Below are 57671 nucleotides of genomic sequence, written 5' to 3'. Positions count from 1 at the left end.
GCATCAGATCGATCTGCGTGCATTCGGCGGACTGGTCGAGCGCCTGGCCGATTCCGGCGTTGATTCGATGGGCGTCCTGGGCTCCACGGGCAGCTACGCCTATCTTGAAAGGCCCGAGCGCAAGCGGGTGTTGCGCGAAGCACTCGCGCATGCCGGGGGCGTACCGGTGATCGCCGGCATCGGTGCACTGCGTACCCGCGATGTGCTGGAACTGGCGCTGGATGCCGAGGATGCGGGTGCTGCAGGCCTGCTGCTCGCCCCCGTGTCCTACCAGCCCCTGAAGGATCAGGAGGTACAAGCGCTGTTCGAAACCGTATGCGCAGCGGTGCGCACGCCGATCTGCGTCTACGACAATCCGGGCACCACGCATTTCCGCTTCACCGATGCACTGCATGGCCGGATCGCCGCGCTGCCCAACATCGCTTCGATCAAGATTCCGCGCCTCGCAGATGATCCGGCCGAGGCGGCCGCCCGTGTTGCTGCACTCCGTGCATGCGTTCCCGCGCATGTGACGCTGGGCGTCAGTGGTGACGCCTCGGCGGTGCGTGGACTGCTGGCAGGGTGCGATGGCTGGTATTCGGTGACCGCCGGACTGTTCCCCGAGGTTGCGCTGCAGATCATGCGGGCCATGGGTAGTGGCGATGAAGAGGGTGCTATTGCCCTGTCTGCGCGGCTGGCGCCGCTGTGGTCGCTGTATGACCGGTTTGGCGGAATTCGCGTCATGGCCTGTGCGGCGGCCCTGCTGGGGTTGTGCGGCGAGGACTGCCTGCCGCTGCCGTTGCAGCGGCTGCGGGGCGGCGAGCGCGAGGAGGTGGCGGCGGTGCTGGGTGGGCTGGAGTTGTTGTAGAAGCCCGGCGAGCGGTTGCCGTGCAGTGTGGCGGGTGGTGAGCCCGGCCCTCGCCCACAGCCTCACCGGGTCCTTTGCCTTGGTTCAGATCGCTTCCAGAAACTGGCCGACCTCACGACTGCACCGTTGAAGCTTCCTCATGGTTGCGTCACAGTTCCCCACTTCCGATGGAGGTGCAAAATGCATGGAATGACCCAACACATCAGGATGGCAACAGCTGGAAGCACACTTATGCTGTTGGCTGCCTGCACCTCTGTCGGCGACACGCGAAGTTCCGGACCTGTAGCCAGTTTCTCGTCCAATCAGGATCCCTTAGCCGCGGCCACGTGCGTCCGCGACGCATGGGGAGAGGTGAGCATCGGAGGATCACGATGGCAGTATGTACTTGAGCCCCGTTCCGATGGCTACTCTGTGTCGACCTCCAGCGGCGGCGTCCCGGCAGAGTTTGTTGAGGTCGCCCCTCGAACTGGAGGGGGAAGCGATATCAAGTTCTACAGTAAGTTCCTGAAGCGTCGACAGGCACGCTACATCGAAGCCGTCACCCAATGCGGTGTCCGCTCACCGTAACTCCAAGTCTTGAGCCTCGCGAAGGTCACAGCCTTTGCCGGGATGCTGGCCCTGACGTCAGCCGGAAGGATACGACCGGCGGTCGAAGATCCTGCGAACGCAGCAACGATCTGCCTGAATCGCTCGGACCGGAGGCCGACGCGACGCTGTTCGCCCGCACCCGGAGGGTCCGTCGAAACCACTTCGGTCCTGGATTGGGTCAAGGCTCACTCACCGGCATATGCGCCGCTTTGCTTTTGGGTCGGCCATCCGGCCCCGCTCCGGGTAGGCAGCAGTGATCTGGAAGGAGTAGTGCATGGCGGCAATCTGTCCGCGGCGCCTTTTGGCTACGTGATGGCCCGCCACCTCAGCCGCGCGGTGAACGCGCCGCGGAACAACAGCGGGAATCTGCTGGTGCAGATCGCCTGGAATTGGCGACACCAAGACGCGAATTGCGCTCTGTAAGGCCCGCGAAAGCCCGGGGCCATACCTTTCCCCTTCGCAGTACAACACAAGCAGCAGAGCGCTATTCGCGCATCAATCTTTGCATGGGGGCAATGTGGCGGGCTTGGGTTGGTTCGACGGAATGGTCCTCGGCTTTTTGCTGGGCGTCGCTGCAAGCGCAATTGCCGCATTCCTCACCCTTCGTGAGAAAAGGCGGGACAAATGACCGCAGCTCAAGTCTCCCCAGCGAGGATGGCGCCGACGGAGTAGAACTCCGGCACCAGTCCGCCGGACCTGCCGCTGAGGCCGCGCGATGGAGGCTTGCCGCCTCGGCCGAGCAAATGGCGCGTCACGACATTCAGCAAGCCGGCCAAATGCCACAAGCCATTGATATATGGTGACCCCGGCCCGATTCGAACGGGCGACCTTCCCCTTAGGAGGGGGACGCTCTATCCAGCTGAGCTACGGGGCCATTGGCAGCGGGGAAGGATACCGCGTCTGGCTGAATGGACCAAGCCATCGAAAGGCTGTGGACAGGCAAACACCTCTAAGCTGACGTTCCCCGCTCCCGCCCGCCCCATCGATGCAGATTGTCTGGTCGTCCCTTTCCGCCCTCGGTGACAGCCGTTGGCTTCTGCCAATGGCGCTGGTGCTGCTGCTCACCCTGCCCTGCAGCGAAACGGGCCTGAAAGCGCGATGGCTCAGCGCCATCGCAGTGGCCGCATGTGTGACGCTTGCATCCAAGCTGGCCTTCATGGGCTGGGGTATCGGCATCAAGAGCCTGCACTTCACCGGTTTCTCCGGGCACGCGGCGATGTCCAGCGCCGTGTATCCAATGGTCGGGGTGCTGCTGGCGGGACCCGAAAGACGCGCCCGGGTGGTCGGCCTGATGAGTGGGGTGTTGTTGGCGGTGGCCATTGCCTGGTCCCGCGTCCCCCTGCACGCACACAGCCTCTCTGAAGTCATCGCCGGGCTGGGCCTTGGCCTGGGCTGCAGCGTATGGGCGCTGCGCGGTACAGCACCTTCCAGACGCCCGAGTGCTGTGACCGCCACGGCCGCCGTGCTTGCCGGAATGTTCCTGCCCCTCACGCTGCCTGATATCCAGACCCATCAACTGGTCATCGCACTGGCAAAATTCATCTCCGGCAGGACTGAGCTTTTCCAGCATTCCTGAGAACTGCAAAGGGCGCCCCACATTTCCTTCACGTACCTTGACAGAGCAAACGAATAGCCGCCAACATAGCGGTGGAAAAATTTCCCTCACGGAGTAGGAGACCCCGTAGATGAAGAAGATGATTGCCGCCCTGGCCCTGCTGGGTCTGTCCTCGCCGGTGTTCGCTCAGGAAGCTCCTGTCGCCACCGAAACCAGCGCCGAAGTCGCGAGCGCCGAAACCGCTGGCGCCGCCGCCTCTGGCACCCTGACCACCGCTGCATCCATCGGCCTCGGCGTTGCAGCCGCAGCCGTGGTCTACAGCGTCGCCGCAGACAGCAGCAGCGACGATGCCGGCAACAACAACGGCGGCACCACCAACCCGCCGGGCGGCACCACCGGCTCAACCGGTACGACCGGCACCCGCTGATCGAAACGCCGTTGTAGTACCCACGCCCTCGCCGGGCGGCAGTTCGGCGAGGGCTTTTTCATGCCCGTTCGGGCCAGGAATGATTAACGATGGACTGCAAGCGTCTCGTCGCCGCCATGGCGTTCACCCTCACCATGTCAGGCTGCATGTGGGCCCCCGGCCAGCACATGCGCTCGAATTCCCTGATGGGTAGCAGCCAGCAGATTGGCAACGATCAGATCGAGTTGATTCCGATCACGCCCAAGCTCATCGCCATGGAGCGCGGCGCAAAGAGCGCCCCCGGGCTTCCGGCCTCGTTGATGCAGTACCAGCCTGGCCCCTATCAGATCGGCGCAGGTGACATCCTGTACATCACAGTCTGGGATCACCCCGAACTGACTGTCCCGGCAGGCCCGCAGCAGCAACTCAGTGCAGCCGGCCGCCTGGTGCAGTCCGACGGCACGCTGTTCTACCCCTATATCGGCAAGGTCACCGCCGCCGGCAAGACACCGGCCGAGCTGCGTGAAGAGATCACCACCCGACTGGCCCGCTACATCGAAGCGCCGCAGGTGGATGTCTCGATGCTGACCTATGCCAGTCAGCGCGTGTGGGTCACCGGCGCCTCGCGCCAGCCGGCCACGGTGGCACTGACGGTCACTCCGCTCACCCTCGGTGATGCCATCAGCCAGGCAGGCCTCGACCCAGCACAGGCCGACCTGTCCGGCGTCCGCCTCACCCGCGACGGCACCACCTTCACCATTGATCTTGACGAGCTGGGCCGCAATGGCGGCGGCGATACGAACGTCTTCCTCAAGGCGGGCGATCACCTGTATGTGCCGTATCTCGACCGCAAGGAAGTCTTTGTCGTTGGTGAAGTGAACCAGCCCGGCGCCATGAGCTTCAAGACCGGCGGGATCTCACTGAGCCAGGCGCTGGGTCGCGCGCGCGGTCTGCTGCAGACCACCTCCAACGGCAACGCGGTCTACGTGATCCGTGGCTCGAACGACCTCCAGGACACGCCGTCGCAGGTGTTCCACCTGGAAGCCAAATCGCCCTCCGCTTTCGCCGTTGCCAGCCAGTTCAACCTGCAGCCGGGTGACGTCGTGTTCGTGGGCGCAGCTGGCGTGACACGCTGGAGCCGCTTCGTGAACCAGCTGCTGCCATTCACCGCCATCATCAGCAACGCAGCCAGCGCGCGCAACGATCTGGACAATTGACGAGGCTTCAGATGAGCAGGAACGCTCTCTCCCGCCTCGTGCTCCGGAGTTTCCGCCTGGGCCTGCTGGCTACCGTCATCGCGGTCTCCGCAGCCGGCTGCGGTGTTGTCGGTCGCAGCAGCGTCAAGGCAGTGCAACTGGCCGTGCAGGGTAAGCCGGATGTGCAGCCCAGCGCCGAGGACGTTGCACGCAACCGCTATCCGCAGATCAAGGTCAACGGACCTGCTGGCGGCGCAGTGCTGGTGCTTGGCGCAGTGGATGGTGGCCGCCAGGCCTGGTATAGCAGCGAACGCAGCATCGTGTTCCTGCGCAATGGCCTGATCGAAGCGACCCACGGCGGTACTCCCGAGCTGCAACAGATGCGGATCATTGGGCCGAACCCGCTGCTCGACCTGCGCAAGGTGAAGGATGGCGACGTCGTGCAACGACGTTACGACCTCATGCCGGACTATCGCTTCGACATGAAGGTGACCGGCACCCTGCACCCGCTGGGCACGGAGAGCGTTGAGATCCTGGGCCGGACGCGCGAACTGCTGCACGTGCGCGAGGAGCTGCGGGGTGACGGCTGGAAGCAGCAGAACCACTACTGGGCGGACCCGTCCAGCGGCTTCATATGGAAAAGCCGCCAGGCCATCGCGCCGGATGCCCATCTGGAAATCATCCAGCTCAAACCCTATTCGCCGGACCTGCAACCCCGATGAAGCCGCAACTGATCGTGATGGCCCTTGGCGCTGTACTCGCCAGCACGGGCCAAGCGGCCTCTCCCATCCAGGTGGAAGCCTTCGGAAACGTTCGCTCGCCGGGACCCCATACCCTGGCAAACGATGCCCGGCTCAGCGCCGCAGCCCTTGCCGCCGCACCGGACGAGCATGCCTACATGGCGGGCGCCGCGCTGCTTCGCACGAACAGCCTCGAAGCGCAGGCACGCCTGAAAGCGGGGCTGCTGTTCGACCTGGAAACACTGGCAGCTCTTGAGGACGCGCCAGAGATCGCCGACGCAGCGTCCCGGATGGCCCGCGAGTTCGGCGCACTTCCCATTACCGGGCGCGAACCGCAACTGCTCGAGCCGCGCTCCCTGGAAGCCGATCGCCCGCAGGATCGGCCGGCCCGCGCAGGCGATCGACTGATCTACCCGTCGCGGCCAGAGACAGTGACCATCGTGGGCGCCGTCCCCCATTCGTGCTCGTTGCCGCACGCTGCAATGCAGGATGCGCGGAGCTACCGCAACCAATGCGAGCTGCTGCCCGCAGCCAGTCCGGACGACCTGTATGTGATCCAGCCCGATGGCCGGGTCACGAAGATCGGCATTGCGCTGTGGAACCGTAGCGCACGGACAACGCTGGCGCCCGGAGCGGTGATCTACGTTCCCATCGCGGGATCTGCCGTCCGGTCCGCCACCCCCGATATCAACGATGAAGCCGCGCGCTTCCTCGCCACCCAGGTGCTGGACGCGCCGGGAGTTCCAGATTGATGTGCCGTAATCATTTGCCGCTGGCTCGCGCCGGCGCCGCCCTGTTGAGCCTCAGCATCAGCGCAGCCCTGTACGCCCAGGAAGCTCCCGCCCCCACCGCCAGCGACTGGGGCGGCATCGGCCTGCTGCAGACCCCTTCCGCGCGCATGAGCGAAGAAGGCGAGCTCAGCCTTACCGCAAGTCACACCTCGCCGTACAGCCGGTACACGGTGGTGATGCAGCCCCTGCCGTGGGTGGAAGGTTCCTTCCGTTACATTTCGGTTGCCAATCGCCGTTATGGCTCACAGTGGCTCAGCGGCAACCAGAACTACAAGGACAAGTCGATCGACCTCAAGCTGCGCCTGTGGCAGGAAGGACGCTGGCTTCCGGAAGTGTCCGTCGGCGCGCGCGATCTTGGCGGCACGGGGTTGTTTTCAAGCGAGTACGTCGTTGCCAGCAAGCGCTTCGGCGCGTTCGACGCAAGCCTCGGCGTGGCAACCGGCTATATCGGCAACCGTGGCGACCTGGACAATCCACTGGGCGCGATCGACGACCGCTTCAAGGAACGCCCCGGTGTCAATACGCCGGGCGACTTCAATACCAGCGCGATGTTCCGCGGACGGCTGGGCGTATTTGGCGGCGTCAGCTACCAGACCCCCTGGGACCGCCTGCAGCTGAAGCTCGAGTACGACGGCAACGATTATCGCAACGAGCCGCAGCGCAATAACCAGAAGCAGTCCTCGCCCATCAATCTGGGCGCCGTTTTTGCGGTGAACGACAACGTGTTGCTGCACCTGGGCTGGGAGCGCGGGAACACCGCCATGGTCGGCATCACGCTGCGATCCAACCTGGCCCAGGCCAAGCCCATGACCAAGCTCATGGACCCGCCCCCGATTGCCCGCAACCCTGCAGCGCAGGGCGAGCCGCAGACGGTCGCTACAACCCCGGCGACAGCAGCCACCGACTGGTCATCCATTGCCCGGGAGCTGGAGGAGAACGCCGGCCTGCGGGTGAAGCGCATTGATCGAAGCGGCCAGGAGCTGATCGTCAGTGCCGAGCAGCGCCGCTTCATCTACCCGGCACAGGGCATTGGTCGTGCGGCACGCATTCTTGATCCGCAGACGCCTCCCGATGTCAGCTGGTGGACATTGCGCAACGTTCGCCTGGGCCTCCCGGTTGTCGAGACCAGCCTCGAACGCAAGACGTTCAACCAGTACCTGGACGACCGCACGGACCTGGCGACCGTCAGCCGCCATGTCGAAATGAACGCCCCGTATGCAAGGCGCTCGGAAACGCTGTACGAAGCCCCGCTGAAGCGCTTCGACGGTGCGTTCAATGTCGGCTACCGGCAGAGTGTGGGCGGCCCCGACGGTTTCATCCTGTTCCAGGTAGCTGGGATGTACGGCGCGACCTTCCGCTTCAACGAAAACCTCTGGCTGAGCGGCACGGCCAGCTACAACGCCTATAACAACTACGACAAATTCAAGTACGACGCCCCCAGCCGGCTTCCGCGCGTGCGTACCTATGTGCGCCAGTACCTCACCACCTCGGACTTCACCCTGCCCAACCTGCAGCTGACCGGCACGAAGCAGCTCGGCCGTGACCTGTACGGCATGGCCTATGCCGGCATGCTGGAGTACATGTATGGCGGAGTCGGCGGCGAAGTCCTCTATCGCCCGATGGACGAACGCTGGGCGCTGGGCGCCGAGCTGAACTGGGTCAAGCAGCGCGATTTCGACCAGCGCTTCAGCTTCCGCGACTACAGCGTGACCACGGGCCATGCCACGCTCTATTACCTGTGGGGTGACCAGCGGCGCCTGATCAGCGCGGTCAGCGCAGGTCGATACCTGGCCAAGGACTGGGGTGCAACCGTGTCGGTTGCACGCATGTTCGACAATGGCGTAACCATGGGCGCCTACGCCACCAAGACCGACGTTTCATCCAAGGACTTCGGCGAAGGCAGCTTCGACAAGGGCATTTACTTCTCGGTGCCTTTCGACTTCATGCTGCCGCGCTCGACCCGTGCCCGCGCCGATTTCATGTGGAACCCGTTGTACCGGGACGGTGGCGCGCGCCTCTCGCACTCCCACAGCCTTTACCAGCTGACATCCGAGCGCGACTCGGAGTTTTTCTACCGAAACTTCGACGCCATTGCGAAGTGATACCGGCACAGAACGAAGGCGCCCTGCAAGGGCGCCTTCCTCTATCTACTTCTTGAACACACCGGCCAGCACGTCGCCGTCGAACACCAGCAACGACGAGATCCGCCGCCGCTCCATCAGCACCAGCGCATCCTCAACCCGCGTCCCTACGCTCACCTGGGCTGGTGAGGCGGTCATCAGCTCGGCCGCGGACTTGTCAAACACCTCGCGACCATGACGCTCGAGCGCACGGCGAACGTCGCCATCGGTGATGATCGCGTAGCTGGTGCCGGCCCGTACGATCGCCAGGCCGAGGCTGGAGCGGGTAATGGCCCGCAATACGTCCATCATCGTTGCGGCTGCGTCCACCACCGGCAGATCGCCAGCAACCATCTCGTGCTCCACGCGCGACAGCAGGCGCCGCCCCAGCGAGCCACCCGGGTGGAAGCGCGCGAAATTCTCCGGCTGGAAGCCTCGAGCCTCCATCAGTGCAACGGCAAGCGCATCGCCCATCGCCAGCGTTGCCGTGGTCGATGCAGTGGGTGCCAATGCAAGCGGGCAGGCTTCCTGCGAAACACCCGCATCCAAGTGGCAATCCGCGGCCTGGGCCAACGTGGACGTCGCACGACCGGTGATCGCCACGAGGAAATTGCCGTTGTCCTTCAGGAAGGGCAGCAGCTTCACCACCTCTTCGGTTTCGCCGGAGTAGGAGATCGCCACGAATACATCAGTGGCGGTGACCATGCCCAGATCACCATGGAACGCTTCACCCGGGTGCATGAAAAAGCTGGGAGTACCCGTGCTGGCCAACGTCGCGGCGATCTTGCGCCCGATGATTCCTGACTTGCCCATGCCGCAGATGATGACCCGGCCCTGCGAACCCAGCACCTGTTCCACGGCCTGGGTGAACTGCCCATCGAGCCTGCCGGCGAGCGCGGCGACAGCCGATGCCTCGATCTGCAGGACGCGCTTGGCCGATGCAATGTGATCGACGACTGATACGACGGAGGACATACCTTGTTTCCTTCTGATGATAATTCGTAGCGCACCTGCGTGCGCTGCGCTTACCCGCGCAACCCTGCGCCGGCTACTGCACCGCTCCAGCGGCGCTCCATCCTGCAATGAGGGGCGCGTATGCTGCCGGCAGATCCACGCCGCCTTCGGCAAGAACACGCTCGGCCACCTCGCGTCCGACGCCACGTCCGCCCTGTGCGCCTGCAATCACGTCAGCGGCTGCCAACACCAGCGGATGCGCGTCGGAAGGCGCATAGAAGCGCCCTACCCGCCCCGCCAATGGCAGGTCTACGACGTCGTCCCCCACATAGGCGATCTCGGCCTCATTGATTCCAAGATCCCTGCAGATGGCGGCCAACGCATCGAGCTTTTCGAGGCGACCGGTCACCGCCACATCCATGCCGAGTTGTTGGATCCGGAAGTCCAGGGAGGGGCTCGCCTTGCCCGACAGCACGCCACACCGGATGCCATGCACACGCAGCAATGCGACGGCCAGGCCATCGCGGACGTTGAACGTCTTGAACTGCTCGCCCTTGCCATCGATGTGCAGGCCACCATCAGTCAGTACGCCGTCCACGTCGAACAGGACCAGCTTGATCGGCCCCCGGTACTTCGCCGATTCCATGTCAGGCGATGTCGAGCTTCGGGAACGACTTGACCAGATCATCGACCGCCTTGATCTGTGCCAGGAACGGCTCAAGTGCGCTCAACGGCAACGCGCTCGGGCCATCGCAACGCGCGTTGTCCGGATCCGGATGCGCCTCCAGGAACAGCCCTGCCAGGCCAACCGCCATACCTGCGCGCGCAAGTTCCACTACCTGGCGGCGGCGGCCACCGGAGGCCTCACTGCCCGAGTCGCGGCGCTGCAGACTGTGGGTCACATCGAAGATGGCCGGGAGGCCACCGGTGGCCTCGATCATCTCGCGGAAGCCCAGCATGTCCACGACCAGATTGTCGTAGCCGAACTGCGCGCCACGCTCGCACAGGATGATCCGCTCATTGCCGGCCTCACGGATCTTGCTGGCGATGTTCTTCATCTGCGACGGGCTGAGGAACTGCGGCTTCTTGATGTTGATCGCCCGGCCAGTACGCGCAATGGCAGTGACCAGATCGGTCTGGCGCGCCAGGAACGCAGGAATCTGCAGCACGTCGACCACTTCGGCCACGGGAGCCGCCTGCTCCACTTCATGGACGTCGGTAATCACCGGCACGCCGAAGCGGCGCTTCACTTCCTGGAAGATGCGAATACCTTCTTCCAGGCCAACGCCACGGAAGGACTTGATCGACGAGCGATTGGCCTTGTCGAACGAAGCCTTGAAGACGTAGGGAATACCGAGCTTGCCGGTGACCTCGACGTACTTCTCCGCCGCAAACAGCGTGGAGTCGAGGTCCTCAAGGACGTTCAGGCCGCCGAACAGGACGAAGGGGAGGTCGTTGCCGACGGCAACAGCGTCATTGATGGAAACGTTCATGAATTGATCTCGTTTGAATGATTTGAAACAAGCCGCTGCCAAGTACCGTCTTCAGGGGAATATCGCTTCACTACCCGAGCGGGCGCGCCCACGATCATGCTGTAGTCCGGGAAGTCCCCCCTCACGACAGAATTGGCCCCGACCACACAACCGCAGCCGAGAGTCGTTCCTGCCTGAATACGGGCGCCGATACCAATGAAGCAATTGTCGCCAATTTTGGTCGAGGAAATCCTGTCAGGCTGATCGAAGACAGGGACGTCGATCAGATCGAAGGTGTGGTCTGTATCAGTGACAAACACATCGCCCGAGATCAGGCAACCGCTGCCGATAAGCAGTTTTGAGCCCGCTATGACATGAAAGTTCTGTCCAATCGATACATTATCAGCGATAAACAGCGCACCCTCGCCATGACATTCAGCACGCAACCCGGGAAAAATGCGCACCCGCTTACCGACATGTATCCGCCCAGGACGCAACAGAAATGTTGGAGGCCCAATGTAGCTTGGCCATCCAAACCGCCCGAAGACGAGCTTGTAGATGACAGCCCTCGCCGCCCATAAAATTCTGTACAGATTATGCATGGTGCCCCCATACGCCTCTCAGGCCATTCCTGCCGCACCCCATGATTGACGTCGATGCACGCATAAGAAACCCGTCAGATGAACAGATATTCGATAAGGTGATTTCTGTGCTGATATGCACCCTCCCCCCATACAGCGACGACGAAGTACAGATTGACAGCTCCAACAATAAACAGGGGCAGGAATACGGCAAACTTTACTCTCCGAGAGCAGCCATACATCCACACGGACACCGCCGGCAGGAACAGATAGATGAATCGCATGAAAATGCTCATGTACGCAGACGCGAACATGGCAATGGCCGCCAGCAACAGTACTGGCATGTACTTTCTGTAATCACCCAATTTCCATGCAAAACCAGCTGCAAGCAACGACAAACCAAAGATCACGAATGCGAAGGACTTACCACTTCCTTGTTCATACCAGCCGGACTGCGCCGCTCCACCCGTGTAATAAACAATCTTTCCCGTCAGATAATTTGTGTACGCACTGAAATATGCAAGAGCCGCAACTGCGACAATAGAGATTGAAACGAAAACACCAATCCTCTTCCACGCAAGAGGCGCAAGAAAAAGAACCGCAGAAATATGAAACTGGCTTGCCAAAATAACAAGAAGCGCAAACTTCTTGTTGTTTTGCGGATAGAATCGATCATAGGCCAGCGCGCAGATCAGACCTGCAGTCAACTGCCTGATCGTGTTCAACGGAAGACCCGGAAAGAGCATCAACGGAATGAGCGCCAAAAGCATTCGCTCAGTCCGCCAGCGACAAAGCACGCAGAAGAGAAATAGATTGAGGGCACTGTACATGCCGTAGAAGTACTTGAAATCGTACCCGGCAGCACGGGCCAGAGCAGCAAGAAGCTCATAGCCAATCTCAAATCCACTGCCCAGCTGATAGTAATTCTCGTACATGGAATAGTCATTTCCATCGTACTTGAACACGTACAAACCAACCAGCAACAGGACGACGCAGCACCTCAGGAAAAGGCGCATACCGCCACCATGGCCATTTACAGGCTTCGCGACAATGTCAGAAGAAAATCGCACTTCCAGACCTCCGACACCAAAATAGCGATAAACAGCGTAGAACGAGATGCGGCGAAAACCACGGCCGGTGGCGGCACAGCAGGCCACCCCCACTTCCGGATCTGCACGATGCAGACCTCAACACAACGAGCCTAGGCACACGCGCTTGCCTCCCAGCAACCAGACCGCAAGTAGGCCGTAGAAGCTCACCGCCACGGCAAGTGCATAAGGGTTCGTAAGCAGGACGCGGTCCGCAAAGAACACATAGGCGGCAAGCACTAGGCGCAGAACCAGATAGAAGAGCCCACCGAGGAACGCGAACAGCACCAGATTATCAGCCGTAGCAGCAAACCACTTCATCCAAACAAACAGCCCCATCAATGACATCGCCAGGACAAGGGTGATCCTGGCGCGCCCATTGATCTGCATGTACTCAAGCACCGGCCCACATACGCTGGAAAGGGCCAATCCGGCAGAAAGAATCAGAACTGCGGCGGGGAAGTCTGGGCCCGCCACCCCCAGCATCATTGGAATGAACGGAGAAATTACCGCGATTCCAGCCAGCGCCGCGCAGGAAAGCAGCAAGGTCCTGATCTGCAACCACCGAACTCTCCGCTGCCGTTCGGAATCGTCGCTCAGCGCGAGCAGCAACGGCTCGGACGTCTTGGACATGGCCATTGCCGGGAACATGGCAGTCAACGCAAGCATGTACACAAGGTCATACTCTCCAGCGGTCTCCACGCCCATTACCGCATTGATGATCAGCACATCGACGCGATCAACTGCCGCCAGGAGCGCGACTGGCAACCCGATCACCAGCATTTCGCTAATCACTGATCTGCCTCGGGCAACCGGTATCGCTGGATCAGCCCCCCCCTTCAAAGCTACCCGAAGGTACTTCCACAGTTGCAACAGCGAAGTCCCCTGCGCGACGAACATCGCCGCAGAGGCCGAAACAGCAGTGGGATGCAACCAGGCGAATGCAATAAGAAGCGGTGCACGTAGAAGCCGCTGATGGAAATTCAGGTGGATCTGGGCCCGTGCGGGGGAGCCCACGTGCCTCCATATCGTGTTGGCCAGGTTGTAGCAGATGGTCAACGGAACAAGCAGCACACCCAGGGCGAAGACAGGGAACCCTACTGTTCCCGCGAAGGCGTAGTGGGCGAGCAGCGGGTAGGCGAGGAGAAGGACAGCGGCGCCGGCCATGGCAATCGTCATGACCATTCGTACAGTCCTGGCCACACCTGCCGAGTCTCCCTTCTGTATCAGGCGGCTGATCAATCGTTCGCCCCCCAATGCCAGGAACGGGATCATCAGTGTCGAGAAGTTGGCGCCCACCCGGAACTCACCAAACTCCGCGGGGCTGATCAATCGGGTCAGCCACAGCGTCGCCCCCAGCATCAGCGCATTGCCGAGCAGATTCGATGCCACTCCCCAGTAGATTCCTTTGGCCGTCATTCCTTCGTCACCAGAACGGCAGGACTTGGCGCAGCGTCAGACGACGTCGTCTCGGGCTTCACAACCATTTCCGCGATTACCGCGGGTGCGCGAAGGTCGGCATCGAGCCAATGCCCCTCGATCAGATAGCGTGCCTTTGCTTCTGCAAAGATCGCTTGGGGATTGCGCCCGCCAATAAGCTCCGAGACAGTCTTTCCCTGTATGGAATCAATGGCTTCTACAAGCCCCCCCTCTCCATCCAACCGCACGATACCCGGAAGATGATCGTAGAACGCGCTCCCCAACAGGATAGAGGGAATATTGGCCATGTAGGCGTCAAAACCGGTCATCGAGTTGACCGTCACCACCACCGCCGCTCGCGACAGATCGTCCTTCAGCTCGGCGCTCGAAAGCGCCACCTCCGGAGTCGATGAGATGAAGTCATACAGTTCTGCACTGTACTTGCGCCGATACAGTGGATGCTCCCGGACAAGAACACGCCCGCCGAGCTGGCGAACAGCGCGAACCACCAACTCGACGAACTGCGCATCACCAAGACCAAGCGGGTTGTGGTGAATATTGTTCGCATCATCCGGAACCTGCAGTGCCACCAGGACTTGTGTAGCGCTGGAGGCTCCCGCGTTCGCCACCGGCTGCACACAGGCGGCGTAGCGCTGCTCTGGATATCGCGGCATCGGCAGTGTTTCCCACTCCACGGGCAAACGCGATACCGCGCTCATGCCGCGGGATAGCATGTGGTCAATGCCCCTGAATACCCGATTGCGCTTGAAGCGGGTTCGCTTCTGCGGAGCCTCGGCGGAGTAGTTTTCCCCCGTCAGCGCCTCCACTTCCTGGCGGAAAGAGCAGTTGGCGTTGACCCCCACCGGGTCGAGGATCGTCGTCCCACCCGGTCCCTGCTCGAAGTGGAACTTCGGAACATCGGGCCAGTCACGGGCCAGGCAGAACGATAGCGCCTCGCAGGCAATCCGGGTGTCACCTGACATGATGACGCGGTCCGGACGGAATTCACGAAGGATCTCCGATACCGCGTTGACATACTTCGCCGCGCGTTCGCGCACGCGCAGGTCAGCCCCTTTGCCCGCCCCCGAAAGGATGTACGAGTGATACGCGCCGATGCGATCCAGTTCGGCGACGTCGACCGAAGCGACTGCCGACGAGGCTTTTGTCGCCTCCCAGGGAAGCAGACGGACCGACTTCCGCTCAAGCGCCAGATAGAGGTAGGCGCTCGGAAACAACGCGAGGTGGAGGAACTCAGCCTCACCGTCCCGCAATCTGACTTCATCTTCAATGGCGGAGAAGAAGCGGGCGAACGTATCGTAGTAGACGACGGTGAGGTACTTCATGCTCGATAGCTTGTATTGGGAAAGCCTACATACGAAGGGCCGACATGACAGGCCTTTGGCCTGGCCCGGTTAGTTTCCAAGAACGCGCAGCACCCAGTTCCTGGCAGATAGTCCGACGCGAACCGATTCGTCGTGGGGGACGCCTTCGCGCTGAAGGAACTCCCTGGCCACTTTCGGCTCACGCCGGTCGATCAGATACATACCCTTCTGGGAGTAGACCTCGTAGTTGACGATATCCTCATTCGTCGTCACCAGCAGGCGCTGGGCGCCGATTGCCTCAATCGTCCGCATCGTCAGGCCCAGCTGACCGGGCCTGTTCACGTCAATCACAGCACGGCTCTCGGCGATGCGATCAACCACTTCGGGAAGCGGCATGCCCTTGAAATCAACGTACTTCCTGGCGAACCGGCGGAAGCCCGTATCGAACAGGGAACGCAACCTGAAGAGCATGCGGGAAGGGTAATAGCAGTAGACGAACACCCTCATTCCATCCTTCTCGAGCTGTTCGATGATCTGCTCAAGCACCTTGTAACGGTCTGTATGGATGGTGCCGATGAAGCATGCGTCGTACGTGAAGCCACCGGTCCAGTTGGCTGCACGCTCGAACTCTCTGCCATAGAACAACGGGAGGAACTGCATCTGCGGATTGGCATCGACGTCTGCGCGGTCAAAGGACAGCACCGCATCGAACTTGCCCAGCACCTTGCGTGCGTTCGGGTTGTAGTGCATCGAATCCCACAGGTACAACACAAACTTTGCACGCGAATGGATGCTGCGAAGCCGGTCGAGGATGCTGCCGGACACGGCCTCTGCGCGGATGATCAGAACAAGATCATAATCGCGGCCGCGGGTCTGCTCGATGATGTCGCCATAGTACCGCTCGATCTTTCTTGCGAGAAAGCGGCGGTCCACACGGATAAGGGCCTTGGTCAGGAAATCCGCGCCCGGCCTGTCGCTGAAGTAATCGACAACGGCCCCCAACTCCTCAAGCTCGCCTTTGATCAGCTTCTCATAGCCGAAGAACATCGGGGCGATGAAGAGCACACGCTTCCCCTTCAGGGATTCGCTCACAACCTGCCCCTCCGATCGCCCATCAATCTTCACTTGAGCAGGCCCTTCGCGCGCATTTCATCCACCGACCGCTGGTAACCGGAGTCTTCAATCTGCTGGGTCAGTACCCATGCGGCAAAGCGCTTCACGCCTTCAGCAAAGGTGACGCGCGGGCGATAGCCAAGAGCAGCCTCAGCGCGGCTGAGATCGGCGAAGTTATGCCGGATGTCACCAATGCGGTAGTTGCCGGAGATGCTGATCTCTCCACCCTTGCCATACGCGTCCTTCAACGCGCTTGCGACGGTGATGACATCGGTCGCTTCGCCGGTGCCCACATTGAAGGCTTGGCCACTGACATCCGCATCGATGGCCGAAACCGTTGCCGCTACCACGTCGTCAATGAAGACGAAATCGCGGGTCTCCTTGCCATCCTCGAAGATGTTGACGCCCTTGCCCTGCAACAGCAGGGTGGAGAAGATCGACAGGATGCCGGTATAGGGGTTCTTCAGTGATTGACCCGGGCCGTAGACGTTCTGATAGCGCAGGGCGATACCCTGAATGCCAATGGCGGCGGCCCCCACCAGCACCAGCTGTTCCTGCACCTGCTTGGTGATGCCGTAGATCGAGCTCGGATGAATGCGGGATTCTTCGTCGGTGGGCAGCGGCTCCACCAGATCGCCCGTCGCCGGATCGCGGCATTCGAAGATGCCCTTCTGCAGGTCCGCGTCGACGCGCGCCCCCGGATAGACCGGGCCGCTGGCACCCTTGTACTTGCCTTCGCCGTAGATCGAGCGCGAAGACGCGACAACGACCCGCTTGACAGACTCGCAGCCCTGCACCTTGTTGCCGATCAGGTCGAGGAACAGCGAAGTACCGCGCACGTTGACATCAACATAGCGGTCAATTTCGTACATGGACTGGCCGGTTCCCGTTTCAGCTGCCAGGTGGACGACAACGTCCTGGCCGGGCAGCACTTTCAGCCAATCCTCGCGCAGGCGCACGTCGCCCTTGACCACCACGGCCTCGGGCGGCAGCGAAGCCAGCAGCGCCGAACCTTCCGGGTTGTCACCGTGGATCTGGGGCGAAAGGTTGTCCAGAACCGTCACCTGGTCGCCACGAGCGACCAGCGCGCGTGCCAGCGCACTACCAATGAACCCCGCACCACCCGTAATCAGTACTTTCATGCATATCTCCGCAGTTTCTTGAAGTGCGTCGCGGTCCCGCGTTCTGCAGCAGCCGTGACTTCCGTGTCAGGCAGAGCACCCGGTGGTGCTCTGCCGCGTTTCCCCGTTACCGGGTCGACTTGTATTCGTAATAGCCGTAGCTGTAATAGCCGGTCGCACGACGCTCGACGGCATTGAAGATCGCCCCCTTCAGCTGCACGTTGTTCTGCTCGAAGCGCTTGCGTGCAAGTGCCAGCTCCTTGGGCTGATTCAGGCCGAAGCGCGCGACCAACAGACAGGTGCCTGCGTGATGGGCGATGATCGCCGCATCGGTGACCGCGAGGATCGGCGGCGTATCGATGATGATGAGATCGAATTGCTTCTCCACCGCTTCCAGCAGCTCCGTAAAGTTGCGGTGCATCAGCAACTCCGAAGGATTCGGCGGCACATCGCCGCGCGAGATGAAGCTGAGGCTGTCGAGGCCCGGCACGGTACGGATGGCGGTTTCCAGTGTCGCTTTGCCGACCAGCACGTCGGACAGGCCCGGCGTCTGGGTCGCGCCCAGCGCCTTGTGCAGCGTACCCTTGCGCATGTCGGCGTCGATGATCAGCACGCGCTGACCCGCCTGCGCGATCACAGCTGCCAGATTGGACGAGACGAATGTCTTGCCCGCGCTCGGACTGGAACCGGAAATCAGAACGATGTTGTTCTTCGCCTCCAGACGCGCAAAGTGCAGGCTGGTCCGCAGGCTGCGCACCGCCTCCACTGCCAGGTCCGCCGGATCCTTCACCGCCAGCAGATGCAGCTTGCCGTCGGCGCGGAACTTGCCGCGCACCGAATCGGACTGCTGACCCGGGCTGATCGGAATCGATGCGTAAACCGGCAGGCCGATTTCTTCGATCTGCGACGGATCCTCTACACCGCGATTCAACAACTGTCGCAGCAGCACCAGGCCAATCGACAGGAACGCACCAAGCAATGTGCCCACCAGCACGATCAAGCCCTTGCGCGGCTTCACCGGATTGGCTGCATCCACTTCGGCAGCATCCACGATCCGCACATTGCCAACCGTGCCGGCACGCGCGACATCCAGCTGCTGCGCCTGATTCAGCATTGCGGTGTACATCTCGTTGCTGACCTGCAGGTCGCGGCTCAGGCGCAGAAGTTCCTGTTGAGCTTCCGGCAGTTGCTTCACCTGCCCTTGGAACCCATTCTTGCGCGCCTCAAGATCCCCGATCTGGCGCATCAGCGCCTGGTATGCCGGGTGATCGCGAGTGAACTTGCGATCCATCTCGGCCTGCTGCAACCGCAGCTGCTGGATGCTGGTTTCAACCGCTACCTCCTGGTCCAGCAGCCCCTTGGTCTGCAGGGTCAGATCCACCGAGTTGGCGCGGGTCTGGTAGGCGCTCAGCGCCTTCTGCGCAGCGTCAACCTGATTGCGCACATTCGGGAGCTGCTCTTTGACGAAGGTCAACTGGGCAGAGGCTTCGGCAGAGTTCCGCTCAACATTCTGCCGGACGTAGGCCTGGGCGACCTGCTGCAGGAAATTCTGCGCGACATCCGGATCCGAGTTCTCGTAAGCCAGCGTCAGGATGCCAGAGTCCTTGCCGGACTCGCTGACCGAGACCTTCTTCTGCAGTTCGTTGACAACAGAAAGGTGGCGCTGACGCACGATCTGGAAGCGCATTCCCGGGTGGGCGCGAATCTCGGCGACCTGCATGGTGACCCCCTTTCCGGAGGCAACCTTGCCCACACTCCCCTTCACCAGCAGGTTCTCGTCTTCATCAAACAGTTCGTAACTGCTGTTGTCACCGACAATCAGGGTCAGCGGCTGCGCAATCAGGCTCCGCGGCACATCCAGCTGGAACACATCCAGCTTCTCGCCACCCCAACCAAACCGGCTCATGCCGAAGCGCACGTCCGCCAGCGTATCCGGCGCAGAACGCTCGGCCTTGCGCGCGAAATAGCCACCGAGAACCGGGAAGCGGTTCGGCTCAACCTCGATATCGAGCCTCATCGCGTTGACCGCACTTCCCACAACAGCTCGGGACGTGATCAGCGCGATCTCTGTGGTCGCCTCGGCCGACCCGGTTCCGATCCCCAGCGATTGGCTGAGATCCGACAGACCCGGAAGACTGGGCACTTTGGATTCCACCTGTACGATCGCATCGGCCCGATAGACCGGCGTTGCCAGCAGCGCATATGCTGCCGCGGCAACCAGGAAGGCTCCGGTAATCCCCGCGATCCACCACTTATGGTCAATCAGCGTTCCAAGCAGCTGCCGCAGGTCGATCTCATCGCTATCGTCCTGTACTGGACTACGGGTGTCGGTGGTCATCTATAAGAACTCTTCGAATCAAGGTTGCGAGCGGTGGGAAAGAGTGATGCGATTCGCACTAGAAGTGCCGCGCCCAACTCTCCACGCCCTCGGCCATCAACTTGTAAACATGCTCGAACGCCGGGCGCTGCTGGCGATAAGGATCAGGAATCTCCCGATCCTGCTGCCACTTGCCCAGCAGGAAGGTCTTGCCGGAAGCCTGGGGGGCGATCTCGGCAATGCGGCGAACGTGCTTTCGCTCCATGGTCAGCACCAGATCGGCTGCGCCCAGGATGGCGTCATCGATCTGGCGGGCACGATGGGCCAGGCCATCCAGCCCCTGCTCTACCAGCAGCTCCTGCGCGGTGGCATCAATACCGTGCCCAACCAGCGCACCAAGGCCAGCCGAAGACACCTGGATGCCTTTGCCAGAGACAGCCTCTCTCAGCATGGCCTCCGCTGAAGGGCTGCGGCAGATATTGCCCACACATACAAAAAGAACGTTCTTGAACACTGATCTGGATCCTGTGGCATTCCTTGCGACGCACGCAACCAGAAACAACCTGGAACGGCAGCAGCCGCACAGCATACCTTACACGCGCATTACAGGTGATGAAATCACCAACAGATTCATGGAATTACGTCGCAGTTCCAGGATACAGCTGCCTTAATAGGCCGACTTCTGCCCCAGCACTTTCAGTGCCGTCAGCACGATGATCCGCACATCCAGCGTCGGGCTCCAGCGCCGGATGTAGTCGATGTCGTACTGGACGCGCTTCTTCATCGAGCGCAGCTCCGGCGTCTCGCCACGCAACCCATGCACCTGCGCCCAGCCCGTGATGCCAGGCTTGACGTAGTGCCGGTGCATGTAGCGCTCGATCACCCGTTCATAGTGATCGTTGTGCTGGATCGCGTGCGGCCGCGGCCCCACCACCGACATGTTACCGCCCAGTACATTGAAGAACTGCGGCAGCTCATCCAGGCTGCTGCGACGTAGGAACGCGCCGAACCGGGTCACTCGCGGATCACCGCGCGTCGCCTGGGTGATCTGCCCGGTACCCTCTGCATGTACGCGCATGGAACGGAACTTGAGCATCCAGAATTCCTTGCCGCCCAGCCCATGACGCTTCTGGCGGAACAGCACAGGGCCCGGCGAACTCAGCTTCACACCGATCGCCAGCAGGGCAAACAGCGGCGCCAGAAGGATCACCGCAATGCCTGCCACAACAATGTCCTCAACCCGCTTGAACAGACGGAAGCGATGATCCACCAGGCCCTGGCGCACGCCAATCATCGGCACGTCACCCACCTGGTGCACGCCGGGATTCAACGCGCCCAGCCCCGTGGTGTCCGGAATCAGGCGTATCGGCACCGGGAATCGCTCGATCTGCTTGAGCATGTCCTTGATTGCAGCCGCATGCCCCATCGGCATGGACACCCAGACCTGGTCGAACTCACCCCGGTGCTGATCCATGTACTTCGGGACATCCTCCAGGACACCCAGCCGCTGCGGGGAGTCCCCACCACGACGGGTGGCAATATCACCGGCACTGGCGAAATAGCCAACCACGTCCTTGCCCAGTTCCGGCTTCCCGCGCAGCAGGCGATGCAGCCTCAGGGCAGGCGCCCGCAGCCCGACCAGCAGGATGCGCTCATGATCCATGCCCCGCGAGCGCAGGCGATGCAACTGCACCCTCAACAGCACGCGCAGGGCCGACATGGCGCCCAACCCGAGGACATACCAGCCAACAAGCCAGGCGGAGGGCACCGCGTCAGCAAGGCCAACCAGCACGACATAGAGGGAAAACAGCGCGAAGGTGCCGGACCAGGCCAGCAGCAACAGCCAGAGGTCCGCCAGAAGGCCCCGGATCCGCCAGTTGCGGTACACCGGCGCTACAGAGAAGCAGACGATGGCGCTGAGAATCACCGCGCCGAACACGATGCGCTGGGAGGAGTCCGGCGCGCCCGTTCCGTTCAGCAGCATGTGGGAGAGCACTGCCATGCCCGGCAAGAGCAGCAGATCGCCCAGGCGCAGTCCCAGCTCAAGGGCGGCCCGGGCCTCGACGCGGCGGCGACCTGTTCGGGCCCGCTCCGCGCGAAGGTCTTCTACTGATCCATGTAGCAAAGCACTTCTCCATTATCGGCCCGACACGACGCCGAAGGATTCGTCGTCACGTGCATGGACTCCCCTTCCAGCACGGCTTCGTCGGGATTTCGTCAATCAAATGTGGAGGCATTGTGAATGAAATCACACACAAAAGATAGGAAAAGCTTGAGGCAGAAGTCGTTACCGTACACCTCGAATGAGTGCTAAGTAATTATAAATATTAGTATTTTTTAATGTATCGCAATGCTTCAGGATGCGTCGATTTGCGTCAAGCCTGAACCGGCCGATGATCGCGCCAACGCCCGGAACGTCAACGTATTGACGATCCCGCACACCGCCCCACCCCGCACCGCACCAAAGCCCAACCACCGCCCTCTGCTACCATCGGCGGTTCTGTTCATCGCGTCCCCCACCTGCCCGCGATGGCGCCAAACAACGTAACGAAACACAGGAGTCTGCATGTCTTCCGAGCTGCTCAAGTCCCTTGGCCTGGACGCGATCAACGCTGGCACGTACCTGGGCAACGGGGAGTGGTCGAGCGCGACCAGCGGTGAGCTGATCACCCCGGTCAACCCGACCACCGGCGAGCCGATCGCGCAGGTCCGCGCAACCACCGAGGCCGAATACGAGACCGTCGTCGCGCGCGCCCAAGAGGCCTTCAAGGTCTGGCGCACCACGCCGGCCCCGCGCCGCGGCGAAGCCGTGCGCCTGTGCGGCGAAGCACTGCGCAAGCACAAGGACGCCCTGGGTTCGCTGGTTGCGCTGGAAATGGGCAAGAGCAAGCCGGAAGGCGATGGCGAAGTGCAGGAGATGATTGACATCGCCGATTTCGCCGTGGGCCAGAGCCGCATGCTGTACGGCTACACCATGCATTCCGAGCGCCCCGGCCACCGCATGTACGAGCAGTACCACCCGCTGGGCCTGGTCGGCATCATCTCGGCCTTCAACTTCCCGGTCGCGGTGTGGAGCTGGAATTCGTTCCTGGCCGCCATCTGTGGCGACGTGTGTATCTGGAAGCCGTCCAACAAGACGCCGCTGACCGCCATCGCCTCGCTGAAGATCTGCAACGACGCCCTGCGCGAAGCCGGCTTCCCGGACATCTTCTTCCTGATCAACGATGCCGGCACGGCACTGTCGGAGAAGATGGTCGATGACCGTCGCGTGCCGCTGATCAGCTTCACCGGCTCGACCCAAGTCGGCCGCACCGTCAACGAGAAGGTCGCACGCCGCCTCGGCCGCTGCCTGCTGGAGCTGGGTGGCAACAACGCCATCATCCTGGACGAAACCGCCGACCTGAAGCTGGCCGTGCCGGGCATCGTGTTCGGCGCGGTCGGTACCGCCGGCCAGCGCTGCACCACCACCCGCCGCCTGATCGTGCACCGCTCGATCTACGCCGACGTGCTGGCCACCCTGGTCAAGGCCTACAAGCAGGTGGAAGGCAAGATCGGCGACCCGACCGATGCCGCCAACCTGATGGGCCCGCTGAACAGCGATGGCGCCGTGCAGCAGTTCCTCAATGCCATCGCCCAGGCCAAGGCGGCCGGCGGCACCATCGAAACCGGTGGCACCCGCATCGACCGCGCAGGCAACTTCGTGCTGCCGGCGATCGTCTCCGGCCTGAAGAACAGCGACGCCGTGGTCCAGCACGAGACCTTCGCGCCGATCCTGTACGTGATGCCGTACGACAGCATCGACGAAGCCATCGACATGCAGAACGGCGTGCCGCAGGGCCTGTCGTCCTCGATCTTCACCCAGAACCTGAAGACCGCCGAGAAGTTCCTGTCGGCCGCCGGCAGCGACTGCGGCATCGCCAACATCAACATCGGCACGTCCGGTGCGGAGATCGGCGGCGCCTTCGGTGGCGAGAAGGACACCGGCGGTGGCCGCGAGTCCGGTTCGGATGCGTGGAAGGTCTACATGCGCCGCCAGACCAACACCATCAACTATTCGGATTCGCTGCCGCTGGCCCAGGGCATCAAGTTCGACCTGTGATGGCAAACGACGCCGAGACGTCTGTGGGTCGGATCCCCGCAGGGGCTCCGACCCTCGACTTCACCGGCCGCCGCGTACTCATCGCCGGTGGCAGCAAAGGCATTGGCCGTGAAATGGCGCTGGCGTTTGCCGGCGCCGGTGCGCAGGTCGCGGTCTGCGCCCGCGGCCAGGCCGGCCTGGATGCCCTGCGTGCCGATGCATTGGTACAGGGTGTCGAGTTGCACACGTTTCCTGCCGATCTGGCCGACCCCGGCCAGATCCAGGCCTGGCTGCAGGCCGCCGCCGATGCACTCGGCGGCATCGATGTGTTGGTCAACAACGCCACCGGCTACGGCATGGCCGACGACGAAGATGGCTGGGCCGCCAGCCTGCAGATCGACCTGATGGCAGCCGTGCGGGCCTCGCGCCTGGCCCTGCCCTGGCTGCGCGCATCCAGCGATGCCTGCATCCTCAATCTCTCTTCGATTGCCGCGCAGCAGCCGCGCCCCGGTGGCGCGCCCTACGCCGCCGCCAAGGCCGCGCTGTCGCACTACACCACCTCGCAGGCGATAGCGCTGGCCAAGGACCGGATCCGGGTCAATGCCATCGCACCGGGCTCGATCGAGTTCGCTGACGGTCTGTGGGACCGCCGCCGCACCGAAGACCCCGCCCTGTACCACGGCACCCTGGCGAAGATCCCATTCGGTCGATTCGGCCACCCGCGCGAGATCGCCGACGCCGCCCTGTTCCTGTGCTCGCCACTGGCGCGCTGGGTCACCGGCAGCGTGCTCAACGTGGATGGCGGCCAGGTGTTGATGGGCTGATACCGCCCCCCGGTAGCTGCCAACCTTGGTTGGCATGTCTTTCGTCGACCAAGGCCGACACCTGCCATCGCATCCGCCGGGCATGGGATTGCCCGGGCAGAGGCACTATCATGTGCACACTGCCAAGGAGGACCCCGATGAGCGTGGCACCCCGACAGACAAGCGCCCTGGCCGTGGTCAGCCTGGTCATGGGCATCGCCAGCTGGACCGTCCTGCCCTTCGTGGCCAGCATCGTGGCCATCATCACCGGCCACATGGCCCGCGCCGAGATCCGCCGCCGCCCGCATGAACTGGAAGGCGATGGCCTGGCCGTCACCGGTCTGGTACTGGGCTGGGTGATGGTCGGCGCCGTGATCGCCGCCATCCTGGTCTTCATCCTGTTCTTCGGTGGCCTGGCGTGGCTGGCGGCGGTGTCGAACTGACGCCATGACCGCCTCCGACAGCACTGAACGCTTCAGCAGCCGCGTCGCCGACTACGTCCGCTACCGGCCCGATTACCCGCCCGCGCTGCTGGACTGGCTGCACGGTCCGATGGGCGTCAGCCACCAGGCGCTGGTGGCCGACATCGGCGCAGGAACCGGCATTTCCAGCCGTCAGTTTCTCGCCAGCGGTCATCCGCTGGTGGCGGTCGAGCCAAATGCCGCCATGCGCGCCGCCGCCGAACACTGGCTGGCACCCCAGTACCCACGCTTCTCCGCCGTCGATGGGCGCGCCGAGGCCACCGGCCTGGACAAAGCCAGCATCGATCTGGTCAGTGTCGCACAGGCCTTCCACTGGTTCGATACCGTGGCGGTGCGCGCCGAGTGGCAGCGCATCCTGCGTCCAGGTGGCCTGGCACTGATCTACTGGAATTCGCGCCTGCTCGATGCCAGCCCGTTCCTGATCGGCTACGAACAGCTGCTGCTGGACTACGGCACCGACTACACCGCCGTAGCCGAGCGCTACCAGGACGATGCCACCATGCAGGCCTGGTTCGGCCCCGGCCTGCGCGGCAGGGTGGAGCTGCCGAACGTGCAGCATCTGGACTTCGATGCCCTGCGCGGGCGCCTGCTGTCCTCCTCCTACGCACCCCAATCAGGTCATCCGCGCCACGCGCCGATGATCGACGCTCTGCGGGACCTGTTCGCCGCCCACGCGGTCGACGGCCAGGTCGCTTTTGAATATCGAACCCGAGCCTTCCTCGGCACGCTGGACTGAAACCTACGCATGTATTCGCTTGCCCGCCCCTTCCTGTTCTCGCTCGACGCCGAGCGCGCCCACGGCCTCGGCTTGTCCGCACTGGACCTGGCCTATCGCACCGGCACCACGCCGTTGCTGGCCGCACGCATCGCGCCGATGCCCAGCACGGTGTTCGGGCTGACCTTCCCCAATCCGGTCGGCCTGGCCGCCGGCCTGGACAAGAATGGCGAGCACATCGATGCATTGTTCGCGCTGGGTTTCGGCTTCGTCGAGATCGGCACCATCACCCCGCGCCCGCAGGCCGGCAATTCGCAGCCGCGCCTGTTCCGCCTGCCGGAACACAACGCGATCATCAACCGCATGGGCTTCAACAATGCGGGCGTGGACGCGCTGGTGCGCAACGTCGAGCGCGCGCGCAACCGCCGTGGCCTGCTCGGCATCAACATCGGCAAGAACAAGGACACCCCCAACGAACAGGCCGTGGACGATTACATCGCCTGCCTGGACAAGGTCTATCCGCTGGCCGACTACATCACCGTCAACATCTCCTCGCCCAACACCGCCGGCCTGCGTGAGCTGCAGGAAGAAACCGCGCTGCGCCAGCTGGTCAGCCAGCTGCGCGACCGCCAGGAAGACCTTGCCGCCCGCCACGGCCGCCGCGTGCCGATGCTGGTGAAGGTGGCGCCGGACCTCAGCGAACGCGACATCGATGCCGCTGCCCGCGTGCTCGGCGAGCTGCAGGTGGACGGCGTGATCGCCACCAACACCACCATCGACCACAGCAAGGTGGCTGGCGATCCGCTGGCCAACGAGGCCGGTGGCCTGTCCGGTGCGCCGGTGCTGGAGCAGTCCACGCTGGTGCTGCGCCGCCTGCGCTCGCGCCTGCCCGAATCGGTGCCGCTGATCGGCGTCGGCGGCATCCTGTCCGGTGCCGACGCGGTAGCCAAGATGGCCGCCGGCGCTGCACTGGTGCAGTGCTACAGCGGCCTGATCTTCCGTGGCCCGGCGCTGGTCTCCGAATGCGTGGAGGCGATCCGTCGTCGCCGCGAAGCGCCGAGCCGCGGCGCGGTGGCCCCACTGTGAGCGCGCCCATGGATACCGTCGACGGCAACGCCCCGCTGCGCTGGACGCTCACCCGCAATGCGCCGCTGCAGGCGCTGAACACCTTCCATGTGCAGGCAAGCGCAGCACAGCTGCTGGAACTGCACGATGCTGCATTGCTGCCGGACGTACTCGCGCTGCCCGACGTGGCCAGCGGCCCGCTGCTGGTACTGGGCAGCGGCAGCAACGTACTGATCGCCGAAGACCTGCCCGGCACCGTGCTGGTGTTCGGCAACCGTGACATCAGCTTCCTGGAACACCGCGCCGACCATGCGGTGATCCGCGCCGGCGCCGGCGTGCCCTGGCATGGCCTGGTGATGTGGTCGCTGCAGGAAGGCCTGTCCGGGCTGGAGAACCTGGCCCTGATCCCCGGCACCGCCGGTGCCGCGCCGATCCAGAACATCGGTGCCTACGGCGCGCAGGTCGGCGAGTTCATCCAGGCCGTTGAAGCCTGGGACTGCGAGGAACAGGCCTGGGTGCGGCTGGACAACGAACAGTGTGGCTTCGCCTACCGCGACAGCGTCTTCAAGCAGCAGCCGGATCGCTACCTGATCACCGCCATCGAGCTCAAGCTGCCGCTGCTGCACGACCTGCGCATGGACTACGCCGGCATCCGCGAGGAGCTGCAGGCGCAGGGCGTGGAGCTACCGAGCGCAGTAGACGTGGCCAACGCGGTGATCGCGATCCGCCGCCGCAAGCTGCCCGACCCGGATGTACTGGGCAACGCCGGCAGCTTCTTCAAGAACCCGGTGCTGCCGCTGGAACAGGTCGACGTGCTGCTGCAGTACTTCCCCGAGCTACCGGTGTTCCCGGCAGACCGCGAGGACAAGCGCAAGGTCTCGGCGGCATGGATGATCGAGTCCTGCGGCTGGAAGGGTTTCCGCGAAGGCGATGCCGGCGTTGCGCCGAGCCACGCGCTGGTGCTGGTCAACCACGGCAATGCCAGCGGCGCTGAATTGCTGGCGCTGGCACGTCGCATCTCGGCCTCCGTGCTGGAGAAGTTCGGCGTGCCAATCGAACCGGAGCCCCGCCTGCTCGGCGCACAGTGGTGAACAGCCCCGCCCTTTCCCCCAGCGCCACCCCGATGCGGGCGGCGCTGCTGATGCTCGGCAGCACGATGGCGTTCGGCCTGATGGCCGTGGCCATCCGTTATGCCACCCGCTACGTGCCGACCCAGGAAGTGGCGTTCTTCCGCAATGCCTTCGGCCTGCTGGCGCTGCTGCCGATGCTGCTGCGCCCCGGCCACGCGCCGCTGAAGACGCAGCAGCTGCCGCGTTATTTCGTACGCAGTGCGATTGGCCTGGGTTCGATGCTGTGCGCATTCTGGGCACTGGGCCACCTGCCGCTTGCGCAGGCGGTTTCGCTCTCGTACTCCACCCCGTTGTTCGTCACCATCGCCGCCGTGCTGTGGTTGGGCGAGACCGTGCGCGTGCGCCGCTGGGCCGCGGTGGTGGTCGGCTTCATCGGCGTGCTGGTGATCGTCCGCCCCGGCACTGCCGGCTTCACGGCTGGCAGCCTGGTCGCTGTCGGTGCGGCCGTGCTCAGTTCGCTGGTGGCGATCCAGATCAAACAGTTGACCCGTATCGACAGCGCAGACACCGTTGTGCTCTACACCTACGTGTTCTGGGTGCCGCTGTCGCTGGTCCCGGCCTTGTTCGTCTGGGTCTGGCCCACCGGCGTGGCGTGGCTGTGGCTGCTGGCCACCGGCGTACTCGGTACCGTCGGCCAGCTGCTGTGGACGCGCGCGCTGCGCCTGGGCGAAGTTTCCGCCCTGACTCCGATCAGCTTCCTGCAGCTGCCGCTGGTGACGCTGTGCGGCTGGCTGCTGTTCAACGAAACAGTGGACCGCTGGACGATCATCGGTGCCGGCATCATCCTCGCCGCCAACGCGTACATCGCCCATCGCGAAGCCGTGCTGTCGCGCCGCGCCGCGAGCGCGGCGGCCTCGGCAGCGGCCAAGCCCGCCGAATGAAAACCGCCTCGATGGACAAACCCCTGGTAGAGTCGGCTGCTAGTCGACTATCGCGCGCAGCGCGGGCTTTGCCTGTTCCAATCGAAGAGCAGTCGACTAACAGTCGACTCTACCCGGGGCGATCCTGGCAACGGCCCAGAACCTAATCCAACCCGCGATACACCCGCTCCGCCGCATCGAACACATTTCCCGGCGCGAACTGCTCGCCCAGGTAGTGCAGCGACTGCCGGCGCAGCTGCGGCGAACGCTCCTCTCCATCGCTGCCCAGCAGCACCTGCTGGAACTCGATCAGGTCCTGCAGAATGCGCCAGTGCCGGTACCAGGCGATCCAGCGCGGGTCGCCGCGGTCGCTGCCGTAGCCGTCCTCGAAGCCCAGCGGATTCTCGCGCCCCCAGCGCCCGCCAACGGCCGCGCCGATGAACATCAGGTCGCGCTCGCGCGGCGCCAGCGACAGGCCATCCCAGTCGATCAGGTGCAGGCCCCCGTCATTGCCCATCAGCAGGTTGCCGGCATGCAGGTCGGTGTGGCACAGGTACAGGTCTACCGGCACATCCTGCAATGCCGCGAGCAGCTCCCGTGCCTGCGCATGCAGCGCCGCGATGCGCGCATGCTGCTGGTCCCACACCGAAACGAATGCGCGGCCCAGCCCATCCTTCGCGGCCGCCAGGCCTTCGCCGGCCAACCATTGCCCGACGGTCTCCAGCGCCGCGGTTTCCAGCCGCACGATCGGCAGCGCCCGCTGCAGTTCCGCCGGCAGCTGTGCGCCGTGCAGGCGGCGCAACACCTCACCCAGCCGTTTCCACTGCGTGCGGCTCAACGCCGCCTCGAACCCGGACTGGCCTTCCACATAAGGGAACAAGGTGAACTGCAATCCCCAGCGCTGCACCGACGCACCACCGGTCAGTGCTGGCCACGGCGCCACGATCTCATCGATACCCAACGTGCCACGCATCCAGTGCAGGCTGTCCCACACCGCTGGATCGACCTGGTAGGTGCGGCACTTCAACCACCACTGCCCGTGCCGCGCATCGACGCGATACACGCTGGCATTGGCGTCGGCACCCACCGGGCGTGGCACCACGGCGGTGGGGGTGATGCCATAGGATTGTTGCAGGACTTCGCCGAGATGCTGCGCCGAAGCGAATGACATGGATGCAAGCGGAAAGTGTTACCTGCCACCACTATCGCAGATGCGCTCGCCACGACACAGACATGTCCGTCACAACATTGCCTCGGCAGGACCAGAGAACTAGCCTGCGATGCGCCGCATCACCGCCTCCAGCGGGCCGCGTGCGAACTGCCACGACCACAGCCATGCCGCGCCGGTCGCCAGCATCAGGAACAGCAGTGCCCACAGCAGCACCGACGCGAGCGATGCACTGCCATCAAGCAGGCCCAGGCTTTCCAGCGTGCCCATGCCCAGCAGGATGTGGCCCACGTACAGGGTCAGGGTCATGCGACCGGCCGCGGTGAACGGCTCCAGCCAGTCACCCGGTCGCACGCGCGTCAGCCACAGGCAGGCGGCAATGACACTGCACGCTGCGCCCGCACCGGTGAGTACGTAGGCCGGTCCCGGCGGCATCGGCTGCGTTCCCAGCCACGCCTGCCAGGGCGCTCCCTGCGCAAGCTGCTGCACGCCATGTCCAGCCGCGAACAGCAGCAGGCCCAGCACCAGCAGCGCGCGCTGGACCCGCGGTTGCGACAGCTGCAGCCGTGCCAGCAGCATCCCCAGCAGGAAGAAGCACAGCCACGGCAGCAGCGGATGGAAGCCATTGAACAGCAGGTTGCGGGCCGCGCCCGGCCATTGCCACAGACCGGCGTACTCCAGCGTCTGCCAGTTCCATCCCTCGCTGTAGTCCCAGTGCAGCAACGCCCAGAACGAACAGGCCGCCAGGCCCACGATGCTGGCCAGCAACACCCGCGGCGAGGCACGCAGCCACACCACGGCCAACGCGAAATACACCGCGTAGTAGTGCAGGATATCGGCCGGGAACAGGGTCAGGTTGAGCAGGCCCAGCACCATCAGGAACAGTGCGCGCCGCCAGGTCTGCACACTGGCCGGCCACCAACCCTGCCGCTGCGTGGCCAGTACCAGGCCAAGACCGGCCAGCGTAACGAACGTCGCCGAGGCCTTGCCTTCCAGCAGATGGAAGAACCCTGCCAGCCAACCCTCACCCTCTGCCGGCACGGCCATCGCCAGACGGAAATTCACCAGCACCATGCCGGCCAGTGCCAGGTAGCGTGCCAGATCCAGGCCGTGCAACCGCCGGTCCACGGCGCTCATGCGCGTGCCCCGAGCAGCAGCGCGAGCAGGCCAAGATCCAGCGATGCCTCATCGGTGCCATCGGCTTCGCCCAGCCCCCGACGCAGTGCGTCGCTTTCGATTGCATCCAGCAGCACCTGCGCCTGCAGTGCCGGGGCCAGCACGGGACGCCGACGTTCGCGCTGTGCCACCAGCTGCAGGGCTTCGGCCAGCGTCGCCTGCAATTGCCTGCGATTGGCCGCAAACGCCTTGGCCACGGAAGGATTGCGTGCGCTCTCGGCCAGCACTTCGACGGCGAGCGTCGCCCATTCCGGCTGCCGGCACAGTGCGTGGAAGTCCTGAAGGAACACCAGCACCTGTGCGCGCTCGCCTTCGGACGCGGCCAGTCGCTGCAGCAACGGTGCCAGCTCTTCGCTCTCGGCCACCGCCACGGCAAGGATGATCGCTTCCTTGCCCGGGAAGTGGTTGTAGAGATTGCCCAGGCTGACACCGGCCGCCTGCGCGATGTCGCGCATGCTGGTCTGGTGGAATCCCTTCGCGAGGAAGCACTGCAGGGCGGCCTGCAGGATCTGCGCGATGCGTTGCTCGTTGCGGTCGGCTCGGTTCATGGCGCAAATAGTGAACGAACGTTCGTCCAATTAGAAGGCGGCAACTCGACCGCCATCGGGCTTCGTTCAGCCTGCCTTGACCTCAACCGCTGTTGAGGCCCGATGCTGTCCGGCCCGCCCAACGCTCAACCCGGAGTTCCTGCATGCCACGGATGATCACCACCCTGCTCGACAGCCGCGTGCTGTGGTTCCTCGCCCGACTGCTGCTGGCCGTGGTGTTCCTGTCCTCGGGCCTGGCCAAGCTGCTGGCGTGGGACAACAGCGTGGCCGAAATGCAGGCGGCCGGGCTGCAACCGCCTGTGCTGTTCAACCTCGCCAGCGCCGTGGTGCTGCTGGGTGGCTCACTGTGCCTGCTGCTTGACCGTCTGCTCTGGCTGGGCAGCGGCGCGCTGGCGGTGTTCATGCTGCTGACCATCGTCATCGTGCATACCTTCTGGACCAAGCACGGTGCGGAACAGCAGCTGGCCCTGTTCTTCGCGCTGGAGCACCTGAGCGTGGTCGGTGGCCTGATCTGCGCGGCCATCGCCAGCCACGCGCGGGCTCAGAAGAACTCGTCGAGCAACCGGTAGAACGCCAGCCGTCGTTCGTCGGCCACCACGCCGTAGCGCTTGAACAGCGGCGCCACCCAACGTGTGTTGTCGAAGTTGTAGACAAGGCTGCGCGCGGCCAGCGCCAGGTCCTGGTAGCGGTCGGCAACGCCCAGTCGCCCACAGTCGATGAAACCGCTGAAACGCCTCTCGACCACCATCAGGTTCGGCAGGCAGGCGTCTCCGTGGCTGACCACCAGGTCTTCATGGTCGGGCCGGGTGCTGCACAGTTCGGCGAAGACCTGCTGCGGACTCTGGCCCAGGCGTTCGTCATCGAAGTCATCGGCGTCTACCCGCCCCGCCTCGACGCGGGCCTGCGCGGCCTGCAGGCGCGAGGCCAGTCGCTGGTTGAACGGACAGGCAGCCACCGGCAACGCATGCAGCCCGCGCAGCGCGTCGGCCAGCAGTTCCACCAACTCCTGCGGCGCGAGTTCCGGCGACGAAGCCAGGTCGCGGCCGGGCAGCGCGCTCATCAGCAACCAGCGCCGGCCCGCTTCTTCGGCGGTGGCAATGACCGTTGGCGCCGGTTGTCCCTGTGCCTGCAGCCAGCGCAGGCGCGCGATCTCATCGCCCAGCTCACTGAAGGCGTCGATCACTTCCGACTTCACGAAGGCATCGGCCTGCCCCGGCCGTTGCACACGGGCTACATCCGCGCGCGAAACACCGATCGACTGGCGCTCGATGCGCGCATCGGCCAACGCTTCCTGCCATGCCCACGGTAGCGGCATGCCATCAGTGGAGGGATTGGGTGCTTCCATGCCGGGGTGTTCCTGTTGCCGGTGACCCCACGGATTCTCGCTCATCCTGCACGAACCGCGGCCAACAGCAGCGCGGAAAGGTACATGCCTGCGCCGAACACGCTGTGCGCCACCAGGCTGCGCAGGCGCGCCTTGCCCGGCGCCGGGGTCTTCGAAGCGGCAATGCCGGCACCCATGCCCGGCTGCAGGATGAGGAACGGCGCGGCAACGCTGAGGATGCCGAAGGCCAGCGCCGGCCACAGGGTGGGTGCCTGCACCCAATCGCTCCCTACCACGGCCAGCAACAACGCCGCGAAGACCACCCCGATCACGTAATGCGCGGTCCAGCCCAGCGCGCGCTCGCCACTGACCGCTGCCGCGCGGCCGATGCCGTCGTGGCGGAAGCGCCCGCGCGGCAGGTGCCCCAGCCAACGCCCGACCATCGCGAAGTCCAGCGAGGGAATACCGAGCAGCCGCCGCTGCACCAGTGCCCACAGGTCCATTACTGCGGTTGCTCCCACGCCGACTACTACCGCATCCATCACGAATATCGCCACGCCAGTCATATCGCACACCTTCAATTGTTTGCTTGAATGATAGAGCGATGCTAGCGTGCACCGCATGAACGCTGCAACAGAGCCACCACCCTCACCGCTGGAGGCCTTGGCCGAGATCGCCCGCACGCTCGGCCATGCCCATCGCCTGGCCCTGCTGGAGCACATCGCCCAGGGCGAGCGCGCAGTGGAACGCCTGGCCGAACTGACCGGGCTGTCGGTGGCCAATACCTCCCAGCACCTGCAGCAGCTGCGCCGTGCCGGCCTGGTACAGACCCGCCGCGATGGCAAGCGCATCCTCTACCGCAGTGGTGATGGCCCGCTGGGCAACCTGCTGGCCGCGCTGCGCGACTATGCCGACCACCAGCGCAGCGAGATGCAGGGCGTGATCCACGACAGCCTGCAGCGCCGCGATGCGTTGGAAGGACTGACCGTCGAGCAGCTGCTGGACCAACGCGGCAGCGTGGTGCTGCTGGATGTGCGGCCGCGCGAGGAATTCGATCTGGGCCACCTGCCCGGCGCGCTGAACATTCCCGTTACGGAACTGCGTGCACGGATGGACGAACTGCCGCGTGCCGTCCACATTGTCGCGTACTGCCGCGGTCCCTACTGCGTGCTGTCCAACGATGCGGTGGCGATGCTGCGCGAGGCCGGACTGACCGCGCAGCGGCTCGCCGCCGGTTACCCCGAATGGAAGGCCGCCGGCCTGCAGGTGGACCTGCCCCGGCACTGAGCGAGACACCGGTCATGGATGATGTGTTTGCCCCGTTGATCGATGCGACCTGGCGCGGCGTGTTCTGCGGGCAGCGCACGCTGCAGGATGATCCACTGCTGCAGTTGGCGTGCAGCGATGATTTCGACGAGGGCGAGGACGGCATGCTGCTGCAGCCGCTCGTCGGCCCTGCGCGCGCCCTGCTGCGCCCTGCCCTGGCGGCTCGCCTGCAACTGCACGTGCAACCGCACTGGACGCTGGCGCAGCTGCAACAGCGTCTGCAGCAGCTCGGCCAGCGCACCCATGGCGCGGATCGTGTCTTCTACTTCCCTACCGCAGAACTTGCGGTCCTGGCCGCGCGCTCTGCACCGCCACACATCCGCCGTCTCGACCCGGCCGACGCAGCCGCGTTCGACGTGTTCCAGGCCAGCGCCAGCGAAGAGGATCTCGATGCCGCCTGGGTCGAGCTGGACCACTGGCAGGTGTTCGGCGCCTTCGATGGCGAGCGGCTGGTTGCCGCGGGAAGCATGTACCCGTGGAGCCTGGATCCAGCCCTGGCCGACATGGGCGTGCTGACCCTGCCCGAGGCCCGCGGTCGCGGGCACGCGCGCCAGCTGGTACACGCCATGGCCGTGTCCGCGCAGGCGGCTGGGCTGCAGCCTCAGTACCGTTGCCAGCTCGACAACACCGCCTCGATCATTACCGCCGAGCGCAGCGGCCTGCGCGCGTTCGCCGATTGGGACACCATTCTGGCAGCCGATTGAGGCTGCCGCAGTACAACAAGGAAGCAACATGAAATTGATGGTCATCGGCGCCAGCAGGGGCCTGGGTCGGGCGTTCGTGGAAGGCCTGTGCAGCGCAGGCGACACCGTCATCGGCGTTTCGCGCAAGCGTCCGCGCGACCTTGAATGCCCCGAGGGGGTCACCCTGCAGTGGATCGAAGCCGATCTGTCCCAGCCCACCATGGCTGCCAATCACATCGCAGCGCAGGCACCGGCCGATCTGGATGTGCTGATCCACAACCTGGGCATCTGGGAAGAGACCGCCTTCAGCGATCAGTACGCCTTCCTCGACCAGAGCGATGCCGCGCTCACCCAACTGGTCGACGTCAACATCACCGCGACCCTGGTGCTGCTGCAGCGCCTGCTGCCGCGGGTGCTGGGCACACCACGCCCGCAGCTGGTGCTGACCGGCTCGACCTCGGCACTGCCACGCAGCGGCCGCCCGGAAGTGGCGTTCGGCGCATCCAAGTTCGCGCTCAACGGCATCGCCGATGCACTGCGCGAGGGTTTCCGCGATCGCCGCCTGGCGGTGACCAGCCTGCAGCTGGGCTACCTCAACACCGACGATGCACTGTCGGTGCCGGTGGCAGAGGCCGCAGCGCGCGGCGACGGCGAACTGGTGCCCGTGCATGACGTCGTTGCGATGGTGCGCGCGTTGCTGCAGCTGTCACCGTCCGGCTTCGTGCGCGAACTGGTGCTGCCGGCCATCGCCGACCCGCGCTACTGACTACCGCTGCGCAGGCCAGGCTCGACCTCTTCGCGCAACAGGTACCCCAGCACGATGGCGGTCAGCACGGTCGCCATCGCCAGGACAAACAGCTGGCCACGGACGGCCTCCATGTACGCCTGGGCCAGCACCGTTCTCGAAACAACGGGCAACGCCTCCACCGCTCCGCCAAGGTCGCCCATGGACAGCCTGTGCACGGCGGCACGGGCCACGACGCCGGCCTCCAGCATCATGTTCCCGCCAATCCGGGCCGAGAGCATGATGCCGACAAGCGCGAGGGCAATGGAATCGCCTGCCAGTCGCATCGCATTGAAGATGCCAGCGGCCATGCCGGCCTGCTCCTTGCCGACTACGCTGACCGCCAGGCCATCCATGATCCCCCAGGGCAGGCCGATGCCGATTCCGATGACCAGCATCGGCATCCAGCGCACCGACGGGAACTGGAACACCTGCGCCAGCCATGCCAGCCCAAGGGCGCCGATCAGCAGGCCCGCACAGCACAACGTCCGCGCCGGAATCCAGCGCAGCAGGTAACCGGCAACCAGGGGAACAACCAGCAAGGGTGCAGACAGTGCTGCCATCGCCAGTCCAGCCTCGGTGGGTCGCAGTCCTTCAACACCGATGAACCCCGCTGGCAGCACGACCAGAAGGACGACGTAGGAGAACGCAGGGGCAGCGGCCAGAATCTGCACGCCAACAAAACGCCGGTTGCGGAACAGCCCGAGATCCAGCAGCGGTGTTCGATGGGAGCGTTCAACCGCAATGAACACGCCCAGCAACACTACCGAGAGCGCCAGCAGTACCAGCGTCTGCGGATGCAGCAGGCCACGTTCCGGCAGCACGATCATGGCGTAGGTGAGTGAGCCCAGCGCCAGCATGAAGGTGATGGCCCCCAGCCAATCCAGGCGTGGCGAACCGGCGTTTCTCGATTCGGCGGATGACAGGGCGACCAGCGGTACGGTCAGGGCCGCCAGCAACGCCGGCAGGAAGAACACCCATTCCCAGCCCAGCGCATCGATCAACCCGCCCGCCAGCAGCGGACCGCCTGCGGCCCCTGCACCAAAGGTGGTGCCGATGAGGCTGAACACCCTGGCCCGCGCCTGGCCGTCGAACACCTGCGCCAGCGACGCCATCGCGCCGGCAAACGCTGCCGACGCCGCCATCCCCTGAAGCAGTCTCAGGACATTGATCCACGCCACATCGGGCATCAAGGGAATCAGGCCGGTGACGAGTGCAAACGATACGCCCCCCAGAATCCAGATCCGGCGCCTGCCATGCAGATCGGCCAGTCCACCGGCCACCAGCGTGGTGCAGCCGTAGGTCAGCAGGTAGGCGTTGATGATCCAGGACAACGCCGCAGGGCAACCGCCCAGCGCGTCCCGGATGGCAGGAATGCCCACGGCGGGGCTGGCAATGCTCAAGGGAATGGTGAGCGCCGTCAGGCAGCCTGCCAGCACCACTCCAAAGCGTGATGATCCGGCCGTCTCAGCAGAGGCAACAGACATGTCGATGAAACTCGAGCGTGGCCAAGCGCCACCGCATTAATGCTATCCGCGACGTTATTTCGTAAGAATCCGCCATTCAGTCCATACTTTAATGACACAAACGTCATCAATGGCCACGTCATGGACAGCTTTGCCGGTCTCAGCCTCTTCGTTCTTGTCGCCGAGGCACGCAGCTTCGCGGCCGCAGCACGACAGCGTGGCATCACCCCTTCGGCCGCAAGCAAGACCATCGCCCGGCTGGAAGAGCGCCTGGGCGCCCGCCTGCTGAATCGCAATACCCGCAGCGTCAGCCTGACTGCCGAAGGCGAGCAGTTCCTTGAACGTTGCCGCCGCATCATGATCGAGGTTGCCGCGGCAGAGCGCGAACTGACCGACGCCCAGGCCGCGCCCAGCGGTCGCCTGAAGGTCAGTCTTCCACTCGCCAGCGGACTGATGCTGCCGGTGCTTTCAGCGTTTGCGCACCGTTTCCCCGCCATCGAACTCGACCTGCACTTCAGCGACCGCCTGGTCGATGTCATCGAGGAAGGCTTCGATGCCGTCGTCCGCACAGGCAGCCCCGCCGACTCCCGGCTGCACGGCCGCAACCTCGGCAGTACCCGCCTGCTGTGCGTGGGTGCCCCTGCGTACTTCGCCCAGCGCGGCACGCCGCAGCACCCGGACGAGCTGAGCGGCCACGCATGCCTTCTCCATCGCTTTCCCGGCACCGGCCTGATCGAACGCTGGCCACTGCCCGTGCATGAGGGAAGCTCTGAGACGCGGCTGACTGCCGCGATGACCGCCAATCATCTTGAGACGATCCTGCACATGGCCATCGATGGCCATGGCATTGCGTGCCTGCCCGACTTCGCCACGCGTGATGCGCTGGACCGCGGTGCCCTCGTCAGCGTTCTGGAACCATGGAGCACCGAGCGAAGCACCTTCTGGGCCCTCTGGCCAAGCCATCGCCATCAGCAACCGCGTGTGCGCGCGTTTGTCGATTTCATGGCCGAACACCTCCTGCCCGAACGCAGCCAGCGCAATTGAACCTGCGCCCTGCTGCGACTACGCTGCTGGTCACTGGCCGTCGGTCACAGGCGGGAACCTGCTATGGATGCGCTTTCACGGGTCTCGGCCCAGGTCCTGGACAGCGCCCTGCCCAGCCTGCCGCTGTACCTGCTGCAGGCCACGGCGGTGATCGGCATGATCGGCGTGCTGCTGATCGCCACCCGCCGCGCCGGGCACGCCATTGAAGGCCGTCGCCTGTATGTCGGCGTAGCGCTGGGCCTGATCTACCTGTTCAACGCCTGGTGCGTGGCCCGCTACACCCAGGGCGTGGTCAAGCTCCACCTGGGTTTCGACATCCTGCTGGTCAGCGGACTGCTCGGCGGCTGGCGCGGCGGCCTGGCCTGCCTGGGCGCCAGCCTGCTGGCCCGCTACCAGTTCGCCGGCACCCAGTACTTCCTGCCCGCCGGCCTCGAGGCCACGCTGCAGATGCTGGCCGGCGTCTGGCTGCGCAGGCGCCTGCACCCGCGCATGCTCAATGAACTCTCGCTGCGCATGATCCTGCAGGCCTGGGGCGTGCGTATCGTCGTCACTGCGTTGGGCCTGGCCCTGGGCGTAGCAATCATCGGCGCCCATCAGCTGCCCGTGGATGAGTTGGCAATCCAGCGCCTGCTGGCACTGCCACTATCACTGCTGATGCTCGGCGCGGTGTTCGCACTGGTCTACAACGATGCGCAGATCGATGCACAGCGCCAGCGCGAACAGGCCTGGCTGCGCATCGATCCGATCAGCGGCCTGCCCAACATGCGTGCGCTCGGCGAACGCCTGCAGCATTACTGGCGCGACAACGACGGCATCGGCAAGGCCTGCCTGATCGTGGCCGAGATGGGCAACCTGCGCGATCTGCGCCTGCGCTACGGTCCGCTGCAGGACAACGGCCTGTGGCAGCGCGACAGCACCGAAGAGGTGCATCGGCTGCTGCCCTCGCTGCCGGCCGGGCAACTGGAGATCTACCAGTTCGGCGATGCAGCACTGGCGATCCTGGTGCGCGACCTGACCTTGTCCGAACTGCGCACGCAGCCGCAGATCACCGAGCTGGCCAGCAACCTGGCCGATCGGGTCGGCCGCGATTGGCCCGGCTTCCGGCCGCTGTTCCGCTGTGCGGTGGTCGAATTGAAGCCCCCCGCTGATGCCGACGAAGGACATCTTCCGTTTCGCGCGATCACCGTGGCACTGAGTGCGATCGAATCCGGCGTCGTGTTCTTCGACGACCCGATCCAGCGCGACAGCGAGATCGACGCCCTGATCGAAGTCGCCCTCGAACGCTGGCTGCAGCAGGGCGACGCACCGCTGTGCTACCAGCCCAAGCATCGTCTGCAGGATCGCCAACTGGTCGGCGCCGAAGCACTGCTGCGCATGCGCGATGGCGAGGGCCGGCTGATCGCGCCGATGCGGGTGATCTCCCTGCTGCGCCGGCAGGGGCGATTGGCTGAACTGGAATGGGCCACGCTGCAGTCGGCCATCCACTTCCTGCAGCAGTGCCGACGCGACGGCTCGCAGCTGAAGATCGCCGTGAACGTTTCGGCCGAGTCACTGCGCCTGCCCGACTTCGGCCTGCGCCTGCAGGAACTGCTGGCACTGCACGATGTGCCCGGCGTGATGCTGCGCCTGGAGATCGTCGAATGGACCGAGATCGTCGAGCGCGACGTGGTCGATGCCAACATCGAACAGCTGCTGGCGGCGGAGGTCACCCTGTCACTGGATGATTTCGGCGCGGGCTATTCGACCCTGATCCTGCTCTCGCAGCTGGCCATCGCCGAGGTGAAGATCGAGCAGGCACTGATCGCCACGCTGTCCGACGCCAAGTCGCAGTCGATCGTGCGCTTCATCGTCGAAGTCGCGCACCGCTGCGGTGCGATCGTGGTGGCCGAAGGTACCGAAACCCTGGCGCAGGAGCAGCAGCTGCGCGCACTGGGTGTGGATGTCGGCCAGGGCTATCTGTATTCGGCGGCGCTGCCGGCCGACGAGTTCCGCCGCTTCGCCGCCAGCTAGACCGCGTAGAAACCCAGGAACATCGCCACCGCCGATTCGGCCACGCGTGCACGCTCCAGTGCGTTCAACGGTGCCTGCCCCATCGTCACCTGTGGCCAGAACGCAAAGCTCTTCACCAGCCCGTGCAGCTGGTGGCCGGCGAACTCCGGATCGACCTCGCGCAACCGGCCATCGGCGATTGCTGCACGGATCCATGCGCTCTCGCCACTTTCCTTCTCGCCCATGCGGCAGACGATGGCCTGCGCCCGCTCCGGTGAGTGGATGATCTCGGCCATCGCCACCCGCGCCAGGTCGATGAAGTTGGCATCGCTGAGCAGTTCCAGCTTCTGGCCCAGCAACTGCAGCAGCTGCGCCTGCAGCGGCTGGTCGGCGCGGTACGGCAATGTGTCGCTGGCCACGCTGCGTTCCCACAGCTCCTCCAGGATCATCGAGAACAGCGCTTCCTTGCTCGGGAAGTGGTTGTAGACGGTGCGCTTGGAGACCCCGGCCGCCTCGGCGATACGGTCCATGCTGGTCGCCTCGTAGCCCGATGCACGGAACTCCTCCACCGCCGCGCGCACGATGGCCTCGCGTTTACGGTCGGTCAGGCGTTGTGGGGCACGGGGCATGGCGGGAACCGGATAACTGAACGGACACCACCATTTTACACCCGGCAGTGTACTTTTGAAAAACACGAAACTACACTGTGCAGTGTACTCAGCGGACGTCACCCATGAAGCGCCTGCTCCTTGTCCTCCTGCTCGGAATCCTCGCCGTGACCGCCTACACCTTCTGCAAGTCCTGGTCCCTCCCCGACTTCCCCGATTCACCGCAGTACCGTGATGGCAAGTTCCACAATGCCCTGCCCCGTCCGGCGATGGGCCTGCGCGACGGTGCGGAGATCTGGTGGACGTTCCTGTTCAACAAGCCCAAGGGCACCGTGCCCGCTCACCCGATTCCGGTCCAGCCGCTGGACCGCGCCACGCTGGACGCCGCACCGGATCGCAGCCTGTTCCGGCTGGGGCACTCCACGATCCTGCTGAAGCTGCGTGGCCAGTACTGGCTGACCGATCCGGTGTTCTCCGAGCGCGCCTCGCCGGTGCAGTGGATGGGGCCGGCACGCTTCCATGCACCGCCGATCAGCATCGACGCGCTGCCGCCGATCGCCGGTGTGATCCTCTCGCACAATCACTATGACCACCTCGACCATGCCGCGGTCATGCAGCTGGCCGGCAAGACCGCGCGCTTCATTGCACCGCTCGGCGTCGGCGACCAGCTGATTGCCTGGGGTGTGGACGCCAGCAAGGTCGAACAGCTGGACTGGTGGCAATCCACCGAAGCCAACGGCCTGCGCCTGACCGCGACCCCGGGCCAGCATTTCTCCGGCCGCGGACTGGGCGATAGTGATCGCAGCCTGTGGGCGTCATGGGTGATCCAGGACGGTGACTTCCGCATCTTCTTCAGCGGCGACACCGGCTACTTCGACGGCTTCAAGGCCATCGGCGAGAAATACGGCCCGTTCGACCTGACCATGATCGAGACCGGTGCCTACGATCCGCGCTGGGCGTTCGTGCACATGCAGCCGGAACAGACGCTGCAGGCGCACCTGGACCTGCGCGGCAAGTGGCTGCTGCCGATCCACAACGGCACCTTCGACCTGGCCCTGCACGCATGGCAGCAGCCGTTCGAGCGCATCACCGCATTGGCGGCCGCGAAGAACGTGCCGGTGGCCACGCCGATGATGGGCGAGGCGCTGGACATGCAGGCGCCGCAGGCGGGTAGCCGCTGGTGGGAGACGGTGGAGCTGTAACGCGGTGGGCTCCGATTCTCGCGGCCACTACGTCTTCGAGAGAAGCCTGCGCCCTTCCCGGGCCAGATTGAGCTGCAACGCAGCGGCGGCGAGCTCGGTCATTTCCGTCGTGACTTTCCCGCTGCCGCGCGCTCGCAGCCAACCGAGAATGTCGACGAGATGCCAGATCGAGGTCGAGCCGTCATGTACGGGGGACGGAAACGACTGCGGGTTGGCCAGCATGAGCTTCCGCATGTTCTGGCGCGACATTCCGAGCAGGTCTGCGACGTCAGTGAGCCCCACCAGATCGGGGCTCACTTCAACCAGTTCGGCACCGGGCACGGCCCGCTGCACATCGTCCAGCGCCGAACGCAGGGCAGCCCCTGCGCTGTCTGCTTCGCGGCAGAACGCCAGGGCCAGTCGTCCCGGCAGCCCAAGGCCCACAAGCGCGTCGTCACAGCCACCTTCGGCCAGGCGCTGCTCGAGGACGCCGATTTCATTGCCTGTGTCCGGCAAGCGGTACTTCAGGGTGAAGTTGAATTCCATGATTGACCCCTTCGCTTCTGACGAAGCCTGATCTCATTGCTCACGACTGCAGTTCTCGACCACACGCCGCAAGGCCCTTGCATGATGGCTGCCGCTACGCGGCGTGCTCCAGATGCTCACGATGCAGAACTCCCCGCATCGGCAATCGGTGTCGTTGTAAGGGCAATACATCCGGCCCCACGCATGGCCGCCCGCCATACGGAGCCTCCACCCACGGTCCTCCGCGAACTGCAACGCCGCTTCGATGTCCTTGTCTGGATGACGCGCTCGAGACATTCCTTGTTCTCCATAGTCTGCACACGGCTCACATAAGTTGTCAAATGACAACCAGATTAAAAGACTTTCGATGTGACCCTAGCCAATCCGCGCTGCACGTCCAGAGCCACATCCGTCAGCCCTCCCGTGATGGCGGCGCCAGCGTCCTGCGGCGCTGCAGTGTGTCATGTAACCGATTACATCCCTTGCTAGCGTAGCGCTCGCCCGATTCCGGCCGAACCTGCGAGGCAGTCCGTAATGACGTTGCGCGCCGAACGTTCCAAGGTCTTCCGCTCAGCTATCCCATGGCGATCTGCCACTGCCCTGCTGTTGGCCGCCCTCGCCTCCAGCGCACAGGCACAGACCCTCCCCCCGCGCAGCCAATGGCAGGCCAGCAGTTCCTCGCAGCAGGTACCGGCGATGGCGATCAGCCACCTGATCGACGGCGACCCGAAGACCGTGACCGGCGGCGCCTTCAGCCCCGGCCACTGGTTCCAGATCGATCTGGGCGCGCCCACCCTGCTGGCCGGCGCGCGCCTCACCTGGGATGTATCGAACCCGGAAGGCTATTCACTGCAGACCTCACTCGACGGCAGGCAGTGGCAGACCGCGTACACGATGGCCGATTCGCTGGGCGACGTGGAAACGCTGTACTTCGCGCCGCGGCAGGCCCGCTACCTGCGGCTCGCCAGCCCGCAGCGCACCTCCGATTGGGGCGTGTCGATCTTCGAGATGGAGCCGCTGGACAGCACGCTCAGCGCACGCATCAGCGGTATCGATGCAACGCAGGCAGCGGCGCTCTGGCAAGGCGGCAGCACCGTTGCGGTTCCGACCGGAAAAGATGGATCCCATACGTTCGAGATCACGCTGCCGCAGGCCCAATCCACGGCTGGCCTGGTGGTCGACTGGGCCGATGGCGCGCGCGGCGCCGCGCGACTGCAGGCGCAGGATGCACAGGGCCGTTGGCAGGACCTCGCACACGATGCACAGGCGGCCAATCATCGGCAAAGCTGGCTGGCTGCCACTGCAGCACGACCCTTGCGTGCATTCCGCCTGAGCGTGGACGGCGCTGCACCGCAGATTTCACGCCTGCGCCTGCTCGGCCCGAAAGCCGTGATGACACCGATGAAGCAGTATCAGATCGCCGCCAGCGGCGCGCAGCGCGCGTTGTTCCCGGCGTCGTTGCAGATGCAGCAGACCTATTGGACGGCCGTCGGTGTGCACGCAGGGCGACAGAAATCGATCTTCGACGAATACGGCAACCTGGAAGCCTTCAAGGGCGCGCCACTGGTGCAGCCACTCTGGCGTAGTGCCGATGGCCAAACCGCTGGCGCGGCAGGACAGCCGATACAGCACGCGTTGCGGGATGGCTGGAAGCCGATGCCGTCCGCTACGTGGTCACCGCAGCCCGGGCTGGAGTTGCGCAGTGAAGTGTTCGCCATCGAGCGCACCGGCCAGCCGGTGACCTTCCTGCGTCATCGCCTGCACAACACCGGCAAGACCCGGATCGACGGCACGCTCAGCCTGGTCGTGCGCCCGATGCAGATGAATCCACCGTGGCAGAACGGCGGGCTGTCACCCATCCGCGATGTGGCGATCGATGGACAGGCCGTGCGCATCAATGGCCGCATGCTGCTGCAGTCGCTCACGCCGGTGACTGCGTCCGGCGCGGCGCCGTTTGGCAAGGAGGGCGCAACGGAAATCACCGCGAACGTCGCTGCCGGCCATCTGCCCTCCACGCAACAGGCGCGCGACGACGAGGGTCTTGCCTCGGCTGCGTTGAACTACCGCGTATCACTGGCACCCGGCGCCAGCGATGCCATCGTGGTCGCGTTCCCGCTGGGTGCTGCCGCCGCCGATAGCAAGGGCGCGCTGCCCGAAGCGCCTGCGCTCGATCTGGCCACGCTGCCCCGCGATGCCAATGCGGCGTTCGATTCACTGGCCACGCAGGCCTCCGCGGACTGGCAGGCACGGCTGGGCCAGGTCGGGCTGCGCCTGCCCGATCCCTCATTGGTCGACATGCTGCGTGCGCAGGCCGCCTACATGCTGATCAACCAGACCGGCCCTGCGATGCAGCCCGGCCCGCGCAACTACAACCGCTCCTTCATCCGCGACGGCATGGCCACCTCGGCGGTGCTGCTGCGCATGGGTGAAGCCCGCGTCGCGCGCGACTACCTGGACTGGTACAGCGAACACGGCGTGCATGCCAACGGTCTGGTCTCGCCGATCCTCAATGACGATGGCAGCGTCAACACAGGCTTTGGATCGGACATCGAATACGACAGCCAAGGGCAGTACGTTGCGCTGGTGGCCGATGTCGCGCGCCTTGATGGTGGACCGGAATCGGTACGTGCCTATCTGCCGAAAGTGAAAGCCGCGCTGCGCTTCCTGCAGGAACTGCGCGAACGCACGCTGGTGCCCGGCTACAAGGCCGACCAGCCGGCGCCGGAGCGCTTCGCCGGCATTCTTGCGCCGTCGATCAGCCATGAGGGCTATCCGTCCCCTACCCACAGCTACTGGGATGACTACTGGGGCCTGAAGGGGTGGCACGATGGCGCGTGGCTGGCCGAGGCGCTGGGCGACCACGAGACTGCTGCCTGGGCGCGCGAGCAATACACGCTGCTCTACGACGCGCTGCACGCCTCGATCCGGGCGACGATGGCGTGGAAGGGCATCGACTTCATTCCCTCCTCGGCCGACCTGGGCGATGGCGATCCCACCGGCGTATCGATCGCACTGGACCCCACCGGTGCGCAGAGCGTACTGCCCGCCGAGGCACTGCGGACCACCTTCGCGCGTTATCTGGAGGACGTGCGCAAGCGCAGCCAGCCCGATGCGCTGTACGCCTATACGCCCTATGAGATCCGCAACGTGCTGAGCTATGTGCACCTGGGCCAGCCGCAGGTGGCCGATGAGCTGCTGCAGGGACTGCTGCATGATCGGCGCCCGCTTGAGTGGCAGGTGCTGGCCGAGGTCGTGCACTCGCGGCTGCGTTTCCCCCGCTACCTGGGCGACATGCCGCATACCTGGATCGGCGCCGAATACGGCCGCACCCTGTTCGGCATGTTGATGCGCGAGGACGATGATGCGTTGTCATTGCTGCCGGGCACGCCGCCGTCGTGGGTTGCTGGCGATGGGCTGGCGGTGGAGCGGCTGCCGACCGCGTATGGCACGTTGCAGATGCAGGCGCGGCAGCGCGACGGCACGCTGACGGTCACCCTGGGCAAGGGGTTGCGCAGCGGGACGGCGGTGAAGGTCTGGTGGCCGGCGCGCACGATGCCGAAGACGGTGCGTGTGGATGGGCGCAGCGTTTCCGACTTCGATGCCGAGGGCGTGCGGCTGGCGAAACCGTTCCGGACGCTGGAAGCGCGTTGGTAGAGTCGAGCTTGCTCGACTACATTTCGCCGATCACCATGCGCCAGTCGAGCAGGCTCGACTCTACAGGGGCCCGCCGGGCCACGCCCGGTGTCATTGCAGCGTCGGCAACCCCGGCGGATTGGTCTGCGACTGCGGCACGGCCTCCTCGGCCACATTCCACCGTTTCAGCGCCTGCGCATAGGTGCCGCTGCCGATCTGGGTGTTCAATGCCTGCGTCACCGCATCGGCCAGGCCGCTGCCCTTGCGCGTGGTCACCGAGATCGCCGCAGCGTTCGGCCAGCCGCCAGGGAACAGGCCTACGCGCCGCACCTTGCCGTCGCGTGCCGAGTACGCGCCGGTGGCATTCGGTTCGAACGAGACATCCGCGCGGCCGGTGATCACCGCCAGCCGGCCGACCACGGCGTCATCGAAGTACTGGTACTCCACCGGCTTCAAGCCGGCGGCGATGTTCTGCTGGTCCCACTGCCGCAGGATCTGGTCCTGGTTGGTGCTGGCACCCACCACCACCTTCAGCCCTGCGACATCGGCGGGTTTTTCGATCTTCTGGATCGGCCCATCTGTACGCGTGTAGATGCCCAGCAGGTCGTAACGGTAGCTGGAGAAATCGAATTTCTTCTTGCGCTCTTCGGTGACGGTCACGTTCGACAGCACCGCATCGTACTTGCCCGATTCCAGCCCCAGTGGCCAATCGGGCCACGCCACCGGTACGATCACCAGCTTCAGGCCCAACCCATCGGCGATCAGCCGTGCGATGTCCGGCTCGATGCCGACCACGTCCTTGCTGTCGGCGCCATAGTCGGCCAGCGGCAGCTGCCCCGGATGAGTGGCCACGGTGAACGTACCGGGGGTGACGAAGCGATAGTCGGCCGGGATCAACGCCTGCGCCTTCGGGTCAAACGTGCCCTTCAAGGCAGCGGTGTTGCCGCTTGCCAGACTGGTCGCGGCTACGGCGGCGGCATCCGGTGCCTGGCGTACGCGCGAATAGACGATGCCGGCGATGCCGATGACCAGCACGCCCACGATCAACAGGGTGCTGCGCGAGGGGCGATGCGGTGCTGCAGGGCTCATGGTGTTCCTTCCGGGGTTACAGGGTCTTGGCCAGGAAATCGGCCGTGCGTTGCTGGCGCGGGCGCTCGAACAGGGCCTCGGGCGTGCCCTGCTCGATCACCCGGCCCTGATCCATCATCACCACGTGGTCGGCCACGCGACGGGCGAAGCTCAGTTCATGGGTGACGATCACCAGCGTGGTGCCGGAGCGAGCCAGCTCCTCGATCACGCTCAGCACTTCAGCCACCAGTTCCGGGTCCAGCGCCGAGGTCGGTTCGTCGAACAGCAGTACCTTCGGCTGCAGCGCCAGCGCACGGGCAATCGCAATGCGCTGCTGCTGGCCACCGGACAGCTGGCGCGGGAAGGCATCGGCCTTGTCGGCCAGGCCGACCCGCTCCAGCAGCGTGCGCGCCTGCTGCTCGGCCTGTGCGCGCGGCACGCCACGAACTGCAATGGGTGCCTCGATGATGTTCTCCAGCGCGGTCAGGTGCGGGAACAGGTTGAAGCCCTGGAACACCATGCCCACTTCCGCACGACGGCGGCGGATCTCGCGCTCGGGCAGCTCGTACAGGGTGTCACCCTCGCGGCGGTAGCCGATCAGCTGGCCACCGACAGTCACGTAACCGCTGTCGGCACGTTCCAGGTGGTTGATCAGCCGCAGCAGCGTGGACTTGCCGGCGCCGGACGGGCCGATCAGCACCGTCACGCTTCCAGCGCGCAGATCCAGGTTCACGTCGTCCAGCACCGGCTGATCGCCGAACACCTTGCCCACGCCGTGCAACGACACCGACGCACCCTCGCCCGCTTCGACCTGGGTGGCGATGCGCGGGCGGTTGATCACGCGCGGCGCAGCATCACTGGATGTCCGCACCGGTGACGACACCCGTGACACCGAACGCTCGCGCTGCAGCTGGCCGCGCGCGAAGCGCTGTTCCACGCGTCGCTGCAGCAGCGACAGCACGGTCAGGATCACCAGGTACCAGACCGTGGCCACCATCAGCAGCGGCACCACCTCCAGATTGCGGCGATAGATCACCTGCACCGTGTAGAACAGCTCAGGCAGCGCCAGCACGTAGACCACCGAGGTGCTCTTGGCCAGGCCGATCACATCGTTGAACGCGGCCGGCAGGATCGAGCGCATCGCCTGCGGCAGGATGATGCGGCGCACCTGGCGGCCACGCGGCAGGCCAAGCGCGGCTGCGGCCTCGTACTGGCCGTGGTCGACCGAAAGAATGCCACCGCGGATCACCTCCGCCGAGAACGCCGCCTGGTTCAGGGTCAGGCCCAGCACCGCGGCGGTGAACACACCGATCAGCTGCGTGGTCGGGTACGAGAACAGGCTGATGCCGGTGAACGGCACGCCCAACTCGATGGTGCTGTACAGGTAGCCCAGGTTGTTCAGCAGCAGCAACAGCACCAGCAGCGGGATCGAGCGGAACAACCACACATAGCCCCACGACACCGCCGACAGCAGCGGTGAACCGGACACCCGGGCCAGCGCAAGCAAGGTACCCAGTGCGAAGCCGAGGCCGGTACCGAGCGCGGTCAGCAGCAGCGTGCGGCCCAGGCCTTCAAGCACAGGGCGTGCGAAGAACCACTCGGCGAATGTGCCCCAGCCCCAGCGCGGATTGCCCAGCACGGATTGCAGCCCGATCAGGATCAGCGCCAGTGCCAGCACCGTGCCGAAGACCTGCAGCGGATGCCGGGCTGGCACGATCTTCAGCGCCGGTGCTGGCGCCGGCCGGGTTGCAATGCCATCCAGCGCGGTCGAAGGCGTGCTCACGCGTGGGCTCCTTGCAGCTGGGTCTGCGCAGGTACGATGACGGGCGCCGGTGCCCGCAGGTGCTTTTCGAACGGCAGATGCGCAACGGTTTCCGGGTCGGCCTCCAGATCGAACAGCGCGGTGTAGCCATGGCTCAGGTACAGGCCAACCGCTTCAGGCTGGCGGAAGCCGGTGGTCAGGAACACCCGCTGGTACCCTTGCCGCGCCGCCTGGTCTTCCAGCTCCTGCAGAACACGCCGTGCAATGCCCTGGCGACGCAGCCCGGGCAGCGTCCAGATTCGCTTGAATTCGGCGGTATCCGGGTCTCGGTGCGGCATGAACGCGCCACCGGAGATCGCCACACCATCGCGCAGCAGCAATACAAACGCCCCTATCGGCGCAGCAAAGGCCTGCGCCGGGTAGCGCTGCAGTTCTTCGCGTGCGCTGCCGCCGATGCGTCGGCGCACGTCGGCGTAGCGGCTGTCGTACTCCTGTTCCAGGCCGTCGAACAGAGGCCGCGCCAGCGGATCATCCACCGAGGTATAGAGGAAGCGTTCGTCGCTGCTCATGTCGCATCCCTCACCAGATAGTCTTCGGCCAATCGCGCCCACAGGCTGGCGGCGGGTGCAATGGCGGCATCGTTGAACACGTAGCGCGGGCTGTGCAGCGGTGCACTGTCGCCGTTGCCGACGAACACGAAGCTGCCCGGCCGCGCCTGCAGCAGGAACGCGAAATCCTCACTGGCGGTGCGCGGCGCGAATTCGGGCACTACGTGTTCGCTGCCGAAGCCCTGCAGCGCCACCTCGCGGATGTAGGCAGTCTGCTGCGGGTGGTTGATCACGCTGGGGAAGCCGCGTGGGAACTCGATCTCGGCGCGCGCACCGAACGCGGCGGCGATCTGCTCGGCGACCTCGGTAACACGGCGCCGCAGAGTGTCACGTACCTCGGGCAGGTAAGCGCGCACGGTCAGCTTCAGCTCGACGACGTCCGGAATCACATTGGCGGCCTGGCCGCCGTGGATCGAACCGACGGTGACCACGCCCATCTGCCGCGGGTCGACATTGCGTGACACCACGCTCTGCAACGCGGTGACGACGTGCGCCGCCGCCAGGATCGGGTCGACACTCCCCTGTGGCTCGGCACCGTGTCCGCCCTTGCCGATCACCTTCAGCCGCGCCCAGTCCACCGACGCCATCGCCGGGCCATCGACGAAGCCGAAGTGACCCACCGGCACGCCCGGCCAGTTATGCAGCCCATAAATCGCATCCACCGGGAAGCGCTCGAACAGGCCATCGGCAATCATCTTCGAAGCACCCGAACCGGTTTCCTCGGCCGGCTGGAACACCAGCTGCAGGGTGCCGTCGATATTGCCGTGATGGGCCAGGTAGTGCGCGGCGGACAGCAGGATGGCGGTATGCCCATCGTGGCCGCAGGCATGCATCAACCCCTCGGTCTGGCTGGCATAGGCCAGGCCGGAGTCCTCGTGGATCGGCAGTGCATCGATGTCGGCGCGCAGGCCGAGTCGACGACTGCCCTGCCCGCGCTGCAGCGTACCGACCACGCCGGTGCCACCGAGCCCGGTGGTCACCTCATAGCCCCACTGCTGCAGCAGTTCGGCCACTCGGGCGCTGGTGCGGTGCTCCTCGAAGGCCAGCTCCGGGTGCTGGTGTAGGTCATGACGGATCGCAATGGCCGCCTCGGCGCGTGCCGCGATCTCGGGCAATATGCCCGTGGATTGGGAATTCCGCCGGGCATGGTCCGGCGCTACTGCCGATTCTCCGCTCATCGCCCTACCCCGCCTTCCGCGCCGGTTCGGCATCGGTCGCATGGCGGCTGGCCTTGTACGGCAGGCCCAGATGCTCGCGCAGGGTCTGCCCTTCCAGCTCGCGCTGGTGGTAGCCGCGCGCCTGCAGGATCGGCAGCACCTGGGTCACGAAATCGTCCAGGCCTTCGCGCTGTGCGGCGAATCCAAGGATGAAGCCGTCGCTGGAACCGGCGTCGAACCAACGGATCAGCTCATCGGCCACGTGCTCCGGCGTACCGATGAAGTTCGGTCGTGGGCTCACGGCTTCCAATGCCACTTGGCGCAGGCTCAGGCCCTTCTCACGCGCATCCTGCTTGATGCGGTCGGTGGTGGAACGGAACGAGTTGCTGCCGATGTCACCCAGCTCCGGGAAGGGTGCGTCCGGGTCGTACTGGCTGAAATCATGGTGATCGAAGAAGCGGCCGAGATAGGCCAGCGCATCCTCCAGCGTGGCCAGTGCAGCGATCGCCTGGTACTTGGCTTCGGCCTCCTCGGCAGTACGGCCGACGATGGGGCCGATGCCCGGGAAGATCTTCACGTCATTGCCGCTGCGGCCGTGCGCAATCGCCGAGTTCTTCACCTTCTGGGTGAACGCGCGGGTTTCTTCCAGCGACGGCGAATGGGTGAACACCGCGTCGGCGTACTTGCCGGCCAACGCGATGCCATCATCGGAAGAACCCGCCTGGAAAATCACCGGCTGGCCCTGTGGCGAACGCTGGATGTTGAGCGGGCCTTCCACCTGGAAGAAGCGGCCCTTGTGGTCGAGTCGGCGGAATTTTTCTGGCGCAAAGAAGGTGCCGCTGTCGCGCTCGCGCACGAAGGCGTCGTCGTCCCAGGAATCCCACAGCCCCTGCACCACGTCCAGATACTCGTCGGCGATCTGGTAGCGCAGCGCGTGCTCCGGATGCGGCCGGCCATAGTTGCGACCCGAACCTTCCAACGGCGAGGTCACCACGTTCCAGCCGGCACGGCCGCCGCTGAGCAGATCCAGCGAGGCGAACTGGCGGGCCACGGTGAACGGGTCGCTGTAGGACGTGGACAGCGTACCGGCCAGGCCGATCTTCTTCGTTGCCGTGGCCAGCGCCGACAGCAACGAGATCGGCTCGAAACGGTTGAGGAAGTGCGGGATCGACTTCTCGTTGATGTACAGGCCGTCGGCCACGAAGCCGAAGGCGATGCCGTTGTCCTCGGCAGTGCGCGCAATGTCGATGTAGAACTGCAGGTTGACGCTGGCATCCGCTGGATTGGACGGGTGCTTCCAGGCATGCATGTGGCTGCCAGGGCCCTGCAGCATGATGCCGAACGGAATGTGGCGCGGGGTCGTGCTCATGGGAATCGCTCCTGCAGGTCAGGCCACCGCCGCGCGCGGCGCGGGCGACAGCAGTTCAAGGGATGTCAGGCGCGCGTCAAGGTCGGCCACCGGCGCGTCGAGAATGAACTCGCCCACGCCGAAGCGCCGGTGCAGCGCGTCCAGTTCGTCACGCACGTGCTGCGCATCACCGGACAACACGCTCGGGCGCGTTTCCTCGATGCGGAAGTCGGCCACGCCCACCTGCCGCGCGTACTCGGCAGCCGCCTCGGGGCTGGGCAGGTTCACCGCCTGCCCGGGACCGAGGTGCAGCTTGTAGACACGCAGCGCACCGATATGACGCGCTGCTGCTTCGGCAGTCGGCGCGGCGAAGGCTACCGTGGCCAACAGCGGTGGCTGCGAGGAGACGCTGCGGTAGGCGTCGAACGCGGCCTCGATGTGCTTCGGGTCGCCATCGAAGTGCGCGGCGTAGACGAAGCGCCAACCAAGCTCGGCGGCCTGCTGCGCACTCTGCGGGCTGGCACCGAGCAGGAAGCGCTCCGGTGCCTGCTGCGGAACCGGCCGCGCCAATGCCTCGGCTTCGGCACCGGACAGATAGCCCTCTAGGTCGCGCAGTTGCTGGTCGAAGTCGGCGAACGCCGGACGCCCGGCCGCCAGCGCGGCGGTCGAGGCCGGCAGGCCGCCGGGGGCCTTGCCCACGCCCAGATCCACCCGTCCTGGCGCCAATGCCGCCAGCAGGTTGAAGTTCTCCGCAACCTTGTACGGCGCGTAGTGGCGCAACATCACCCCGCCGCTGCCGATGCGGATGCGCCGGGTCTGCGCCAGCACCCAGGCCGCCAGCACTTCCGGTGCAGGGCTGGCCAACGTCGGTGCGGCATGGTGCTCGGCAAACCAGTACCGGTGGTAGCCGAGCTGTTCGGCGCGCTGCGCCAGCTGCAGGCTGTTGCGCAGCGCCTGCTCCGGCGAGGCACCTTCGGCCACCGGGCTTTTGTCCAGCACACTGATCAGGTAGCTCATGGTCGCGTCCTCGCTCAGGGGTGGGCCACGGGAATGCCGAGCAACCCGTTCAGTGCAGCCAGGATCGGTTCGGCACCGGAGATGTACTGGCGGTCCTGGTGCGCGCCGCTGGCCAGGTCGCTGCGCACGCCCTGTGGCAGCACCAGCTTCGGCAGCGACTGGTCCTGCTCGCCGATCTCGGCGATCACCTCGCGGCGCGGCCGCGCGAAACCGATGCGGCGCACGTCCAGCTGCGCGTCGAGGCCGTCGATGCTCGACAGGGCACCTTCCAGCAACAGGCTGTGCCGGCAGAAGAAGCGCTGGCCGGGAATCTGGCCGTCCTCGAACTCGCGGTCGAGCAGGAACAGGATGGGTTTGCTTGCTGCGTCGAGCGTCACTGGGGGGTCCTCATCTGTGCCGGCAATGCGATGCCGCTTCGATATCGATGCTAGAGATGCCAGCAGCTGCCATAGCGCTGCCTGGCGACAATCGGCGGTCAGATCCGGCCACGCAGATGCGCCTTGGCCATATGCAAAGCGCTGCCGGTTATGGCGTCAGGCGATGCGTCGAAGCGGCGCCGCTACCGCCAGCGCCTGCGTAGCCAGATGCCCGGCCGCACGCTCGGTCGCCAGCGCGATGCGGGCCTGCAACGCTGCACTGTTGATGTGCTCGCCATCGAAGTCGGCAGGCGTGGCATACACCCCGATCGGCAGCGTGTGCGCCTGCAGGAAGCTGAACAATGGCCGCAGCTGGTGATCGATCACCAGTGCATGGCGCTCACTGCCCCCGGTCGCCGCCAGCAGCACCGGCGTATCCACCAGCGCCTCCAGTTCGATGAAGTCGACCAGGTGCTTGAACAGCCCTGGATACGAACCACGGTGCACCGGTGCGGCCACCACCAGCAGCTCGGCGGCCTCGATGGTCTGCAGCGCCTGCTCCACCGCCGGTTCCACTTCATCCCGCGACAGCGACTGGCCCAGCGAGCGCGCGATCGGCGCCAGCTCCACCAGCTCCACGCTGGCATGCACGCGTAGCTGCAAAGACGCCAGCAGATGCCGCACTAGCAGCAACGTGCGCGATGTCGCCGAACTGGTCGGCGACCCCACCAATGCAACCACCTTCAATGCAGAAGACATGAACTGCTCCTCGATGATGCCGGACCACGTCCGGCCGCCTTTGGCGTGAACCTCAGAACCGGTAACTGACCCGCCCGTACCAATACGCACCGATGTTGCCCAGCACATCGCCGCTATCCCAGGTGGTCTCGATGCTGGCCACATCGGTGGCACTGCGCGCGTACTCGGGCACCTTGCGGGTGCGCTTGTCGAACACGTTGTTGATGCCCAGCGCCGCGCTCCAGCCGGCACCCAGTTCCACACCACCGGACAGGTTGGTCACCAGCACCGGCGGCTGCTTGTACTCCACGCCGTTGTTCAGGCGCTTGATCGGGCCGTAGTACGTGAAGTCCAGGTTCGAGCGCCAGCGCCCGTTCTGCCAGCCCAGCCCAGCCACCTGGGTGTAGCTGGGCGTGCGGAAGCGCAGCGCGTACTCGCTGGTCTTGGTCAGCAGGTTGATGTTCGGCAGCCCCTGCAGCGCCGCCGGAATGTCGCTGACCTTCTGGATGGTGGTGCGGCCGACGTTGGCCGCATAGCTCCAGCGCAGCTTGCCCCACGCGGTTTCCTGGTTGGCCTCCAGGGTCAGCTCCACACCGCGCGTACGCGTGTTGCCGACGTTGGTGAAGTAGCTGGCGTAGAACGCATCACCCGGCAGGATGCTGATGCCGGCCGATCCGAGCAGCGCATCGATGGTGTTCTTCTGCGCCGCACTAAGCACCGTGCCGCTGTTGTCGGTGACGCGTGCAGGATCCTGCGCGTTGTAGCCGATCTGGCTGGACTGGCCGAGCTGGCCACGGATGTCGATCTGGTACGCATCCACCGCCAGGTGGAACGCCGGGCTCGGGTCCCAGGTCACGCCCAGGCTGTAGTTGGTGGCCTTTTCCGGCTTCAGCGGCGTGGCACCCAGCGCGATCGCCGCCGGCGAAGACACCTGCGCCACCAGCGTGGTGCCGCACGGGCAGCTGCCGGTGGCCTGGTAGAACTGCGCGCCCAGGCTGGGGGCATGGAAGCCGTTGCTGACCGTGGCACGCACGCCCAGCGCGTCGGTGAAGTCGAAGCGCGTGGTCAGGCGGCCGGTGGAGACACTGCCGAAGTCGGAGTGGTCTTCCCAGCGCGCGGCCGCATCCAGGTACCAGCGCGAAGTGATGTTGGTGGCCGCACCCACGTACACCGCCTTGCTGTTGCGGGTAGCCTTCACCGCGTCCGCAGTGGAATAGCCGACGAAGGCCGCAGCACCAAAGCCGGTGTACGACTCCCACTGCCCTGCCCCACGCTCGTACTGTTCGTGCTGGTACTCGGCGCCCGCGCTCACTTCCAGCGGCGAAGCAAAGGCCGCCACCTCGAAGCCGCGGCGCAGGTCCAGGTTGGCGATGCCCTGCTGGTAGTCCAGCTTGCCGTCATAGAAGTCAGTGGGCGAACCGGGGTATGGCAGCGAGTAGTTCACCGAGTTGCGGGTATAGGTGCGTACCGTGCTGCGGTTGCCGGTCAGGCTGGCGTCGTAGTCCCAGCCAGCGATCTGCCCTTTCACACCGGCCGTACCGGTGTACTGCTTCTCCTTGGTCTCCAGCACCGGCAGGAAGCCATCGGGGAACACACTCAACACGCCGGGTGCCTTATAGGTAGTGAAGATGGTCGCCGGCAGGCGGAAGTTCTGGATCGCCTGCGCGGTGCGGTCACTGGCCGTGGCATTGGCGTAGAACTGCGCGCTTTCGCCCAGGCCATGACCCACATTCACCGCAAACGCCTTCAACGCATACGACGGCGAGCTGAGGATGGTGTTGGCTTCGGCATCGCGGTTGGCCTCGGCCGGGTTCGGCGATGCACCTGCCGGTAGCCGGTTGTTCGGCCGCAACGCCACCAGATTGCCGCTGGCATCCACCGCCGGGTAGCTCAGGTAGCCATCGATATAGCGGCGGGTGCGGATTGCATGATGCTGGCGGGTGGTCTCGCCAGACAGGTTGACGAAGCCATCCTGGCCCCACGGCAGGCCGACATTGGCGCGCACACTGGTACGCGAGCCATCGCCGTCGGTGCTCTGCCCGCTCTCCACCGACACATCGCCACCGTGGGCCTGCGATTTCAGGATCACGTTGACCACGCCGGTGATCGCGTCCGAACCATAGATCGCCGAAGCGCCATCGCGCAACACTTCCACATGGTCAATGGCCGAGACCGGTATCAGCGCCAGGTCGGCCCAGGCATGGCCCGGAAAGCCGCCACCGTTTGCGCCACTGACGTAGGCACTGGCATTACGGCGCTTTCCATTCACCAGCACCAGCGTGTAGCCCGGCGACAGGTTGCGCAGCTGGTAGCCGCGGATCAGGCTCTCCTGGTCGCTCTGGTAGCCGCCAATCTGGCTCAGCGACGGCAGGCTGCGCTGCAGCGCTTCCAGCAGGTTGCCCTGGCCGGTCGCGGCGAGGTCTTCGGCGGAGATCACATCGATGGGCGTGGAGCTGTTCTTCACCGTGCGCGTGCTGGTGCGCGAACCGGTCACCACCACCGCATCCAGCGTGGATGCTGCCACGTTGGCCGTCGCGGCGGTGGCAGCAGGATCCGCATCGGCTTCCGCCGCATGGCTGGGCGAAGCGACGAGGACGGCTGTGATCAGAACAGCGAGAGTGCTCAGGACAGGGGTGTGGGCGGCAGGCATGGGGGCTCGTGGGGGTGGGCCGGAAACACGCTTCCATTCAAGGGCCTGTTCACCCACGGCAACAGGCGGGATCACGTCACCCAACCGTCATATCCGGCCACCCACATGACCGCTGGTAATGACGTTAGGCAGCCCACACGCACGGGGTCGGAGCCCTCATATGCCCACCCGGTATCACCTCATGCCCGCGCACCACTCAGCGCCACGCACCACCACCCGTAGCATCAAGCCATGTCCAGCCCACCCGCCGATCCCACCGCGCCGCTCGTCGCCATCGTTGCCTGCCACGGCCAGGGGCTGTTCGAGTTCGGCTGTGCGGTCGGCCTGTTCGCGCCGGTGCGGCCGGAACTCGGCGTGGCCTGGTACCGCACCCAGTTGTGCGCCGGCGAACCCGGTGCGCTGCGCATGCTCGGTGGAACGCAGGTCCAACTCCCCTACGATCTCAGCAGCGTCGATGACGCCGACATCATCGTCATCCCCGGTTGGCGCGAACCCAGCGAGCGTCCGCCGCAGGCGCTGCTCAATGCACTGAACCGTGCCCACACACGCGGCGCGCGCATCGCCTCGATCTGCTCCGGTGCCTTCGTGCTGGCCTGGGCCGGGCTGCTCGATGGCCGCCAGGCCACCACCCACTGGCGCCTCACCGAGGCGCTCGCACGCGAGTTCCCACGCATCGATGTGCGCGAAGACGCGCTGTATGTGGATACCGGCAGCATCATCACCTCGGCCGGCTCGGCCACCGGCATGGA

Annotated in this window: 52 protein-coding genes and 1 tRNA gene (2 of these 53 only partly in view); 23 read left to right on the top strand and 30 right to left on the bottom strand. The window is 64.9% G+C overall.

Annotation, left to right across the window (positions count from 1 at the left end; genetic code table 11):
* Positions 1-847 carry the 3' portion of a dihydrodipicolinate synthase family protein gene (locus tag AC13GF_RS14575; RefSeq protein WP_483005079.1) on the top strand. The gene continues 44 nt to the left of window position 1, outside the view, so the window shows 847 of its 891 coding nt (coding positions 45-891); its start codon lies off the left edge, out of view; its stop codon occupies positions 845-847.
* Positions 848-2232: 1385 nt separating this feature from the next.
* On the opposite strand, the gene AC13GF_RS14570 is transcribed toward AC13GF_RS14575, so the two are convergent.
* A tRNA-Arg gene (locus AC13GF_RS14570) sits at positions 2233-2309 on the bottom strand.
* A 168-nt stretch (positions 2310-2477) separates the two neighbouring features.
* Between AC13GF_RS14570 and AC13GF_RS14565 the strand changes: the two genes are divergently transcribed.
* The 6 genes from AC13GF_RS14565 (at position 2478) to AC13GF_RS14540 (ending at position 8225) form a co-directional block, all read left to right on the top strand.
* Positions 2478-3011: a phosphatase PAP2 family protein gene (locus tag AC13GF_RS14565; RefSeq protein WP_483005078.1), complete on the top strand. Its 534-nt coding sequence runs from the start codon at positions 2478-2480 to the stop codon at positions 3009-3011.
* 109 nt (positions 3012-3120) lie between these two features.
* On the top strand, positions 3121-3417 hold the full coding sequence (locus AC13GF_RS14560) for a hypothetical protein (protein ID WP_054172898.1): 297 nt from the start codon (positions 3121-3123) through the stop codon (positions 3415-3417).
* Between the two features lie 167 nt (positions 3418-3584).
* Positions 3585-4613 (top strand): polysaccharide biosynthesis/export family protein, encoded by a 1029-nt coding sequence (locus tag AC13GF_RS14555; RefSeq protein WP_483005077.1) that lies wholly within the window; start codon positions 3585-3587, stop codon positions 4611-4613.
* Positions 4614-4624: 11 nt separating this feature from the next.
* On the top strand, positions 4625-5314 hold the full coding sequence (locus tag AC13GF_RS14550; protein ID WP_255253414.1) for a YjbF family lipoprotein: 690 nt from the start codon (positions 4625-4627) through the stop codon (positions 5312-5314).
* The gene (locus AC13GF_RS14545) at positions 5311-6084 is read left to right on the top strand and encodes a capsule biosynthesis GfcC family protein (RefSeq protein ID WP_483005076.1); all 774 of its coding nucleotides are present in this window, start codon (positions 5311-5313) and stop codon (positions 6082-6084) included. Before AC13GF_RS14550 ends, AC13GF_RS14545 begins: the two co-directional genes overlap by 4 nt.
* A complete protein-coding gene (locus AC13GF_RS14540; protein WP_483005075.1) occupies positions 6084-8225 on the top strand; it encodes a YjbH domain-containing protein in 2142 nt (713 codons plus the stop codon). Before AC13GF_RS14545 ends, AC13GF_RS14540 begins: the two co-directional genes overlap by 1 nt.
* 45 nt (positions 8226-8270) lie before the next feature.
* On the opposite strand, the gene AC13GF_RS14535 is transcribed toward AC13GF_RS14540, so the two are convergent.
* From AC13GF_RS14535 to AC13GF_RS14480, 12 genes are all read right to left on the bottom strand, one after another.
* On the bottom strand, positions 8271-9377 hold the full coding sequence (locus AC13GF_RS14535; protein WP_483005074.1) for a KpsF/GutQ family sugar-phosphate isomerase: 1107 nt from the start codon (positions 9375-9377) through the stop codon (positions 8271-8273).
* Positions 9292-9843, bottom strand: a complete 552-nt coding sequence (locus tag AC13GF_RS14530) for a KdsC family phosphatase (protein ID WP_483005073.1) — start codon at positions 9841-9843, stop codon at positions 9292-9294. The genes AC13GF_RS14535 and AC13GF_RS14530 overlap by 86 nt, the downstream gene beginning before the upstream one ends.
* 1 nt (position 9844) lies before the next feature.
* Complete coding sequence (gene kdsA / locus AC13GF_RS14525; protein ID WP_054172891.1) at positions 9845-10690, bottom strand: 3-deoxy-8-phosphooctulonate synthase; 846 nt, start codon at positions 10688-10690, stop codon at positions 9845-9847.
* Positions 10687-11271 carry an acyltransferase gene (locus AC13GF_RS14520; protein ID WP_483005072.1) on the bottom strand — a complete coding sequence of 195 codons (585 nt, stop codon included), beginning with the start codon at positions 11269-11271 and terminating at the stop codon, positions 10687-10689. The genes kdsA and AC13GF_RS14520 overlap by 4 nt, the downstream gene beginning before the upstream one ends.
* Positions 11272-11345: 74 nt before the next feature.
* Positions 11346-12407 (bottom strand): EpsG family protein, encoded by a 1062-nt coding sequence (locus AC13GF_RS14515; RefSeq protein ID WP_483005071.1) that lies wholly within the window; start codon positions 12405-12407, stop codon positions 11346-11348.
* Positions 12408-12437: 30 nt separating this feature from the next.
* On the bottom strand, positions 12438-13757 hold the full coding sequence (locus AC13GF_RS14510) for a lipopolysaccharide biosynthesis protein (protein WP_483005070.1): 1320 nt from the start codon (positions 13755-13757) through the stop codon (positions 12438-12440).
* Complete coding sequence (locus AC13GF_RS14505; protein WP_483005069.1) at positions 13754-15100, bottom strand: capsular polysaccharide export protein, LipB/KpsS family; 1347 nt, start codon at positions 15098-15100, stop codon at positions 13754-13756. Before AC13GF_RS14505 ends, AC13GF_RS14510 begins: the two co-directional genes overlap by 4 nt.
* 69 nt (positions 15101-15169) lie before the next feature.
* Positions 15170-16171, bottom strand: coding sequence for a WaaS/CpsH family glycosyltransferase (locus tag AC13GF_RS14500; RefSeq protein ID WP_483005068.1), 1002 nt, complete (start codon positions 16169-16171; stop codon positions 15170-15172).
* A 29-nt stretch (positions 16172-16200) separates the two neighbouring features.
* Positions 16201-17334, bottom strand: coding sequence for an NAD-dependent epimerase/dehydratase family protein (locus AC13GF_RS14495; protein WP_483005067.1), 1134 nt, complete (start codon positions 17332-17334; stop codon positions 16201-16203).
* A gap of 106 nt (positions 17335-17440) precedes the next feature.
* Positions 17441-19651 carry a polysaccharide biosynthesis tyrosine autokinase gene (locus tag AC13GF_RS14490; RefSeq protein WP_483005066.1) on the bottom strand — a complete coding sequence of 737 codons (2211 nt, stop codon included), beginning with the start codon at positions 19649-19651 and terminating at the stop codon, positions 17441-17443.
* Positions 19652-19709: 58 nt separating this feature from the next.
* Complete coding sequence (locus AC13GF_RS14485) at positions 19710-20144, bottom strand: low molecular weight protein-tyrosine-phosphatase (RefSeq protein WP_483005065.1); 435 nt, start codon at positions 20142-20144, stop codon at positions 19710-19712.
* Positions 20145-20297: 153 nt separating this feature from the next.
* A complete protein-coding gene (locus AC13GF_RS14480; RefSeq protein WP_483005064.1) occupies positions 20298-21755 on the bottom strand; it encodes an undecaprenyl-phosphate glucose phosphotransferase in 1458 nt (485 codons plus the stop codon).
* Positions 21756-22196: 441 nt separating this feature from the next.
* Here AC13GF_RS14480 and amaB point away from each other — a divergent pair, with 441 nt between their 5' ends.
* The 7 genes from amaB to AC13GF_RS14445 all read left to right on the top strand — a co-directional run bounded on the left by amaB (position 22197) and on the right by AC13GF_RS14445 (position 28784).
* On the top strand, positions 22197-23729 hold the full coding sequence (gene amaB / locus AC13GF_RS14475) for an L-piperidine-6-carboxylate dehydrogenase (RefSeq protein WP_125437565.1): 1533 nt from the start codon (positions 22197-22199) through the stop codon (positions 23727-23729).
* Positions 23729-24532 carry an SDR family NAD(P)-dependent oxidoreductase gene (locus AC13GF_RS14470; RefSeq protein ID WP_483005063.1) on the top strand — a complete coding sequence of 268 codons (804 nt, stop codon included), beginning with the start codon at positions 23729-23731 and terminating at the stop codon, positions 24530-24532. The genes amaB and AC13GF_RS14470 overlap by 1 nt, the downstream gene beginning before the upstream one ends.
* Positions 24533-24669: 137 nt before the next feature.
* Positions 24670-24954, top strand: coding sequence for a DUF4190 domain-containing protein (locus tag AC13GF_RS14465; RefSeq protein ID WP_049445846.1), 285 nt, complete (start codon positions 24670-24672; stop codon positions 24952-24954).
* A 4-nt stretch (positions 24955-24958) separates the two neighbouring features.
* On the top strand, positions 24959-25729 hold the full coding sequence (locus tag AC13GF_RS14460) for a class I SAM-dependent methyltransferase (RefSeq protein ID WP_483005062.1): 771 nt from the start codon (positions 24959-24961) through the stop codon (positions 25727-25729).
* A gap of 9 nt (positions 25730-25738) precedes the next feature.
* A complete protein-coding gene (locus AC13GF_RS14455; protein ID WP_483005061.1) occupies positions 25739-26794 on the top strand; it encodes a quinone-dependent dihydroorotate dehydrogenase in 1056 nt (351 codons plus the stop codon).
* A gap of 8 nt (positions 26795-26802) precedes the next feature.
* On the top strand, positions 26803-27864 hold the full coding sequence (murB, locus tag AC13GF_RS14450) for a UDP-N-acetylmuramate dehydrogenase (protein ID WP_483005060.1): 1062 nt from the start codon (positions 26803-26805) through the stop codon (positions 27862-27864).
* A gap of 32 nt (positions 27865-27896) precedes the next feature.
* Positions 27897-28784, top strand: coding sequence for a DMT family transporter (locus AC13GF_RS14445; protein WP_295556954.1), 888 nt, complete (start codon positions 27897-27899; stop codon positions 28782-28784).
* 142 nt (positions 28785-28926) lie between these two features.
* Here AC13GF_RS14445 and AC13GF_RS14440 read toward each other — a convergent pair whose 3' ends face one another.
* The 3 genes from AC13GF_RS14440 to AC13GF_RS14430 form a co-directional block, all read right to left on the bottom strand.
* A complete protein-coding gene (locus tag AC13GF_RS14440; RefSeq protein WP_483005059.1) occupies positions 28927-29934 on the bottom strand; it encodes a phosphotransferase in 1008 nt (335 codons plus the stop codon).
* A gap of 99 nt (positions 29935-30033) precedes the next feature.
* Entirely contained in the window at positions 30034-31068 is a 1035-nt protein-coding gene (locus AC13GF_RS14435; protein ID WP_483005058.1) for a DUF418 domain-containing protein, read from the bottom strand.
* Positions 31065-31655: a TetR/AcrR family transcriptional regulator gene (locus tag AC13GF_RS14430; protein WP_483005057.1), complete on the bottom strand. Its 591-nt coding sequence runs from the start codon at positions 31653-31655 to the stop codon at positions 31065-31067. Before AC13GF_RS14430 ends, AC13GF_RS14435 begins: the two co-directional genes overlap by 4 nt.
* A 143-nt stretch (positions 31656-31798) precedes the next feature.
* On the opposite strand from AC13GF_RS14430, the gene AC13GF_RS14425 reads away from it, so the two are divergent.
* Positions 31799-32224 carry a DoxX family protein gene (locus tag AC13GF_RS14425; protein WP_126928025.1) on the top strand — a complete coding sequence of 142 codons (426 nt, stop codon included), beginning with the start codon at positions 31799-31801 and terminating at the stop codon, positions 32222-32224.
* Here AC13GF_RS14425 and AC13GF_RS14420 read toward each other — a convergent pair.
* Positions 32197-33000: an APH(3')-II family aminoglycoside O-phosphotransferase gene (locus AC13GF_RS14420; RefSeq protein ID WP_483005056.1), complete on the bottom strand. Its 804-nt coding sequence runs from the start codon at positions 32998-33000 to the stop codon at positions 32197-32199. The two genes, AC13GF_RS14425 and AC13GF_RS14420, sit on opposite strands and share 28 nt — an antisense overlap.
* A gap of 41 nt (positions 33001-33041) precedes the next feature.
* Positions 33042-33545, bottom strand: coding sequence for a DUF2938 domain-containing protein (locus AC13GF_RS14415; RefSeq protein WP_483005055.1), 504 nt, complete (start codon positions 33543-33545; stop codon positions 33042-33044).
* 55 nt (positions 33546-33600) lie between these two features.
* Here AC13GF_RS14415 and AC13GF_RS14410 point away from each other — a divergent pair, with 55 nt between their 5' ends.
* From AC13GF_RS14410 to AC13GF_RS14400, 3 genes are read left to right on the top strand one after another with little or no spacing between them, the layout of a single operon-like run.
* A complete protein-coding gene (locus tag AC13GF_RS14410; RefSeq protein ID WP_483005054.1) occupies positions 33601-34266 on the top strand; it encodes an ArsR/SmtB family transcription factor in 666 nt (221 codons plus the stop codon).
* 14 nt (positions 34267-34280) lie between these two features.
* On the top strand, positions 34281-35009 hold the full coding sequence (locus AC13GF_RS14405; protein WP_483005053.1) for a GNAT family N-acetyltransferase: 729 nt from the start codon (positions 34281-34283) through the stop codon (positions 35007-35009).
* 28 nt (positions 35010-35037) lie between these two features.
* Positions 35038-35754, top strand: coding sequence for an SDR family NAD(P)-dependent oxidoreductase (locus tag AC13GF_RS14400; RefSeq protein ID WP_483005052.1), 717 nt, complete (start codon positions 35038-35040; stop codon positions 35752-35754).
* On the opposite strand, the gene AC13GF_RS14395 is transcribed toward AC13GF_RS14400, so the two are convergent.
* Positions 35748-37175, bottom strand: a complete 1428-nt coding sequence (locus AC13GF_RS14395; RefSeq protein WP_483005051.1) for an MFS transporter — start codon at positions 37173-37175, stop codon at positions 35748-35750. The genes AC13GF_RS14400 and AC13GF_RS14395 overlap by 7 nt on opposite strands.
* 123 nt (positions 37176-37298) lie before the next feature.
* Between AC13GF_RS14395 and AC13GF_RS14390 the strand changes: the two genes are divergently transcribed.
* Positions 37299-38282, top strand: a complete 984-nt coding sequence (locus AC13GF_RS14390) for a LysR substrate-binding domain-containing protein (RefSeq protein WP_483005050.1) — start codon at positions 37299-37301, stop codon at positions 38280-38282.
* 63 nt (positions 38283-38345) lie between these two features.
* Complete coding sequence (locus AC13GF_RS14385; protein ID WP_483005049.1) at positions 38346-40292, top strand: EAL domain-containing protein; 1947 nt, start codon at positions 38346-38348, stop codon at positions 40290-40292.
* Here AC13GF_RS14385 and AC13GF_RS14380 read toward each other — a convergent pair.
* Positions 40289-40900 (bottom strand): TetR/AcrR family transcriptional regulator, encoded by a 612-nt coding sequence (locus AC13GF_RS14380; protein ID WP_483005048.1) that lies wholly within the window; start codon positions 40898-40900, stop codon positions 40289-40291. The genes AC13GF_RS14385 and AC13GF_RS14380 overlap by 4 nt on opposite strands.
* 104 nt (positions 40901-41004) lie before the next feature.
* Here AC13GF_RS14380 and AC13GF_RS14375 point away from each other — a divergent pair, with 104 nt between their 5' ends.
* Positions 41005-42081, top strand: coding sequence for an MBL fold metallo-hydrolase (locus AC13GF_RS14375; RefSeq protein WP_483005047.1), 1077 nt, complete (start codon positions 41005-41007; stop codon positions 42079-42081).
* Positions 42082-42108: 27 nt separating this feature from the next.
* Here AC13GF_RS14375 and AC13GF_RS14370 read toward each other — a convergent pair whose 3' ends face one another.
* The gene (locus AC13GF_RS14370; RefSeq protein WP_483005046.1) at positions 42109-42606 is read right to left on the bottom strand and encodes a helix-turn-helix transcriptional regulator; all 498 of its coding nucleotides are present in this window, start codon (positions 42604-42606) and stop codon (positions 42109-42111) included.
* Positions 42607-43119: 513 nt separating this feature from the next.
* Between AC13GF_RS14370 and AC13GF_RS14365 the strand changes: the two genes are divergently transcribed.
* Entirely contained in the window at positions 43120-46239 is a 3120-nt protein-coding gene (locus tag AC13GF_RS14365) for a galactose-binding domain-containing protein (RefSeq protein ID WP_483005045.1), read from the top strand.
* 90 nt (positions 46240-46329) lie between these two features.
* Here AC13GF_RS14365 and AC13GF_RS14360 read toward each other — a convergent pair whose 3' ends face one another.
* From AC13GF_RS14360 to AC13GF_RS14320, 9 genes are all read right to left on the bottom strand, one after another.
* On the bottom strand, positions 46330-47307 hold the full coding sequence (locus AC13GF_RS14360; RefSeq protein ID WP_483005044.1) for an ABC transporter substrate-binding protein: 978 nt from the start codon (positions 47305-47307) through the stop codon (positions 46330-46332).
* A 16-nt stretch (positions 47308-47323) separates the two neighbouring features.
* A complete protein-coding gene (locus AC13GF_RS14355) occupies positions 47324-49069 on the bottom strand; it encodes an amino acid ABC transporter permease/ATP-binding protein (RefSeq protein ID WP_483005043.1) in 1746 nt (581 codons plus the stop codon).
* Complete coding sequence (locus tag AC13GF_RS14350) at positions 49066-49617, bottom strand: GNAT family N-acetyltransferase (RefSeq protein WP_483005042.1); 552 nt, start codon at positions 49615-49617, stop codon at positions 49066-49068. Before AC13GF_RS14350 ends, AC13GF_RS14355 begins: the two co-directional genes overlap by 4 nt.
* Positions 49614-50834, bottom strand: coding sequence for a M20 aminoacylase family protein (locus tag AC13GF_RS14345; RefSeq protein ID WP_483005041.1), 1221 nt, complete (start codon positions 50832-50834; stop codon positions 49614-49616). The genes AC13GF_RS14350 and AC13GF_RS14345 overlap by 4 nt, the downstream gene beginning before the upstream one ends.
* Positions 50835-50838: 4 nt before the next feature.
* On the bottom strand, positions 50839-52182 hold the full coding sequence (locus tag AC13GF_RS14340; protein WP_483005040.1) for an LLM class flavin-dependent oxidoreductase: 1344 nt from the start codon (positions 52180-52182) through the stop codon (positions 50839-50841).
* Positions 52183-52200: 18 nt separating this feature from the next.
* The gene (locus AC13GF_RS14335) at positions 52201-53178 is read right to left on the bottom strand and encodes an MsnO8 family LLM class oxidoreductase (protein WP_483005039.1); all 978 of its coding nucleotides are present in this window, start codon (positions 53176-53178) and stop codon (positions 52201-52203) included.
* 14 nt (positions 53179-53192) lie between these two features.
* Positions 53193-53555, bottom strand: a complete 363-nt coding sequence (locus AC13GF_RS14330; protein WP_032960011.1) for a DUF3088 family protein — start codon at positions 53553-53555, stop codon at positions 53193-53195.
* A 156-nt stretch (positions 53556-53711) separates the two neighbouring features.
* On the bottom strand, positions 53712-54293 hold the full coding sequence (gene msuE, locus AC13GF_RS14325; protein WP_483005038.1) for an FMN reductase: 582 nt from the start codon (positions 54291-54293) through the stop codon (positions 53712-53714).
* Positions 54294-54345: 52 nt separating this feature from the next.
* Positions 54346-56922, bottom strand: coding sequence for a TonB-dependent receptor plug domain-containing protein (locus tag AC13GF_RS14320; protein WP_483005037.1), 2577 nt, complete (start codon positions 56920-56922; stop codon positions 54346-54348).
* A 231-nt stretch (positions 56923-57153) separates the two neighbouring features.
* Here AC13GF_RS14320 and ftrA point away from each other — a divergent pair, with 231 nt between their 5' ends.
* A protein-coding gene (ftrA, locus tag AC13GF_RS14315; protein WP_483005036.1) for a transcriptional regulator FtrA crosses the window boundary here: on the top strand, positions 57154-57671 show its 5' portion. Its footprint extends 484 nt past the window's final position; the window shows 518 of its 1002 coding nt (coding positions 1-518); its start codon is at positions 57154-57156; its stop codon lies off the right edge, out of view.

This window comes from Stenotrophomonas sp. 22LJNL06-5-1, from assembly GCF_056861455.1.
Note: the sequence above shows the minus strand (reverse complement) of the source record. Positions and strands in the feature narration are given on the sequence as shown.

What these genes read in the sequence shown, in the direction of transcription:
- AC13GF_RS14530 (WP_483005073.1), bottom strand. Translation starts at nt 9,843, where the DNA reads ATGGAATCGGCGAAGTACCGGGGGCCGATCAAGCTGGTCCTGTTCGAC.
- AC13GF_RS14370 (WP_483005046.1), bottom strand. Translation starts at nt 42,606, where the DNA reads ATGGAATTCAACTTCACCCTGAAGTACCGCTTGCCGGACACAGGCAAT.
- amaB (WP_125437565.1), top strand. Translation starts at nt 22,197, where the DNA reads ATGTCTTCCGAGCTGCTCAAGTCCCTTGGCCTGGACGCGATCAACGCT.
- AC13GF_RS14415 (WP_483005055.1), bottom strand. Translation starts at nt 33,545, where the DNA reads ATGACTGGCGTGGCGATATTCGTGATGGATGCGGTAGTAGTCGGCGTG.
- AC13GF_RS14360 (WP_483005044.1), bottom strand. Translation starts at nt 47,307, where the DNA reads ATGAGCCCTGCAGCACCGCATCGCCCCTCGCGCAGCACCCTGTTGATC.
- AC13GF_RS14380 (WP_483005048.1), bottom strand. Translation starts at nt 40,900, where the DNA reads ATGCCCCGTGCCCCACAACGCCTGACCGACCGTAAACGCGAGGCCATC.
- AC13GF_RS14320 (WP_483005037.1), bottom strand. Translation starts at nt 56,922, where the DNA reads ATGCCTGCCGCCCACACCCCTGTCCTGAGCACTCTCGCTGTTCTGATC.
- AC13GF_RS14470 (WP_483005063.1), top strand. Translation starts at nt 23,729, where the DNA reads ATGGCAAACGACGCCGAGACGTCTGTGGGTCGGATCCCCGCAGGGGCT.
- AC13GF_RS14490 (WP_483005066.1), bottom strand. Translation starts at nt 19,651, where the DNA reads ATGACCACCGACACCCGTAGTCCAGTACAGGACGATAGCGATGAGATC.
- AC13GF_RS14430 (WP_483005057.1), bottom strand. Translation starts at nt 31,655, where the DNA reads ATGAACCGAGCCGACCGCAACGAGCAACGCATCGCGCAGATCCTGCAG.
- AC13GF_RS14505 (WP_483005069.1), bottom strand. Translation starts at nt 15,100, where the DNA reads ATGAAGTACCTCACCGTCGTCTACTACGATACGTTCGCCCGCTTCTTC.
- AC13GF_RS14460 (WP_483005062.1), top strand. Translation starts at nt 24,959, where the DNA reads ATGACCGCCTCCGACAGCACTGAACGCTTCAGCAGCCGCGTCGCCGAC.
- AC13GF_RS14440 (WP_483005059.1), bottom strand. Translation starts at nt 29,934, where the DNA reads ATGTCATTCGCTTCGGCGCAGCATCTCGGCGAAGTCCTGCAACAATCC.
- AC13GF_RS14420 (WP_483005056.1), bottom strand. Translation starts at nt 33,000, where the DNA reads ATGGAAGCACCCAATCCCTCCACTGATGGCATGCCGCTACCGTGGGCA.
- AC13GF_RS14425 (WP_126928025.1), top strand. Translation starts at nt 31,799, where the DNA reads ATGCCACGGATGATCACCACCCTGCTCGACAGCCGCGTGCTGTGGTTC.
- AC13GF_RS14375 (WP_483005047.1), top strand. Translation starts at nt 41,005, where the DNA reads ATGAAGCGCCTGCTCCTTGTCCTCCTGCTCGGAATCCTCGCCGTGACC.
- kdsA (WP_054172891.1), bottom strand. Translation starts at nt 10,690, where the DNA reads ATGAACGTTTCCATCAATGACGCTGTTGCCGTCGGCAACGACCTCCCC.
- AC13GF_RS14385 (WP_483005049.1), top strand. Translation starts at nt 38,346, where the DNA reads ATGGATGCGCTTTCACGGGTCTCGGCCCAGGTCCTGGACAGCGCCCTG.
- AC13GF_RS14555 (WP_483005077.1), top strand. Translation starts at nt 3,585, where the DNA reads ATGCGCTCGAATTCCCTGATGGGTAGCAGCCAGCAGATTGGCAACGAT.
- msuE (WP_483005038.1), bottom strand. Translation starts at nt 54,293, where the DNA reads ATGTCTTCTGCATTGAAGGTGGTTGCATTGGTGGGGTCGCCGACCAGT.
- AC13GF_RS14410 (WP_483005054.1), top strand. Translation starts at nt 33,601, where the DNA reads ATGAACGCTGCAACAGAGCCACCACCCTCACCGCTGGAGGCCTTGGCC.
- AC13GF_RS14550 (WP_255253414.1), top strand. Translation starts at nt 4,625, where the DNA reads ATGAGCAGGAACGCTCTCTCCCGCCTCGTGCTCCGGAGTTTCCGCCTG.
- AC13GF_RS14495 (WP_483005067.1), bottom strand. Translation starts at nt 17,334, where the DNA reads ATGAAAGTACTGATTACGGGTGGTGCGGGGTTCATTGGTAGTGCGCTG.
- AC13GF_RS14545 (WP_483005076.1), top strand. Translation starts at nt 5,311, where the DNA reads ATGAAGCCGCAACTGATCGTGATGGCCCTTGGCGCTGTACTCGCCAGC.
- AC13GF_RS14465 (WP_049445846.1), top strand. Translation starts at nt 24,670, where the DNA reads ATGAGCGTGGCACCCCGACAGACAAGCGCCCTGGCCGTGGTCAGCCTG.
- murB (WP_483005060.1), top strand. Translation starts at nt 26,803, where the DNA reads ATGGATACCGTCGACGGCAACGCCCCGCTGCGCTGGACGCTCACCCGC.
- AC13GF_RS14435 (WP_483005058.1), bottom strand. Translation starts at nt 31,068, where the DNA reads ATGAGCGCCGTGGACCGGCGGTTGCACGGCCTGGATCTGGCACGCTAC.
- AC13GF_RS14350 (WP_483005042.1), bottom strand. Translation starts at nt 49,617, where the DNA reads ATGAGCAGCGACGAACGCTTCCTCTATACCTCGGTGGATGATCCGCTG.
- AC13GF_RS14405 (WP_483005053.1), top strand. Translation starts at nt 34,281, where the DNA reads ATGGATGATGTGTTTGCCCCGTTGATCGATGCGACCTGGCGCGGCGTG.
- AC13GF_RS14335 (WP_483005039.1), bottom strand. Translation starts at nt 53,178, where the DNA reads ATGAGCTACCTGATCAGTGTGCTGGACAAAAGCCCGGTGGCCGAAGGT.
- AC13GF_RS14340 (WP_483005040.1), bottom strand. Translation starts at nt 52,182, where the DNA reads ATGAGCACGACCCCGCGCCACATTCCGTTCGGCATCATGCTGCAGGGC.
- AC13GF_RS14345 (WP_483005041.1), bottom strand. Translation starts at nt 50,834, where the DNA reads ATGAGCGGAGAATCGGCAGTAGCGCCGGACCATGCCCGGCGGAATTCC.
- AC13GF_RS14560 (WP_054172898.1), top strand. Translation starts at nt 3,121, where the DNA reads ATGAAGAAGATGATTGCCGCCCTGGCCCTGCTGGGTCTGTCCTCGCCG.
- AC13GF_RS14365 (WP_483005045.1), top strand. Translation starts at nt 43,120, where the DNA reads ATGACGTTGCGCGCCGAACGTTCCAAGGTCTTCCGCTCAGCTATCCCA.
- AC13GF_RS14565 (WP_483005078.1), top strand. Translation starts at nt 2,478, where the DNA reads ATGGCGCTGGTGCTGCTGCTCACCCTGCCCTGCAGCGAAACGGGCCTG.
- AC13GF_RS14520 (WP_483005072.1), bottom strand. Translation starts at nt 11,271, where the DNA reads ATGCATAATCTGTACAGAATTTTATGGGCGGCGAGGGCTGTCATCTAC.
- AC13GF_RS14510 (WP_483005070.1), bottom strand. Translation starts at nt 13,757, where the DNA reads ATGACGGCCAAAGGAATCTACTGGGGAGTGGCATCGAATCTGCTCGGC.
- AC13GF_RS14390 (WP_483005050.1), top strand. Translation starts at nt 37,299, where the DNA reads ATGCTATCCGCGACGTTATTTCGTAAGAATCCGCCATTCAGTCCATAC.
- AC13GF_RS14540 (WP_483005075.1), top strand. Translation starts at nt 6,084, where the DNA reads ATGTGCCGTAATCATTTGCCGCTGGCTCGCGCCGGCGCCGCCCTGTTG.
- AC13GF_RS14455 (WP_483005061.1), top strand. Translation starts at nt 25,739, where the DNA reads ATGTATTCGCTTGCCCGCCCCTTCCTGTTCTCGCTCGACGCCGAGCGC.
- AC13GF_RS14400 (WP_483005052.1), top strand. Translation starts at nt 35,038, where the DNA reads ATGAAATTGATGGTCATCGGCGCCAGCAGGGGCCTGGGTCGGGCGTTC.
- AC13GF_RS14445 (WP_295556954.1), top strand. Translation starts at nt 27,897, where the DNA reads ATGCGGGCGGCGCTGCTGATGCTCGGCAGCACGATGGCGTTCGGCCTG.